Source organism: Acinetobacter sp. 742879 (assembly GCF_000588535.1).
Classification (GTDB): Bacteria; Pseudomonadota; Gammaproteobacteria; order Pseudomonadales; family Moraxellaceae; genus Acinetobacter; species Acinetobacter pittii.
Genome location: NZ_JFYC01000006.1, coordinates 1 through 57,671, shown reverse-complemented (window position 1 = coordinate 57,671; position 57,671 = coordinate 1). Strand labels below are relative to the sequence as shown.

The window sequence follows — 57,671 nt, the reverse complement described above, 5'->3', positions numbered from 1 at the left end:
AGCTAAACCGCTTGAAGCAGCAATTCCTGTATTTGAGCTAAGTGGTTTTGAATGGCTTGGGATTTCACTAGATTGCTCAATTTTAATGTCTGAAGATTGTATAGGTTCAACTTCTTCACCTAAGCCTTGTTGCACTGCCAAAATAACTTTATCTAAAGCTTCAACTGCATCCGTTTCTGGCTCGGCAATAAAACGTAAAGTTTGGCCACGTTTACAACCTAAAGCCAAGAGGCGTGTCAAACTTTTAGCAGAAACAAAATTTCCGTCATCTACTGCGACTTGAATATCACCTTGAAAACTTTTAGTTAAGTTCACTAAATGAGTTGCTGGTCGAGCATGTAATCCATGGGCATTGGCTAATACAACCGAACGGTGAGGCCAATCTGGAATAACATCTGCACCAATGATTTTAGCAATTTCATTTGGTGCTTGTGTTTGGTCTAATTGCGCAACTTGCTCTGGATTAAATAGAATATCAATCAGTCGATTAAATCTCTGACTATCTAATTGCTCATTGGCAGCTATACACACTAGTGTGTTTAATTTTTTTCCGTTTAGCTCTAGAGCATGGCGAGGTTTTACAATGCTGATCGCTGGTTGTTGAACAAACTTACTACTTGAAATAGACCAGATCTGATCTTGTAGTTGAATAACTTGATCAGTGTCAAGTGAACTTAGAAAACCGCACTTTACGAAATTGTGCTTTTTTAGAATCTGAGATGCAGACCAAAACAAATCTTCAATATCTTGAGATTCAATTTCAGTTTGAATTAAATTTTCATGCAAAGTTAAAGATAATGGTTGAGCTTGTAAGATTTCAATAATTTGTTCAGGTTGTTTAGCATTTTTTACCTGTTCACTTACATCATGCATTAAAGCTCGAGTTAATATTTGTAGAACTTGTAAATGTTCATCAGATTTTGCTGCAATAACAACAGCTAAATAAATTCTGTTTTCACCATCCCATATAATTCCTTCTGGAAAGTGAGCTAAACGGATACCTGTTTTTAGAATAAATTCGCGAGATTGGGGTGTACCGTGGGGAATAGCAATGCCTTGACCTAAATAGGTGGCACTTTGTTGTTCCCGATTGATGAGTCCTGTAATGTAGTCAGGTGTAACTAACCCATCTTTTACCAATATATCTACTAGACACTGTAATGCATGCTTTTTATCAACAGCATGTTGATTCATATGAATATGTCGAGGCTCTAGTGCTAGCATACTTATCCTTGAACAATTTCTTTGGTTTAGCTAAACAGAAAAAAAGAAGCTGTTTGTATTAAAAATAGGTTAGTTTAACCGTTTTTAAACAACAGCTTCGTATAAATAACGATAGCAGAACTTTAAAGCTATATCGACGTATTTACGTAAAAAATGCTTGTTTTTAATACAAAGGAATGGGTGATTAATATATTTTAATTTCTTATGATAATTATCAGGTTAATAAAGTAACTTTATAAAAGAAGTGGGTATTAATATTAAAAAAAACCTCTATACCGGATTACGGGTATAGAGGCAAAAGTAAAAGATCAATAGATTAGTGTTGGATTTCCTGTTCTAGGAGTGACCATAAGTTTTGATGTGATTTTTTAAACATTAGCATGTGCCCAATTGATTTATGCCCAAGTTTCATGGGATTTAGCTCTAGCATTTTTGTAGGTGCATTAGGATAAAGTTTTAATAAATCTTCAACGTTACGCTCGGTTGCAATTTCATCGTCACTTGCCCAAATTGAAGTAATAGGGCAGATAATTTCACTATGAAAATCATGATGGACTGTTTTACCTATAGCATTTTTCACATAGCCTGAATGGCTGCAAAATTCTCGCCACTGTTGGGCGACTTTTTTAGGTAAGTTTTCTCCCATTCCAATAAATTGAGTAGCACCATAACCTTTAAAAGCACTAGAAATTGGAAAGATGACATTGAACATTACCGGTGCTAAAAACTTGGTTTTACCTTTAAGACCTTTTACATGGCCAGTGGAACCTGCGACCGCAATAACTTTTGCTACTTTATGAAAATTAGGAACAATTCCTAATAACTGACCACCAGCACTGTGGCCCAGAAGGGTAACTTGTTCTGCTTTAGTTTTTTCTAATAACGTATCAATTGCGCAAGGAATATCGAGAACTCCCCAATCATTAATACTTGCTGTATTTTGCTTCAAAGATCCGTGTAAAGAGCCTCCAATTCCACGGAAATCAAAGCTTAATACGTCATATCCTTGTTCGCTTAACCATGTAGCAAAAGAATGATAGAAGTTTTTAGTAATACCTGTTGCTGGACAGATCAATACGGGATTTGCTGATTTTGGGGATTGAGCTGGATAAAAATGTGCAGCAAGTTGATAACCATCTTTACAGGTCATCCAAAATGATTCAAAAGTGTTATCCATAATATTTCGTAGTGATTGGTTTATTGATATCTTTAATTTACACGAGTTCCGAAATGAAACTTGGTTAAAATGTGACTATAAAGTCAATATTTATGTTATATAGCTCATTAAATTTGAATAAAACAAATAATTGGAAAAAAGATGGATTTACCAAAAGCTGTACAGCTCGCAATTGTGTTTAGTGGCATATTTTTATGGATAGGAATGTTAACTGGGGTATGGAAATATTGGCAAATACGCCGTTCAGAATTAAGTCGTGCTCATTATTATGTGGATATCGCTCATCGAAGTAGTTTGTTATATGCAGCTGCTAGCTTAATTCTAGCTGTATTAAGTTGTTTTACTGTTTTAAATGAAAATATTACTTTATGGTGTGTGTTCGCAAATATTCTATTTTTTAGTTTTTCAATTCTGGTTTATATCATACATGGCTATTTACAGGACACAACAAATCAATTCAAACGTCCTCACAAGCTAGGTCGTTTTAGCTTACCTTCATGGATGATGACTTTAATGATGGTGGGATTAATTTTGACTGAATTAGTAGCTACAGCCATTTTAGTTATCGGAACAATTTTTTTATTTTTGGATGTATAAAAATGGATGATTGCTCATCCATTTTTTAAGTATTCGAGTTTTGTTGACTAAGACGTCTTTTAGCTAGTTTTCGCATCTTATGGTCGACAAAGGCCCACACACAAAATATGAAAGAAACAACCATCGCATACATAAAGTATTCGGGTTTCAGATTTCCTTTAATCATACCTTGAAACAGTAAAGTCAGCATAAGAGCAAGCGGTGTTACTCCATAAACAACTGAATCTTTGCTGTTCAGAGTGTTAATGAAGACTTGTTTGTTGAAATGTAATGATAACATCTCCATCCCTCCTTGTGGTTGCGCTAAAACCGAATGTTTTAGTCAAGAATAAGTTTAATGTTGTACTTCTATTTTTAATTCAATTCAATAGTGAATAGAAAATTTTTTGAACAGTTTTATAAAAAACTCTATGTTTATAAAAGGTTAAGGTATTAAAAAAGTAAATATTAAATATTTTTGTATAAAATACTTAATGTTTTAGAAAAGAGAAAATATTTTAATGAAAAGTGTAATAATTTCTCTTTTCTATCATTTCAGGTTAGCTGTTTTGTTTTTTTAAAAATGTATCAATCGCATGTTGAGCAATTTCTGCATCTTCAAAAGATTGAACACCAGAAACGCCAATCGCCCCTAAAATTTGCCCGTCATAAATAATCGGTTTTCCACCTTCTAACATTCCTTGAGCACTAGGCATACTTAAAAAACCTAAGCGTCCACTTTGTAGAAGTTCTTCATAGAATTTTGAAGGTCTACCTGATATTGAAGAGCATTTTGCTTTTTCTAAGCATAAATGTGAGGATAAAGGTGAAGCACCATCTAAACGTTTCATCAACAATAGAGAACTTGTTTCATCAACAATAGCGATACTGACTTTAAAGTTGTGTTCAATTGCATATTTTTGAGCTTCTTCCATTAAAAACTCTGCATCTGCTTGTGTTAGGTAATATTTACTTTTCATTGTTGCTCTTCTTTCCTAGTAAGCTAAAAATTATTTTAGTGTAATTTTACAGTAAAAACTGATTATATCTATAGTTGATTTGTCATTGAAAGTAGTGTGGAAATAAAATGCCAGTTGGGTAAACTCAGCATTTTATTCAATATATAAAATCATGTTTGGGTAAAACTCGATTTCAAAAGAGACACTAGATTAAATGTTTTTAAATTTAACTTTGTCGATAATTACGGTAATTGCTAGAACAACTAAAGATGGGATCAACCAAGCTAAGTTTTGTTCATTTAAAGGTAAATGTTGAAGAAATGGAGGTAAATAATCACCAAAACCAGCAACTTTAATACCGTCAATAATACCGAAAATTAAAGCAATACTTGTTACTGAACCGACAATAAAAGAGGGTTTGTGCCAAAATTTCCAAAAGAAGCTCAGCATAATCACAACAATGGCTGGTGGATAAATTGCACTTAAAACAGGTACTGATACGGCAATAAGTTTGGTTAATCCAAGATTAGAAATAATGAAAGAGAAACCAACTAAAATGAATACTAAAAGTTTGTAAGGTAATTTAGTTAACTGAGCAAAATACTCACCGCAAGCACAAGTTAAGCCAATCGCTGTCACCATACATGCTAAGAAAATGAGGCCAGTTAAGAATAATGAACCCATATTGCCAAAAGCATGTTGAACATATGCATGTAAAATTACTGCACCATTTGCTGCATTTGGTGCTACTTCATGACTACCTACACCTAATTTGAATAAGCTTAAATAGACTAAAGTAAGACCTGCACCAGAAATAAGACTGGCAATAATCGCATACTTAGTGACTAATTTTTTATCGGTAACACCACGCGAATAAATCGCTTGAATAATTACGATACCGAATACTAATGCGCCTAAAGTATCCATAGTGAGATAACCGTTTACGAAACCTTCCGAAACTGGAGATTCAACGTAATGGTTGATTGGAGCAGGGACGTAACCCGCTGGAATCATAACTGCTGCAATGCCTAAAATTGCTAAAGCAATAATTTTTAGCGGAGCAAGCACATGACCCACTGTATCTAATAACTTGTTTGGATAAAGTGAAACTACAGTTACAAATGAAAAATAAATTGCGCTGTAAATTAAAAGGCTACTACTTGATGTTCCAAAATAAGATGAAAAACCAATTTCATAAGAAACAGTAGCTGTACGTGGAGTAGCAAATAAAGGGCCTACTGATAAATAACAAACAACGGTTAAAATCAGACTTGCTACTCGACCAAGAGGAGAGCTAATAATTTCAATGGAACCCTGCATACGAGAGAGTGCCATGATGGTAATTACAGGTAGACCAACTGCAGTAATCAAAAAGCCTATAGCGGCTAGCCATACATGATCACCGGCTTGTTGAGCGACAATGGGAGGAAAGATAATATTGCCAGCTCCAATAAAAAGAGCAAAGGTCATAAAACCTAGGGCAATAATATCTCCAGTACGAAGATGTTGCATAAATTAAAATTAATAAAAAAGAAGGAATTTTAGAGCAAAAGAGATCATGATCAAGCGGTATTTTATGTGAAAAAGATTTTTTTCAGAGCATAAAAAACTTTAATAGATATTAAAAATATCAACTGGTTAAGGTATGTATTTGAAAAACCATTGAAAGAAATTAGGAAATCATTTTTTATCTCTGACTTTTTAAAGAAATTATGCAAAAATAAAAGTATGAATTTCTATTATGAATGTTGAATATTTGGGCATTTAATGCTTCCAGCCTATCCTATATCCGTTCTAGAATATTCTAAATTAACTTACATTTTTGTAGGCGTGGTAAAAGCAGTGCCTACGAGGATAAAACTGAATGAGAGCTTCTACTGTTACAATAAAAACTGAACAAGATCTGGAAAAGTTAAGAATTTCTGGACGCTTGGCTGCACAAGTTTTAGAAATGATAGGGGCATATATTAAACCGGGTGTATCTACTGAATATTTAGATAACCTGTGTAATGACTATATTGTAAATACTTTAAAAGTTATTCCTGCGAATGTGGGATATCATGGTTTTACTAAAACAATATGTACATCAGTAAATGAAGTAGTTTGCCATGGAATTCCGTCACCGAATAAGATTTTAAAAGATGGCGATATTATTAATATTGATGTCGCGATTATTAAAGATGGCTATTTTGGTGATACGAGCCGCATGTATTTTGTAGGTGATGTAAACCCGCAAGCAAAAAAACTTGTTGATACAACTTATGAAGCGATGGTTGCTGGGATTCATGCTGTTAAGCCAGGAGCTACACTAGGCGATATTGGTTATGCTATTCAGTCAGTTGCTCATCGAGAAGGGTATAGCATTGTTCGAGAGTATTGTGGTCATGGGATTGGTAAGGTTTATCATGAACAACCCAATGTTTTACATTATGGACAGCGTGGCCAAGGCTTAGTATTAAAAAAAGGTATGGTCTTTACGATTGAACCGATGATTAATGCGGGTAGACCACAGGTTAAAGAATTAAATGACGGATGGACAGTTATTACTCAAGATCTTTCGTTATCTGCGCAATGGGAACATATGGTTGCTGTAACTGACACTGGCTTTGAACTCTTAACACCTTGGCCTGAAGGTGTAGGAAACTATCCTGCAATTTAAAAATAAAAAAGTTCGATAATTATCGAACTTTTTTATTTTAATTCATTTTAATGCTCAGAAAGATGTTCTACCAAATAATCAATAAATACTCGTACAGCAGGTAATAACCCTCGGCGTGATGGATATACGGCATGTAATATACCGTGAGGAGCTTTCCATTCCGGTAAAATTTGTACAAGCTGTCCAGATTTTAGAAAATCTTCTGCTGCGCTCTCAGGTAGTAAAGCGATCCCACAGTTTTGACTCGCTAATTGCGCCAACATATGGATATTTGTACCCATTACGATAGGGCTGACTTTGATTTTCTTTTGCTGATTGTCTGGACCATGCAAAAGGAATTGTTGATCAAGATGCTCTTCTGACAAACTTAAAATGCGATGCTCACTAAGTTGTTCTGGATTTTTTATATCTCCAAATTCATTTAGATATGCTTGACTTGCAAATAGACTCTGTTCAATAAGTGCAAACTGTCTAAGAACTAAACTTGGATCATCATCTAGTTTTGAGCGAACACGTAAAGCAATATCAATTCCTTCATTAATGACATCTACTCGACGATTGCTGACCATAAGTTGCAAACGAATTTCTGGATATTTTTTTAAGAAAGCAGGCAAAATTTTAGGCAGTTGATTTTGAGCAATATCAACAGGAACACTAACCTTTACCACACCTCTAGGTTGAATGCTTAAATGATCAACCAAATCATGAGCAGCCTGTGCAGCATTCATCATGACTTGAGCATGTCTATAAATATCCATCCCAATATCTGTAACCGCAAAATGACGAGAGCTGCGTTGAATCAGGCGAACGCCTAAGTTTTCTTCTAGGCTATATACGCGACGACTTAGTTTTGATTTTGGTATATCCGTTACACGCTCAGCGGCACTAAAACCACCATGCTCAACGACGAGAGCAAAACAATAAAAATCATCAAGATCAGTGAGCATTAAAATATCCTATTTCTGCAACAACCATGATTTTACATTATTATTTTTGCAACGATAATTTTTAAACTAAATTTTTTGTAATTAAAACATATACTAAGATATTTCTTCAGCTGAGAATTTGAAATTATATTGTCATTACAATGTAATTTTATTGTGTGTTTTTTGATGAGTGGTTCTAGCCTTTTCTAGAACTTTCAATTAATTTCTTTTACACTACAATTTTCTATTCTTTTCAAATCTAATGCACTATCAATTAATTGAACTTAACGATGCTTCTGCGAATATTGAATGTCCATTTTGCAAACAAGCAATAATTGACTGGGCGCAAGAACAATATATTCAGCCATGTGAACATACTTTATTTATTGCTATGGATTTGTTGGGGTTTGAATTTATTGCTGATCGATTTGAAGAGTGTATGGATCAAAATGTGGATGAGTTGCACGAAGATCCGAATATGAATATTTTTGAAGCTCTCACGACAACAACATATGAAAATCTAATTATTTTAAAATCTGATTTAGGTGTGGAAAATTTATTTCGCTATGTCGGGGTAAGTGATCGTTAAAATTGAGAGTATAAAAAAGCCAATCTATTGATTGGCTTTTTTATTATTTACGCTTCTGGCGCTGCACTGTATTGTTCAACTAATGGTTTTAATTCGCCATTTTGGAACATTTCAAGCATGATATCGCTACCGCCAATAAGTTCGCCATTTACCCAAAGTTGCGGGAAAGTAGGCCAGTTCGCAATTTTTGGTAATGTTGCACGAATATCAGGGTTTTCCAAAATATTTACATATGCAAATGGACGACCAATTTGACTGAGCGCTTCTACAGCACGTGCAGAGAAACCACATTGTGGAAACTGCGGAGTGCCTTTCATGTAAAGTAAAACGGGATGCTTCGCAATTTGATCGCGGATTAACGCTTCAGTATCACGTGCTTGTTCAGTCATAAAGAGATCCTCAACTAATCTAGCAGCATTATAGGGGGTGTTTACATCGCTTTGCAAACCACCTGATTACTTAAAGTTGCATTGAATATTCAATATTTTATTGTATAAACCGAAGCGATAGCAAAAAGCGGACGAAATTTTAGATAAATGAGTGATGAGACTTTTCATCAGAGCCAGTTTTTGCTTATATAAACCCTTCTTAAAACCTCATACAGACAGAGTTCGTTATGAATGATATTACCCTAGCTCCAATACAACCTGATCAACCATCACATTTAATGGCTACTTATGGTCGCCAAGCGATCAGTTTTGTACGAGGCCGAGGGGCATATCTATATACCGAAGATGGTACAGAGTATTTAGATGCTTTAACCGGTATTGCTGTATGTGGTTTAGGTCATGCGCATCCAGTCATCGCAGAAGCAATTGCTGAACAAGCTGCAACACTTGTGCATACAAGTAACTTATTTGAGATTCCTTGGCAAACGGCTGCTGCTCAGAAGCTTGCTGAAGTTTCAGGGATGGAAGAGATCTTCTTTTCAAACAGTGGTGCTGAGTCAAATGAAGGCGCCATTAAAATTGCTCGTAAATTTGGTACTCAACAAGGTATAAGTTCACCAAAGATAATTGTGGCAGAGCAATCATTTCATGGTCGTACTTTAGCAACACTTTCAGCTACTGGTAATAAGAAAGTACAAGATGGTTTTGCTCCTTTAACCAATGATTTTATTCGTGTGCCATTTGGTGATGTAGAAGCAATTCAAGAAGCTGCTTTGCAGCACCCAGATATTGTTGCGATTTTGATTGAACCTATTCAAGGTGAGGGTGGTATTAATACAGCACCCCAAGGCTTTAGCTATCTTGAAGAAGTCCGCACCATATGTAATCAACATAACTGGCTAATGATGCTAGATGAAATTCAAACAGGTAACGGCCGTACCGGTAAGTATTTTGCTTATCAGCATACAAACATTGTGCCTGATGTTTTGACGACTGCGAAAGGACTTGGTAATGGCTTTCCAGTAGGCGCGGTAATGACCCAAGGTAAAGCTGTTGGCTTATTAGGACCTGGTAGTCACGGTTCTACTTACGGTGGCACAGTGCTAGGTTCTCGTGTGGTTTATACAGTAATTGATACAATCCAAAAAGAGAATGCTGTAGAAAACGCGGCAGTTGTTGGTGGTTATATTGTTGATCAATTACGTGCGCAATTGGCACATAAAGATGTGCAAGTACGTGGCTTTGGTATGATGATTGGTATTCAATTGCCTAGAGACTGCGCTGAGCTCGTTGCAATAGCTCGAGATCAACATAAACTTATTATTAATGTTACAGCTGGTTCAGTAGTGCGTTTATTGCCACCAATTAACATGACTCAAGCACAGGCTGATGACTTGCTAGAGCGTTTAGTTGCTTTAATTAATAACTATCTTTAAGTTTTTACATCAATAAAAAATGGGCATATAAATGCCCATTTTTTTATATGAAATAATTAACCAGAGATGTACTGTTTTAATTGTTCAATGAGATTTTTCTGATCTTCCATCGCAGCTTTTACTAAGTCGCCAATAGAGATAAAACCAACTAGTTTTTCATTGTCTAATACAGGTAAGTGGCGTAAGTGACGATCTGTCATAAGCTGTAAGCACTCTTCAACTGTATTGTTTAGGCTTACTGTAAGTACTTTAGATGTCATAATTTCAGCAACTGTAGTGCTATATGATGAACGTTCCATAAGCGTTACTTTTCGTGTGTAGTCACGTTCAGATAAAATTCCGACAACTTTTTCGCCCTCAGATACGACGAGCGCACCAATTCCTTTATCCGCCATAATCTTAATTGCTTCAAGGACAGTGGCTTCTGGAGAAATTGTAAAAATATCTTGCTCTGCTTTGTTCTTGATTACTTGTGCAACGATTGTCATTTCTTCTGTCCTGTGTTTTATCATTTTGTTTTAAATTAGCTTGATTTTATAAAAATGCAAAGACTGGATAGTCATTCAAATACAAGTTTTACATTCAAGCGTTCAAAAAGCATTCTAATAGAGATTAAGAACCTAAAGAAAAGTTTACGCTCCTTGCCAATTCGGATGTTTGAAAAAGAAATGTTGCATTTGCTGAGTAGATAACTTTAATTTTCTATGAGATGAATTAAACAAAGCAGGAGTAACGTTGAGTCGTGTTAAAGTTGGTAGTAAAGACTCATGGAAATCTTTAGGTGTAATTCTTCTTGGTTTGTAATGTGGCCAATGCTCTTTTGCGTAGCGATGTGCCTGCAAACCATTAAGCCAAAAAGGAAAAATAAAGTCTTCCTGATCTGATTTAATTGCCCATCCTTGATGAAATAATCCCCAAAGAACCCCGCAATACATCATGGTTCTTAAAATATAAATCTTAATCATCAAGTCTCTTGAAACCGGTTGTAGATTACTTAAACTTTTCATTGTGAATTTAAAGGTTCTAACTTGTCTTGCTTATTATAAAAAAATCAGATGACATTTCAGTTTAAACAGGTATCAAATCGTAAACAAATATTCCAGCTATGAAATCACGTTCCTTTATTTCAAGTGTCTAAAGTTTTTAAATGAATTGATAAATTTGGGTTTTTATGGGCATAAAAAACGCCACCTAAGTGACGTTTCTTTATGCTTGCATTGTGGCTAACTTTTGCCAATATTGTGCTTTAAGTGAGTCACGTTCAACACGGAAACCTTGATAATACAATTCAGCTAAAAACAGAGCAGCTTTACCGTGCCCAGCGCGAGCAACTTCTTCTAACTGTGCAACTGCATCCTGAAAATTCATTTGAGAGTGAATTGTGTTTACTGCAGTTGCGTACACATGTTCTAAATCATGATGAGAGATACGTTGAATCATAGAAAACTCCTTATTGTAATTATGATTACTTTTTCTAAAGGCCACTGCCTTTAAATTAATTTAACTTAGAATTATTAAACTAATATTACAAATTAATGGATTTGTCAACTATTGGTGCATACCAGTTAATTCACTATTAGGATACATGATTAAACATTATTCACAAATAATTTTGAGTAAAATCAATATGAGAATAAAAGACAAGGAGAATAAAATATGACAAATACTATCGATGGCTTTGTTTTTGATACTCCACCTAGAGAGGAACAAATCATAGAACTAGCCCATTATCATCGTAAGCTATTAGACGAAGCGATCTTTCATCAAGAGATCCATTTAGGGGATTATTGTCTTGCTCAGCGCAAAAGGGTATTTGACTTTGCACGGCATTTAGAACCTGCACAAAAAAACTGGTTTTATCAAGTTTATGACGGTGAACTGAGAAAAATTGCCGACGAAGACGAACTGCATCCAGCCGATGCTGAAGAAGGTTTAAGTATTTTTGCGATGTTTTTAGTCTTGGTGATTATTGCAGCAATTTTATACTTTTCCGTCATTCGTTCACTAATAAGCTAAGTATTATTATCCAGTAAGGTACGATTCTTGGCCTTACTGGATGTTTGATCTTGTGCTTATGAGTATTGAACCCTACACTACACTAATTCGAGGTAGGTCATGCTCATATTCAAACAAAATTTTCTTAAATTAAAGTCTGAGTTAAAAGTTGATCAATGTTTTAACCTATTTGTGGTTATTGTCATTGGCTGTATTTTTGTGCTGTCATATTTAGCATTACTTCGGCCTATTAGTCCGGAACAATATCAACGAATTATACAACTCTCTCATCAGGCCACTTATCCTAAAACTCAGGATATGGCTGAGCTGTTAATAGCTCAATCAGAAATTCATAGAGCAGAGTATTTAAAGTTAATGCATGCATATCAATTTGAAGGTGCTCATATTAGACAATATCCAGCACTTGCTCAGGAAGATACTCAGTAAATGGGTTAATCAGGCTAAATCTTGGTTTCCAAAGCTTTTTGAGCACTATTGTGGCAGGCAAAATTTTGAATTTATGCTAAACTTTATCTTTTTAAACGCGCTGCTTTTCAAGGAATCCGCATGGAGCAACAATCGAATATGCAAAATAAATTCTTGATAGATGCTGAGATCGGTGATGACGATGTCACATTACCTAATTTACCTGCTATCGATGTTCCCATCGTTGAATCTCTTGCTAAATCACAAGAAAATATTGAAGTAGCCAAAGACGAAGTGGCTTCTACAGAAACACCGGTTGAACAACCAAAAACTGGTTTTTTTGGCCGGATGAAAGAAGGCTTAACCAAAACTCGTCGTAATTTCGCTGATGGTATGGTCAATATCTTGATTGGCGGAAAGGAAATTGACGATGAGTTACTTGAAGAAGTCGAAGAGCAATTATTGGTTGCAGACATTGGTGTTGAAGCAACAAAAACCATCATTACCAATTTAACAGAGCGTACAGCTCGTGGTGATTTGATCTATTCCCACTCTTTATATAAAGCGTTACAAGAAGAGTTGGTTGCTTTGTTGGCTCCACGTGTTAAGCCATTACATATTGACCCTAATAAATCACCTTATGTGATTTTGATGGTTGGGGTAAATGGAGTGGGTAAAACTACAACAATTGGTAAGTTGGCGAAACGTTTACAAGGTGAAGGTAAAAAAGTGATGTTGGCTGCTGGTGATACATTCCGCGCCGCAGCAACTGAGCAATTGCAGATCTGGGGTGAACGTAACGATATCTCTGTAGTAGCGCAAGGTCATGGAGCTGATAGTGCTTCTGTTATTTTTGATGCCTTTGAAAGTGCTCGTGCTAAAGGAATTGACGTATTAATTGCGGATACGGCAGGGCGTTTACATAATAAGAGTAACTTGATGGAAGAGCTCAAAAAAGTTAAACGTGTTATGCAAAAAATTGACGCAACTGCACCTCATGAGATTATGTTGGTAGTAGATGCGGGAACAGGTCAAAACGCGATCAACCAAGTACAAGAGTTTGATCAAGCTGTAGGTTTAACGGGTATTACCATTACCAAGTTGGATGGAACAGCTAAAGGTGGTGTACTCTTTAATATTGCAAGTCGCACCCATGTGCCAATTCGTTTTATTGGTGTAGGTGAAAAAATTGATGATTTAAGACCATTCTCGGCTAAATCTTTTGTTGCTGCGCTGTTTGAAACTGATAAGTAAATTGCTTGGTAACCCTAAAAAGCTTCACTAAATCGTGAAGCTTTTTTTATATGTATATCTTTTATTATTGTTGCGAAAATAAAACGAACTGTCATATTTTTAATGCTGATTATGAAAAATGACTTTAATACACTGTACTCATTCCCAAACAACGACCCTCGGTCAAATCAATAGGTAGGAAATAACAAAATGTCTACTTTCTTAGATAAAATTAAAAACCGTCGTACAATTTATGCAATTGGTAAAAACGTTGCATTAGATCGCACAAAAATTGAAGAAACTATCCGTGAAGCAGTTAAACATAGTCCTTCAGCTTTTAACTCACAATCTTCACGTATAGTGACACTATACGGTGAATCTCATGCTAAATTCTGGAATTTAGTTCGTGAAGCTTTGCGTAAAATTGTTCCTGCAGAAGCTTTTGCTGGTACAAATGCAAAAATTGATAGCTTTGTAGCGGGTGTTGGTACGGTTTTATTTTATGAAGACCAAGCTGTTGTTAAAAGCTTACAAGAGCAATTCGAACTATATGCAGACAATTTCCCTGTATGGTCTGAACACTCAAGTGCAATTGCTCAATTTGCAACTTGGACTGCGCTTTCAGAACTTGGTTTAGGTGCATCTTTACAGCACTATAACCCAATTGTCGATGCAGACGCAGCTGAAGCATTTGATGTTCCTGCAACTTGGAAATTACGTGCTCAATTAGTATTTGGTTCGGTTGAAGCACCAGCAGGTGAAAAAGCATTTATTAATGATGCTGATCGTTTCAAAACTTTCAATTAATTTAATTGAAGTTAAAAAAGAGCACCTATTTTAGGTGCTTTTTTTATATTTTTAGAATGAATAGGAAGAATATATAAAACGAAAATTTATGAAATTCAAATGCATATTTCAAAATAATAAATCAAGAAATTAGTCGATAAATGCTTTGTCATAAAATAGTCACAATCATATTGCATATTGCTCATGATTTAATAGCTTATCAAACACAGAGAAAGAGACAGATGACTTTAAGATTAGGTGTTGCTGCAATTGGTTTATTACTCAGCGGTTCGGTATTTTCAGCAGTTACAATTACAGCACCAGAGGAAATTGTAATCCTTGCGGTGAATGGTCAGGAAGTCAACTCTGGGTTATTTCGTTCATCTAAAAATAATTATAAAGTCGATGCTGGTGAAACAAGCTTAAGTGTGCGCTATCAAGAATACTTTGAACATTTAAGCGGGGAGCATGACATTGTTAAATCTGGAGTAATCACAATTCAAACTCCGGCTCTCAAAGATGGGCAAACTTATAAGCTCAGAATGGTAGATGCACCAAAGCAATTTGAACAAGCAAAGAAATATGCTGAGCAACCAACTGTGGCTTTGTACAGCGCAAATAATGAATTAATCGTACAACAAACTGGTGCAAACAATGAGGCAAAACCATGGTTTGCAACGGGTTTATTAGGAAAAGTCACTGACTTTACGACTAAATCATCTAAATCGCAACCTGAGGCAGTGTATGCCTCTGCTAAACCTACTTCTGTTCAGGTGGTTGTACCAGCTCCAACATCTATGCCTGTAACAGGCGTAGCCCAAACGAATGATCAACGTTTAGTAGAAACTTGGCAAAAAGCTTCTAAAGCTGAGCGTCAAAAATTTATGGCGTGGTTAGCTGAACAATCAAATTAATTTATTGCTATTTAAAATAAAGCCGATTTAATATCGGCTTTATTTTTAGAATTTTTATAAATAGCCTAAGTATATTTTATGAATAATTTAAATTTCCGTTCAGCTCAATTTCCTGATATTCCACAACTTGTAGCTTTAATTAATAAGTCCTATCGAGAACAACAAGATAGAAGTTGGACAACAGAACTTGATTGGGTAGAAGGACAGCGTATTACAGAGTTTCAATTAGAAGAACAACTACAACTTAGGAATTCAACATTATTGATAGCGGAAACTTCTGCTTCTAAGCTTATTGCTTGTATTGGGCTTACATTTGAAAATAATCAGGTTGAGATTGGAACATTTTGTACTGATCCTCAAGTTCAAAATATGAGAGTGGGTCGATCTGTTTTAGAATATGCAGAGCAATATGCATTGAAAGAAGATCCCCATCTGACCAGCGCTTTAATGTATGTGCTAGATGTCCGTTCTGAATTGATCGCTTATTATGAAAGACGTGGATATATGAAAACGGGTAATAAGCAGCCATATCCGGTTGAAGCAAATGTAGGGGTGCCAAGGGTCCCTATTAAATTGGTTGAAATGAAAAAAGACCTCAGATGAGGTCTTTTTGATTTAGGTTAGGAACCAGATGTAATAGCCTAAAAGCATGAGAGGCCAAGCCACCCACGGGCTAAATAGCCATTTCCATAACCAGAAGTTAGGTACGAAACCCACTCCGTAAATAAAGCCACCAGAAATACCAATCATCACCAGCATAAGCTGGCTATGATTGTAGTGCCCGTTTGCATCTAGCATGAGTGAAGGATAAACCAACAAAATTGCAGCAAGAGGCAATGCCAACAGAAAAGAAAGGGCCATTGCAAATGCTTGAGCTTTTCGATGATTTGATGCTGCCATTGCTTTTGCCATCATTTATTCCTCATCTAAATCTTGATGGTGTTCGATATAAAGTGCGCTGAGTACGCCCGCAAAACATGCCATCAAAATGCCTAGGATCCATGCGAAATACCACATAGTTTTCTCCTTAATACAAGCTATGCGAGTTTGACTCGATATGTTTGTTAGTGATGACTCCCCACATTTTGTAATAAGACCAACTGGTATAGATCAAAATAAGAGGAACAAAAATGCAGGCAGCAACCGTCATAACGCCTAAAGTAAGGTGACTTGAGACAGCATCCCACATTGTCAAGCTAGAATTAGGATTGATACTAGATGGGAGTAGGAATGGGAATAGGGCAAAACCAGCAGTTAAAATTGCTCCTACAATCATTAAACTTGTACCAGTAAAACTTAAGCCTGCTTTTACTTTTGAAGATGCAAAAATTGCAATGATTGCACCTAAGATGGCAAGAGCAGGGGCAACTTTAGTCACTGGATAGGTACTGTAATTGTTCATCCAACCAGGATTGCTATTGGTAATCACTTCTTTAGCTAAAGGGTTAAGCGCAGTATTTGGGTCTATAGCAACAGCATAGCTATAACCTGGAACTTGCCCAAAATACAGCCATGCTCCAATTACAAGGAAACAAATTAAAAAGATAATTGCCATAATTTGAGTGGCTTTGGCAGAGCGCTGTTTTAAAGCTTCATCAGTACGGAGCATGAGCCATGCACCGCCATGTGCACACAGCATAGACAGACTTACCACACCGCAAACTAAAGCAAAGGGGTTAAGAAGGGCAAAAAAGCTGCCTGTATATTCAGAGCGTAAAGTGCTATCTAAACTAAAAGGAATACCTAAAAACAAATTACCGAAGGCCACACCAAACACAAGCGCTGGAACAGCACCACCGATGCACAGACCCCAGTCCCAAGAGTTACGCCATTTGGTATTTTCAAGTTTAGAGCGATAATCGAAACCTACAGGTCTTAAGAAAAGTGCAAATAGAACTAACAAAAGTGCCCAGTACATGCCTGAGAAAGCGACTGAGTAAACCATTGGCCATGCAGCAAATAGTGCCCCACCTGCTGTAATAAACCAAACCTGATTACCATCCCAGTGTGGGGCAATGGTATTGATTGCAGCACGGCGTTCGCTATCGGTTTTTCCAACGAAAGGCATGAGAGCCATAGACCCCATATCAAAGCCATCGGTAAGAGCAAAGCCGATCAGAAGTACGCCAACTAACACCCACCAAATGATTTTCAATAATTCATATTCAATCATGATAAGGCCTCCCCTTTAACCGCTGCTTTCGGTTCTTGCTTTTCAAAATGATATTTGCCAGTGTGTAGAGAGCTTGGTCCTAAGCGAGCAAATTTGATCATTAAATACATTTCAATAATCAAAAGAGCGGTGTAGAACGCTGCTAGTGCAATAATCGAACCCCATACGTCACCAGTACTTAAACTAGAAGTAGAGAGATGAGTTGGTAGAATTTCACCAATAGACCACGGTTGACGACCACCTTCAGCTACATACCAGCCAGTTTGTGCAGCAATCCAAGGAAGCGGTAGAGCCAACAATGCATATTTCAGTAGCCAAGGTTTATTTTCAGCATTTCTTTTTGCTACAGCCCAAGTCGCTAAAACGAAGAGTAATAGCATTAAGAAACCAGAGGCAACCATTGCGCGGAAAGAGAAAAATAGCGCTGTAACATTTGGAACAGTATCTTTTACAGCAGCTTTAATATTTTGCTCGCTTGCATCAACTACATTCGGTGCATATTTCTTAAGAAGTAGGCCATAACCTAAATCTTTTTGATTTTTTTCAAAAGAGGCTAATAACTCTGGTGAACGATCACCTGCACGTAATTTTTCAAGTTCGGCATAGGCAAGCATACCGTTGCGAATACGAACTTCATGCTGTTGCATGAGATCTTTAAGACCAGTAACTTCTTTGGTTGTTGAACGAGTTGCAATTAAACCTAATGCATATGGAATTTTAACTGCGTAATCTGTCCGCATCTCTTCATGGTTTGGTACACCAAACAAGGTAAATGGAGCAGGAGCAGGGTGAGTATCCCATTCGGCTTCAATCGCAGCGAGTTTAGTTTTTTGAACATCACCTAGCTCATAACCAGATTCATCACCTAACAAAATCACTGAAAGTGTAGATGCAAGGCCGAAAATTGCAGCAATTGCAAATGAACGACGTGCGAAAGGTAGATCACGTTTTTTAAGCAAGTAGTAGCTTGAGATAGCAAGTACAAAAATTGCACCAGTTACATAACCCGCAGATACAGTGTGGACGAATTTAACCTGAGCTACAGGGTTAAAGATAAGTGCGCCGAAATCAACTAATTCCATACGCATCGTTTCAAAGTTAAATGCAGCACCTACTGGGTTTTGCATCCAACCATTCGCCACTAAAATCCAGAGCGCTGACATGTTAGAACCTAGAGCGACTAACCATGTTACGCCTAGATGCTGAACCTTACTTAAACGATCCCATCCAAAGAAAAATAGACCTATAAATGTCGACTCGAGGAAGAATGCCATAAGGCCTTCAATTGCTAATGGCGCACCGAAAATATCACCTACATAGTGTGAGTAATAAGCCCAGTTTGTTCCAAATTGGAACTCCATGGTTAAGCCAGTTGTTACCCCTAAAGCAAAGTTAATACCAAATAATTTTCCCCAAAATTTAGTCATATCCTTGTAAATTTCTTTACCGGAAATGACATAAGTGGTTTCCATGATGGCAAGGATAAATGCCAAACCTAGAGTTAAAGGGACGAAAAGAAAGTGATACATTGCGGTCATCGCAAATTGAAACCGCGAAAGATCAACCACGCTTTCAGAAATCATCAACGTGTCTCCTTAATGTGGGAAATGTTATCGCCGGCAATATGCTCGGCGACCTGATTGTCAAAATTTTTGGGGATGGTGGGAGCATCAAACCAAATATGTTTGATCGTTAAGAGAAGCACTATTTTTATTATTAGAATAATAGTGATTTCTTTAACTAAACGACCATTAAGATTTTTAAAATTAAGGCTCATAAATTAAACCTCATTTGATATTAATTTTATTATTAATCAAAATATAATAAAAATAAACATTAAATATATTTTAAATGAATATTTAAATAATTAATTTATATAAAACAAACACTTAATATTTTAAAATAAATACCATACTAAAATGGTTTGAATTGATTGTTAAATCCTACTAAAACACTTGTAAATAAAAAAATATTAAGTTGATTAAAATGGTTTGTTTTAATTTAATACCAACCAAAATGGTTGTATATTATATTTATAAATACTATTTCAAACTAAAATAGTTGGAATAATAAATAATTAATTAAAAAGAAAATAATAAAATATAGACGTAATAAAGCCTGCAAAAAGCAGCAAGTAAATAGAATAGTAGTGAGAATTTAATCGGGGGCGAAAAGATCGTTTGATACAGAAATTTTCTTGGCTACATAATGGCTTTTATGCACTCTTACAAGGATAACTTGTGAGTATAATTCGAGTTCGCCGTATTCTGGTTCGACTTGAACGTAATGGAGCTGGCCGAATTCATCACGCACTCGCGCTTGGGCAGAAAATCCAGGTCTAGCATTACCACTGGAAACTGTCGCTAAACGTCCTAAAAGATTATAGTTTGTATGAGTAAGCTTTGGTTTAATTACTTGGTCAAGGCAGTGAATCATGAATACAGTAAAAAAGATTGCGATGACAAGGGCTGGGACGATTAAATAAAATGGTGAAATAAAATAATGCTGGATTGCAAAGAAAGAAAGCTGTAAAAAATAGCCTGCAAAACTAAAATTGATAAGTAAAAAAACGAAAATTAAAGCTTTAGAAAATTTAACGTTAAGTAGTGGCGAGTTAGAAAGCCAAACAGGCGCAATTTTTTTGAGTAATTGACTTGGACGAAGTCCAATATACATACCAATGGTTTCTACCACGCTGAGTAATATCAAAGCCACTACACTTAAGTGAAATGGCATAAGATAATAATTGAAAAAGAAATCAGCCATGGCAGAAACTCTAATGTTGATCGTTTCAGTCTACGATATAGATACCGCCATCTGAATGTACTTTAATCTCAACTTTATTTAAAAAATCACCTAAACATGGTCCTGAGATACACTCACCTGTTTCCACAGTAAATAAAGCACCATGGGTAGAACATTGAATATATTCTTGGTCTTGATCAAGAAATTGATTTTCTAAATATTCAAGCTCTGTTTGCAAGTGAGGGCATAAGTTTTGGTAAGCATAGAATGCGCCATCACGTTGCGTAATGAAAATAGTAGTTCCTTGTAAAGTGTCAAAAGCTCTAGCTTCACGCTCAGGAACTTCTTCCGTCATACAGATCCTTTCCATTTCAAGCACATTCCTTCTGAAAATTTTCAAGAAGTTTAGCATAATCATTAATCGCTAAACGTGGGCCAAATTGAGAAACAACTTCACTAGAAATTAAGACAGCTAACTGTGCAGCAGCATTCAAATCTTGATGATGGTTTAGGGCGTATAGGAATGCGCCTGCAAATGCATCGCCAGCACCATTTGTATCAACGGCTTCTACGTGGCGACCTGCAACATGGAAATGTTGAGTAGAGTTAGAAACTAAAGCACCTTTAGCACTTTGTGTAATGACTACTGTATGATTTTTAAAACGTAATTGAGCAAGAGCATCTTCAACAGTTGTTGTATTTGTATACATTAACGCTTCTTGTTCATTACAAAATAGTAAATCTACGCCATCATCCATGAGCTCTTCTAAGCCTTCGCGAGCGTATTGCACCATGGCAGGATCTGAAAGAGATAAAGCAATCTTAACGCCATTTGCTTTTGCAATTTCTCTGGCTTGTTTTACAGCTTTGCGCGCTGTTTCACTTGTAGAAAGATAACCTTCAATATAAAGCCATTTTGCTGTTTTTAACGGTTCAAAGTCGATTTGATCTTGAGAAAGTTCAGCAGTGATGCCTAAATAAGTATGCATTGTACGTTCAGAGTCAGGACTAATGAGTACCATGCAGGTACCTGTCACGCCTTCACTGATTGATTTTGGAGTGGTTTGGATGCCAGCTTCATTTAAACCTTGCAGATAAATTGAACCCAAATCATCGTTACCAACGCGGCAACCATAAAAAGCACTTCCACCTAATGCACTAAAGGCTACAGTAGTATTCGCAGCAGAACCACCACTTGCTTGACCTTTATAATCTTGATGCTGTTTTAACTCCGCATAAAGAGCAGATTGAGTGTCGCCATCGGACAACTGCATGGTGCCTTTTTGCAAACCTTGTTGACTAAGAAAATCATCAGACACTTTAAATTCTTGGTCGATTAATGCATTACCAATTGCAAAAAGATCTACAGTTGCCATATGTGCTGTCACAAAATAAAAAATCAGGTTGCTAAGTTTACACCATTGCTTGGATTTGCTGTAGTTTGTTGAATAAAATTCAGTTAAATCAAAAATTAGTGGAAAAATATTATTGTGTGAAAATTCTTTAGACTCACAAATAGCTCGTTGAGATAAAATTAATCAGCTTTTTTATTCAATGTCTATCATATACATAGAATTAAAAGCTTTTGTTCTGTTAGGATAAAACATTCATGGCTATATGCTTGATATCAAAGCAGTGCCAATGAAAACTAATACTCAACAAAAACATAGTATTTTACTTGGCTTTTGTTCGCCAATCTCAAGCTGACTCAGGCTATAATGAGACTTATTCACTTATCCGATATGTTAGGAGATCACATGACTGTAGATGTCACTGAAACCATTTCTCAAACTGTTCACCCTGCGTTTCAGTTGCTACGTCAGCACCATGTAGAAGCATTAGATATTTTAGTGTCTGAATATAAGCATAAAGTCACAGGTGCGGTGCATTATCACTTGGCAACTGATTATGATGAAAATGTATTTCTTGTTGCTTTTAGAACACAGCCTATGGACTCTAAAGGCACGGCACATATTTTAGAACATACGGCTTTGTGTGGATCTGAAAAGTTTCCGGTACGTGATCCATTCTTTTTAATGATTCGTCGTTCTTTAAATACTTTTATGAACGCATTTACAGCAGCAGACTGGACAGCATATCCATTCGCTACTCAAAACAAAAAAGATTTCCAAAACTTACTTTCTGTTTATCTTGATGCGGCATTTGCTGCCAATTTGAATCCACTTGATTTTGCTCAAGAAGGTATTCGTATTGAACTTGAAAATGGACAACCTGTTTATAAAGGTGTTGTTTTTAATGAAATGAAAGGTGCAATGAGTGCACCGTCTGACCAACTTTATCATCAGTTGGCCCATCATTTATTCCCTGAAACGACCTATCATTACAACTCAGGTGGTGATCCTAAAGATATTCCTGATCTAACGTATGAGCAGTTAGTCGAATTTTATAAAGTACATTACCACCCAAGTAATGCTGTTTTTATGACCTTTGGTAATCAGACAGCATATGAGTTGCAAGAGCAATTTGAAAAACTAGCTCTACATAAGTTTTCTGCGGGTACAACTTTATATTCTAAGCCTGAAAAACGTTTAGCAGCGCCAATTGAAGTAACAGAGAACTATGGTCTTGATAGCGATGATTTAAAAGATAAGACTTATCATGTTTTATCTTGGTTATTACCAGAAGCAAATGACATTAAATTGCGTTTAGGAATGCGTTTAGTCGAAGGAATTTTATTAGAAAATTCGGCTTCGCCACTGCGTCATTACTTAGAAACTTGTGGTTATGCTCAATCTACAGGTCCATTAATGGGCGTAGACGATAGTAATTTTGAAATGACTTTCTACTGTGGTGTTCAAGGTTCAAATCCTGAACATGCGCAAAGCTTTAGAGAGGGTGTTTTAAATATTCTGCGTGATGTTGCTGCAAAACCAATTGATAGTAATTTAGTCGATGCAATTTTGCATCAAATCGAGTTACATCAACGTGAAATTAATGGTGATGGTACACCGTATGGTTTAAGTCTAATTTTAAATGGCTTAAGTGGTGCGATTCACCATAATGATCCAATCCAAATTTGGGATGTTGACAGCGCAATTGCACAAGTTAAAGAAGAGTTGAAAGACCCAATGTGGTTATCAAATCTGATTCAAACACATTTGCTCGACAACCCTCATCGCGTACAAATGACTTTAGTTCCAGACCCGACCAAGTCTGTAAAAGAGCAGGAAGCGGAAAAAGCTCGTTTAGCGGCTATTGGTGAAAAGCTAACAGATGCTGATAAGGCTGAAATCATTGCTAAGACTAAGGCTTTAGAGGAACGTCAGGACACTCCTGATAATCTTGAGTTATTGCCAAAAGTAGGTTTGGAAGATGTACCTGCTGACTTGCATATTGTGCAAGGTCAGTTACGCGAAATTATTTGTAATCGTATGGATACGCCGTTGAACTTGTACCATGCGGGTACTAACGGCATTTACTATCAACAAGTACTTATCCAGATCCCTGAAGATATTGTGAAGTCACCTTACTTCAATTTGCTTTCTATTTTGATGGGTGAAGTGGGTGCAGGCGAATATGGCTATCTTGAACTACAAAACTTGCAAACCGCTGTAAGTGGTGGTTTAGGAATGGGTGCTTCTTTACGTAGTAAAGTTGATGATAAAGATAAAATTAGTGCTTGGCTGACTTTAACGACTAAATCGTTGACTCAGAAATTTGATGCAATTCATTTATTAAAATTAGCATTTGAACAGCTTCGATTTGATGAGAAAGAACGAATTATCGAGTTACTGCAACAACGTAAAACACGTTGGCAATCTCGTTTATCTGGTTCAGGTCACAGCTATGCGATGCAGATTGCTTCTCGTAACATGAGTGCTCTGGCTCAACGTGACTATCAAAACACGGGTTTAGGTGCATTGAACTGGTTGGGTGAGCTTGTTACTAAAATTACCCAAGATGATGCCGCTTACGATGAGCTGATTGCAGAATTAAAACGTATTCATAGTAAGTTGTTGCAAGCGCCTAAACAGTTCTTACTTGTCTGTGAAGAACATCAATCTGAACGTTTGGTTGAAGAAATCCAGAATGTTTGGGATAAATTAAATGTTGATACAGCTACAGCTGAGTTAACTCAAGTAGAACAAGCTAATGATAATAATCATGAAGCGTGGTTAATTCAGGCCAATGTTCAATTCTGTGCGTCTGCATATCAAGCCGTAGAAGTATCACATCCAGATGCGGCTCCATTAATGGTATTGGCAGCTTATTTACGTAACGGATTCTTGCACAGTGCTATCCGTGAAAAAGGTGGTGCTTATGGCGGCGGTGCTAGTTATGATGGAAATGCTTGTTCATTCCGTTTCTTTAGTTACCGTGACCCACGTTTAGCAGAGACGTTCAAAGACTTTGAAGCAAGCGTGCAATGGTTATTAAATACAGAGCAACAACCTCATCAGCTTGAAGAAGCAATTCTTGGTTTAGTGGCAAGTATGGATAAACCAGGCTCTCCAGCAGGTGAAGCGATTACAGCATGTTATGCATTGTTGCATGCGAGAACACCAGCTTTCCGCCGTACTTTGCGTGAAAGATTGTTACATGTAACATTGGATGATTTAAAACGTGTTGCTCGTCAATATTTAGTAGAGCAAACTCCTGTAAAAGCTGTAGTTGCGCCATTTGCTAAACGTGATGAATTGCAGCAATTAGGTTTTACCATTCAACAAGTTAATTAAAATAAAAATTGGAGATTGAACATGGCGTTCAAACAATTTGAACGCACATCTTTACAGCTAAGCATGGGAATCATGCTTAGCTGTTTATGTGCGTCTGTAACATATGCTGATACCTTAGCTCCAGCAAACCCTGCCACAGTTGATGCATGTGTTGCTCTTGCTTCGAATGCCGATCGTCTGGCTTGTTACGACTCTGTATTTAAACCAGCAGCTCTACCTGTTGTGCAAGCCGCTGTAGTACCTGAGCCTGTTAAAAAAATCGATCAGCCTGTTGTTCAACCAGAAACATTTAAAGAGAAGGTGGTAGATACAGTTAGTAATATTAAAGTGATTGGTAAAGCACCTACACTTGAACCTACTACTTCTTTGCTAGATCAACGTTGGGAATTATCTGAAAAAAGTAAGCTAGGTGTTTGGAATATTCGTGCTTATCAACCAGTCTATTTACTACCTGTATTTTGGACCAGTGACAAGAATGAATTCCCGAGTAGTCCAAATCCAAATAACACTGTAACGGATGCTCAGAATCTGAAATCAACAGAAAGTAAGTTTCAGATTTCTTTGAAAACCAAAGCTTGGGAAAATATTTTTGGAAATAATGGTGATTTGTGGGTAGGGTATACACAATCTTCACGCTGGCAGACGTTCAATGCTGAAGAATCTCGCCCATTCCGTGAAACGAACTATGAGCCAGAAGCAAGTTTAATGTTTAGAACGAACTACGAGTTGCTTGGTTTAGATGGGCGTTTGCTTGGAGTTACCTTAAACCATCAGTCAAATGGTCGTTCAGATCCATTATCTCGTAGCTGGAACCGTGTAATTTTTAATGTTGGATTGGAGCGTGGTAATTTTGCTTTAATGCTTCGTCCATGGATTCGTCTTGAAGAAGATAGTAAAGATGATAATAATCCGGATATGGAAGATTACATTGGTCGTGGTGATTTAACAGCGTTTTATAAGTGGAAGCAGAATAACTTCTCTTTAATGCTGCGTCATTCATTGAAAGGTGGTGATGACTCTCATGGTGCTGTGCAATTTGATTGGGCTTTTCCAATCAGTGGCAAGTTACGCGGACATTTCCAGTTGTTTAATGGTTATGGTGAAAGCTTGATTGATTATAACCATCGAGCAACTTATGCTGGTTTGGGTGTATCGCTCTTGAATTGGTACTAAGACGCTATAAGAAAAGCCGCTTTTAAAGCGGCTTTTTTATTATCCAATTTGAATATTGGCTTGAGGATGTTTGAGTCGACTCTTTTTCGGAGTAGCGATTAAATAGGCGAGTGTTAAAGGTCCAAGCCTTCCAGCAAACATGAGTAGGCTTAAAATGAATAAACTACCGTTATGTAAATCTGGTGTGATTCCACGAGAGAGACCCACTGTACATGCCGCTGAAACAACCTCAAAAAGCAAGTTCATAAAATCTGCTTTAGGTTCTAAGAGCAAAAGAGTAAAGAAGCCTATAAAAATCAGTATGCTCGTAATAGCAGTCACTGCTAATGCTTTATAGGTCGTTTCGTGAGATACAGAGTGGTTAAATATTCTAATTTCATCTGTACGGCGTAAAAATGAAATTACACTAAGTACTAAAATGACAAAGGTTCCAACTTTGATTCCACCCGCTGTACTCAGTGAGCCACCACCAATAAACATCAATAACATCATGAGTAAGGAGCTACTATTGGTCATTGCACCTGTATCAATGGTATTAAAGCCTGAAGATCGTGGAACTGTTGCTTGAAACCAAGCGTTTAAGGCTTGTTCACCTGAGTTTAATGTCCCTAAAGTCGCGGGATTTTGAGCTTCTAAGGCCCATATTAAAATAAACGCAACGAGGTTGATAATTGCAATAGTGGTAAGAATAAGCTTGCTATTGGGTGTTAGTTTTTTCCATTTTTTGTTTTGTTTAATATCCATGAGTACTAAAAAACCAAGACCACCTAAAGTGTAAAGGATGCTAATGGTTATACAAATAATATAGTTACTTTGGAAATTCATTAAACTATTGGAAAATAATGAAAAACCAGCATTGTTGAATGAGGAAATGCTATAAAAAACTGCATAATATAAACCACGTGCAAACCCGTATGTTGGTGTAAAAGCAGTCGTGAGAATAATTGTACCAATCAGCTCAAAAATAAGAGTATAGGTGACAACGCCTTTAGCAACAAAAGTAACTTTAGATAGGCTCGTTTGCCCGAGACTATCTTGAGCCATCATTTGCTGTTTAAGACCAACTTTTGGTGACAAACTTAATGCTGCCAATATCGCAAAAGTCATAAAACCCAAACCGCCGGACTGGATCAGTAATAAAATAATAGTTTGCCCAAAGAGGGTAAAAGATTCATGAATATTTAAAACAGATAGACCAGTAATGGTAACTGCTGAGGTGGCTGTAAAAAGCGCATCCATCCAACTGACATTGCCTGTATTCGCAAATGGCAATTTAAGCAACAAAGTGCCAAAAGTAATAAAGCCTAAAAACCCTAGCGCTAAAAGTGAAGGAGGGCTTAAATTTAACGTTTTATGAGGCTTGGGATATATAGACATATTCTAGAGTTCGTTTTCTTATAAGAAGCAATTAGAAAGTTTCTTTAAGTGCGATAAATGACCTTCTAAAATAAGAATATCATGTGTTTGCAAAGTGAAATTTTCTTCAGTCTCAAACAAAATTTGCTGCTGTCTTTTCACGAGCAATGTTTTAACCTGAGGAGCTTGCTGCATAATGCCATATAAATTGATGCCGTTAAGCTTATCTGGGATCTCAATTTTTATAATGTAATGGTCATCTTCTAAAGACATATAGCGACTTACCATTGGGTAATTCAGAGCTTGAGCAACTCTTACCCCCATATCTTCTTCAGGATGAATAATCTTATTGATATTGAGGTGTGACAAAATCGTGTGATGAGCTTTGGTTTTTGCTTTTACCCAAATTTTATCAATGCCTAGATTTTTTAAGTTCAACACACACAAAATACTGGCTTCAATATCTTCACCAATTGCAACTACAACAGCATCACAATTTTGGATATTCAATTCGTCAAGCACATGTTCGTCAGTAGCATCAGCAATGACGGCATGAGTTAAAACGTCGGCAAGATTTTCGACATTCTTTTTTACTGTATCGATGCCAATAACATCATGATTTAATTTTGTGAGTTCTTGAGCTACCGTTGCTCCAAAACTACCTAAGCCAATGACTGCGAATTGTGCCATGTTGGTCCTTTTTTCCGAGTTAGATCATTATTTTTAAGGATATTTTCTTTAAGATAAAGAGATGCAATGTAAAGATGATAGAAATATAAAAAGATTGTATAAAGAAGCCGACAACTTTGTCGGCTTCTTCATCAAAATTAAAGATTATTTTAAGAAGCGTTTATAGCCGACGTTATCAGTAATTTCTGCATACGGATAATTAATCTGCTCAAGCGTTTCAATCAATCCATCAGGGTTTTGTTTCGCATCGGTTGCTTGTAAGCCAACTAAAACACGTCCTTCTGCTGCACCATGGTTACGATAATGGAAGAGGGTAATGTTGTGAGTTGGGCCTAAACGAGTTAAGAATGTTAAGAGGGCGCCTGGACGTTCAGGGAACTCAACACGGAACAATCTTTCATCATCTAGATTTGCGTGACCACCAATTAAATAACGAATATGTAATTTGGCAACCTCATCGTCAGAAAGGTCATCTACAATATAATCTTGCTGTTTAAGCTGCTCTAAAATTTCATGACGCTCTGCATCTCCACCTTTCAAACTAATACCGACGAATACTTGTGCTTCCTCTGTATTGTTTGCTCGGTAGTTAAACTCAGTGATATTGCGGCCTTGTAAAGCACGGCAGAAGCCTAAGAATGCACCTTTTTCTTCAGATAAGGTAACTGCATAAATCGCTTCGCGTTGCTCACCTAACTCCGTACGCTCAGCAATATAACGTAAGCGGTCAAAATTCATATTGGCGCCGCACACAATCGACACCATATTTTTATTACTGATTTTATGTTCGTGAATATATTTTTTGATACCCGCTAAAGCCATTGCTCCAGAAGGTTCAACAATGCTGCGGTTTTCATCAAATGTGTCTTTAATTGCTGCACAGATTTCATCTGTATTCACAGTGACAATATCAGGATCAACAATTGGTCCTGAATTATCAGATTTGCGCAAACGAATAATATCAAATGGTAAAGCACCAATTTGTGCAACAGCTGTACCATCTGCAAATAGGCCTACATGTGGCAAAATTACACGTTCATTTGCTTCTAAAGCTGCTTTTAAACAAGCAGACTCTTCATATTCAACACCAATAACTTTTACGTGCGGTGCAACTTCACCAAGGTAAGCAGCTACGCCTGAGATAAGGCCACCACCACCTACAGCAACAAACACATATTCTACATCACGCCATTGACGTAATATTTCATTGGCAATTGTGCCTTGACCTGCAATGACAAGCTCGTCGTCATAAGGTGGAATAAATACAAGACCTTCAACTTCTGCACGTTGTTGAGCATATTTATTTGCGATATCAAAGCTATCGCCATGTAACACGACTTGGCCACCTAAGCGTTTAACAGCCTGAACTTTAATGTCAGGTGTTGTGCTTGGCATAACAATAATAGCGGGAATTCCTAGTCTTTGTCCTGACAATGCTACGCCTTGAGCATGGTTGCCAGCAGAGGCGCAAATTACTCCGCGTTCAAGTTGTTCTTTAGGTAATTGACTAATACGGTTATAGGCGCCGCGTAATTTAAAAGAAAAAACGGGTTGTAAATCTTCACGCTTAAAACGAATTGTATTGTTTAATTTTTGACTAATTCGTGGAGCTGCTTCGAGAGGTGTTTCAATTGCAACATCATAAACCGTTGCTTGTAAAATTTGTCGTACCACACGAGACAGCATGTTCATCTTCCCTATAACAGTTTAAAATAGGAAATTATTGTAGCAAACCCTTGTGCATTTGCGCCGTTTATTGGCGCATAAATGTCAAAAAATAGTTGAGTGATGTAATGAGCCTATATGCAACCCAAGATGAAAAGAAACAAGCTGCTGCGAAAGCTGCTTTAAAACACTTACCCAAAGGTGGCATTTTGGGTGTTGGGACTGGAAGTACCGTAAATTTTCTAATTGATTTACTCCCAGAATTACAATTAGAAGCAGCTGTGGCAAGTTCTCAAGCAACTGCTGATCGTCTTAAAAAACTTGGTATTGAAGTGGTTGATATGAACCATGTAGGTAGTCTAGATGCTTATATTGATGGTGCAGATGAGATCGACCGTCATATGCATATGATTAAAGGTGGCGGTGCTGCATTAACACGTGAGAAAATTGTTGCATCAATTGCTAAGAAGTTTGTGTGTATTGTTGATGATTCAAAATGGGTTGATCAACTTGGACGTGATTTTCCATTACCAGTAGAAGTTATTCCAATGGCGCGTTCGGCTGTAGCTCGTAAATTGGTAAGTTTAGGTGGTGATCCGGTTTATCGTGAAGGTGTAGTTACAGATAACGGTAATGTTATTTTGGATGTTTTCAATCTTAATATTTTAAATGCTATTGAGCTGGAAAAAACAATTAACAATATTCCTGGTGTGGTAACTAACGGTATCTTCGCCTTAAATCCGGCAACGATTGCAATTGTTGCAACGAATAATGGTATTGAAGAGCGTACAGCACAGTAATGTCTGCAAAAATGCCAGAGATTAAAATCGTTCGACACGTAAGAGCAAGAAAATTGCGCTTACGTGTTGAGCCTGCTTCAATCCGTCTTACGGTTCCTTTATTTTGTAGTAAGAAGCAAATTCAGCATTTTTTAGCACAATCTGAACAATGGTTAACCGAGACATGGCATAAGCAACAAAACGTCCAATCGGCATCCATTGAAATTCCTTCGGAAATTTATTTCTTTAATAAAGAAGAGCCATTTCAAGTCGTTGTTCAAAAGCAGCATCGTGTTTTTCAATTCGACTGGGAAAACAATTCTTTATTTATTAAAGACACACAGCCATATTTGGCATTGCAAAACGCAGTTATTGCTTATGCGAAACAAGAATTACCAGAGCTTTTGAAAGAATTAAGTGAGCACACTCATTTGGCTTATAGGGAGTGTACAATTCGTCGCCCGAAAACTCGATGGGGAAGTTGTAGTAGTCAGCATAATATTATGCTACATGCAGGACTGGTGCTTATGTCACATGAAATTGCTCGCTATGTGGCTATTCATGAGTTGGCGCATACTAAACATTTTGACCATAGTCCTGCATTTTGGGCAGAAGTTGAAAAATACGATCCATATTTTCAAAAACACCGCAGACAACTTAAATCAAATCCATTGCCTGCATGGTGGTATGTTTCAGCTTAATTAAAGGCACATTCTAGTTGCGGTGTTTGTAAGCTATCGGGTGCTTTCCGGCTATCTAAACCTGCTTTAGCACTAATAATCTTATTTGCTTTAATAGATAATTGGATAAAGTTGTATTGTTGCGTCGAGTTATTTGGTTCGGCTGAACTTGAATTGAGTAAATAACTTGAGCTGGCAGCATCTGTTTGCAATAAATTATCGGTACTATCAGCACTTAAAGCAGCACGATAAATTTGTGAGCCTTTACTCAAGTCGATTTGACCGTTCGCACGAAAATTAAGCTGACATCCAGTTGAGGTGTCTTTATAGTGACCCACTAAATAGTCTGTAGCTGGTAGGTTTGGATCTGATAGATTGATGCTGGTTAAGCCTTGTTTGCATGGGTAGGTTGATCCATTACACGTCGCTGTGGTGGTAAACCCAACAGCTCTACGGTAATCTCCAGCACCGTCAATGCGAATGAATATTGTTGAATTTACAGTAGGAACAATTCCTGTATATTGTTTTTTTTGTAGAAGTTCATAACCCGTCTGATCTAAAGACTGTTGTGAATTAGCCTGAGCCAATTGCAAAGTAAATGCTTTTAGGTTGGTTCCAAAGTAATCGCGCGTTACTTTTTGATTAGCTGCAATATCTAACAGTGTATTTTTTAGTGGATCAATATTATCTGGAGCAGGTGTGAAAATAGGAGTGAAGGATGTTTGATCCCCATGAAGTTTTTTCCCATCCAAAAAGCCATCTTTTAAATCAGTTGCTAAACTTTTAACAAGTTCTTGGTAGGTGTTTGCTCCGCCATGAATCGTTGACCAATATTGTAAGTAACCAAAGCTAAGATAACTATCTACATATGTACTAGGTTTAGTAGTTGAGTATCGCAACAAAGTTAAATTCAGAAGGGAATTAGCTGGACTTAAACTTGGAATGTCACCATCTTTAAACGCATTCATTAACGATTTGTAGACATCTTGAGAAGCTAAATCCACATGTAATTGCTCAATACGGGTTGGGTCAACCGTTTCTTGAGGGAGTTGTCCCGAACGTATGACAGCTCGTTGATAAACTGCTTCACTGCTTGGGCTAATGAATTGGATTCTGCCACTTACACTGTTTGGTGTAATAAATGCATGATAAATACCTGACAAATTTTGGTATTGTGGAGTAATGGGGTCAAACACTTGAGATGAGCTTTGAGTTGTAATTTCTACGCGATATAAACGATTCAATTTTGCAGTAGGAATTTTGACATTAAAGCTATTTAAACTCGCAATTGAAGTATCCACTAGAATAGCGTTGTTGGTATTGTCATATACTTTAAGCTGGATATTACGCATTTCTACAGGGGTTTTTAAAGTAACATCAGTTGTTGCTTCAGGTGTGGGGTCAACGGGCGTTGGTGTAGTGGGTGAATTGCCTCCACTACTACCTCCACCTCCGCAACCAGTAAGGGCTACACTTAAAATGAATGTGCTCAAGCCAAGGTACGTGGGTAATTTTGTTTCTTTTGATTGTTGAAGCATCCTAGCTCTCCAAAAATTAATCTGGTATTTATTTGCTGATATTTATGTGGTTATGACAGTCCAGTAAGTGCTATCTGATTGTCGCTAAAATTAAAAAAATTAAAATTACCAAGCATGAAATGGTTTTGTAAGCTTGGACATCCTGTCATACTACTGCCCAAGTATAGATTCAAAAATTGAGGTAATGCACGTGATTTCTGTCGGAATTGTTGGTGGAACGGGTTATACAGGCGTTGAACTATTACGTATTTTATTACGACATCCTAAAGCGCAGGTTCGAGTTCTTACTTCACGTACAGAAGCGGGCAAACCAGTTGCAGATATGTTCCCTAATTTACGTGGACATACAGATCTTCAATTTTCAGATTTAAACATTGATGCATTAAAAGAATGTGATGTTGTATTTTTTGCAACGCCACATGGTGTTGCCATGCAACATGCCAAAGATTTAATTGCAGCTGGAACTAAAGTTATTGATTTAGCAGCAGACTTTCGCTTACAAGGTCTTGAACAATTTGAAAAATGGTATGGTATGGAGCATGCTTGCCCAGATGTACTAAAAGATTCTGTATATGGTCTAACTGAGTTAAACCGCGAAAAAATTAAACAAGCTCAGGTTATTGGTAACCCTGGTTGCTATCCGACGACTGTTCAATTAGGTTTAGCGCCACTATTAAAATCATCACAAGCACTCATTGAAACCAAAAATATTATTATTGATGCGAAGTCTGGTGTTTCTGGTGCTGGCCGTAAAGCAAGCTTGGGCATGATTTATAGTGAAAACGCTGATAACTTTAAAGCATATGGTGTTGCAGGTCATCGTCATCATCCGGAAATTGTAGAAGCCTTAGAAAATATTGCAGGACAAAAGGGCGGGTTTGATGGACTCTTATTTGTTCCTCATCTAGTACCTATGATTCGCGGTATGCTGAGTACAATTTATGTAGATTTGACAGAAGCTGGTAAGCAGACAGACTTACAAGCTTTGTATGAAAACTTCTATGCTAATGAAAAATTCGTAGATGTTATGCCTGCAAATAGTTCACCTGAAACACGTAGTGTACGCGGTGCGAATGAACTTCGTATTGCATTATATAAACCACAACCAAATAAACTCATTATTTTGGCGGCTCAAGATAACCTTGTAAAAGGTGCATCTGGTCAGGCTGTACAAAATATGAATCTTATGTTTGGCTTTAATGAAGATGAAGGCTTACAAGGGATTGGTTTATTACCATAAAAAACTCTTTTTTGCTTCACACACATTTAAATTTCGATTTAAATGTGTGTCTTGACTCTGATCTTGAACACTGAGATGACGATGCAAAACTCTGGACAGACGACTTCGGCAGAAAGTTCGTTGCAAAAGAAAAATTTTTTAAACACCAATAAGCCTTTGTTTATTGGTGCTGCTATTTTAATGAGTGGTTGTTTTGCGCTCGGCTATACAATTGGGCACCGTCAAGGTTTAACTGTTGTTGGTTACGATGCAGATGCGGAGCAATTGGTTGAAGTGGTGCAAAAGCAAAAAACAGCTTTAGATGCAGTTAACAAAAGCCTTAATGCAGCGGTGCAAGAGCGTGATGTGGCTGTGACCAACGCAAATGATTTATTTGAAGCACTTAATCAAGCGAATGCCGATAAGACTCAGCAAGAAGGTATGAGTAATATCTATCGTGAGATTTTGAGACAACGTGGTGGTTTGAGCTTAACAATTCAAAATCTGGCAATTAAGCCTTTGCCTGAAAATGCTTATGAATATCAGCTAGATTTAGTCCAAGTAAGTCCAAGTAAGCGCCGTGCTTTAGGATCTGTTGAAATAAGATTGATCAAAGATACTGAAGTTTTAGTCGTACCGCTTGAAGCGAAGAACTTTAACTTTACTGACTTTGAACGTTTGACAGGTCGTTGGACGATGCCTAAAGGTTTCACACCTCAATTTATTGAAGTGCGTTTAACAGGCGGCTCTGAAACACCGATTATTAAACGTTTTAGTTGGCAGCGTGGTAAACCTGTCGAAACATCTTCTGCTTTCGTGGCAGAAATTCCTCAAGCTGAAGCAAATTCACAATAGTAACATCCTATGCGAACAAATAAGCGTCAAACAAACTTAAAATATATCAAGGCTTCTTTTCAGCAGTCTGGCTATGTCGATTGGCACTTCCACCCACGCTTAAGTGATTCGCAAAACGAAGATCATGATGGAGAGGTTGTTGTACAAACAGCTCCTCCTGAACTCAAGCGTCCCCCATTATATGCAGTCGTATTAATGAATGACGATTACACTCCAATGGACTTTGTAATTGAAATTTTACAACAATACTTTGCAATGAATCTTGACCAAGCAACTCAAGTAATGCTAACAGTACACTATGAAGGTAAAGGTATTGCCGGAGTCTATCCAAGAGACATCGCGGAAACTAAGGCAAACCTTGTTAATAATTACGCTCGATCGCAAGGTCATCCATTACTTTGCCAGATTGAGCCTAAAGCATAAGGGGGTTACATGCTCAGTCGTCAATTAGAAGTATCATTACGTTTGGCTGTTAGCATGGCTCGTCAAAAGAGACATGAGTTTCTTACAGTTGAACATTTATTATTAGCACTACTCGACAACGATTCAGCCGTAAATGCATTAAAAGCATGCGGGGCTGATATAGTTTCTTTGCGTAAAGAATTAGAAGAATATGTAGAACAGCATACTCCTAAGCTTGGCGAAAATAGCGAGCAAGCGCCTCATCCAACAGAAAGTTTCGACCGCATTTTGCAACGTGCTATTTTTCACGTGCAATCAAGTGGCGGCGATCGTACTGTTGAAGGTGCAGATGTTTTGGTCGCAATGTATTCAGAGCGTGATTCTTTTGCTGTGTATTTACTTAAACGTCATCAAATCAATCGTTTGACATTGACTCAATACTTGTCTCATGGGACACGTAAAGACGAAGTACAAGTTGAAGAAGAAGTTGAAGATATTGAAGGTGAAACTAGCGCAAGCAATGCAGGGCCACTTGAGCTTTATACGCTGAATCTAAATGTTGAAGCGCAAAAAGGCAAAACGGACCCACTGATTGGTCGTGAAAAAGAAATTGAGCGTACAGCACAAATTCTATGCCGCCGTCGCAAAAACAATCCATTGCTTGTAGGTGATCCGGGTGTGGGTAAAACCTCGATTGCTGAAGGTTTGGCATGGTTAATTGTGAATGGTAAGGCGCCTAAACCTTTAAGTCAGGCTGAAATCTATAGTCTAGACATTGGTGCATTAGTTGCTGGAACTAAATATCGCGGTGACTTTGAAAAGCGTTTAAAACAATTGCTTAATGCATTGAAGAAAAATCCAAATGCGATTTTATTCATTGATGAGATTCATATGATCATTGGTGCAGGCTCAAGTATGGGCAGCACAATGGATGCATCAAATCTTATTAAGCCAGCTTTAGCTAATGGTACTTTACGTTGTATTGGTTCAACGACTTTCCAAGAATATCGTCAGGTTTTTGAAAAAGACCATGCGTTATCTCGTCGTTTCCAAAAGATTGATGTCAATGAGCCAAGTATTGCTGAAACGATTGATATTTTACGTGGATTGAAAACTAAGTTTGAAGATTTCCACCACGTACAATATGACGATAAGGCTTTGGTATCAGCTGTAGAGCTTTCTGCTAAATTCATTAATGATCGTTTCTTGCCAGATAAGGCAATTGATGTCATTGATGAAGCAGGTGCTCAACGCCGTTTGAAAGCTGAAACTGATGATAGCTTGATTACCGTAGAGAATATCGAAGATATCGTTTCTAAGATTGCTCGTATTCCACCAAAAACTGTGTCTAAAGATGATAAATCAGTGCTTGAAAATCTTGAGCGTGATTTGAAACGTGTGGTGTTTGGTCAAGACGAAGCAATTACTGCATTAGGTTCAGCGATCAAGTTATCTCGTGCTGGATTGAAGTCACCAGATAAACCAGTGGGTAGTTTTGTTTTTGCTGGTCCAACAGGCGTAGGTAAAACTGAGGTTACTAAGCAGCTCGCTAAATTATTGGGTGTAGAGCTTGTACGTTTCGATATGTCTGAATATATGGAACGTCATGCAGTTTCACGCTTAATTGGTGCACCTCCAGGGTATGTTGGTTATGACCAAGGTGGGCTGCTTACTGATGCGATTCACAAAAATCCACATTGTGTCTTGTTGCTTGATGAAATTGAAAAAGCACATCCAGATGTGTTTAATCTATTGCTACAAATCATGGATCATGGTGCTTTAACGGATAACAATGGACGTAAGTCAGATTTTAGAAATGTGATTATTGTTCTGACTACGAATATTGGAGCAGAAAGTATTTCTCGCGCGAGCATTGGTTTCACGGAACAAGATCATAGTTCTGATAACCAAGAAGCGATGAAACGTGCTTTCTCTCCAGAGTTCCGTAACCGTCTAGATGGTGTTATTCAATTCAAAGCATTGCCAACAACTGTGATTGAGTCTGTAGTCGACAAATTCTTGACAGAATTACAAGCGCAATTGGATGAAAAACAAGTTGTTCTTGATGTTGATCAAAGTGCGAGAGATTGGTTGGCTACAAATGGTTATGACCGTTTGATGGGTGCTCGTCCAATGCAACGTCTCATTCAAGAACACTTGAAGAAACCACTCGCTGAAATGATTCTGTTTGGTGAACTTGCAGATCATGGTGGTAACGTGGCTGTATCGGTGAAAAAAGAAGATGGCAAAGCTGTCGGCTTAAAACTTGAAGTGTTTGAAGATCATCATACGGCAGAACCAGCATAACTTATGTTAATTGATAGTCTTGCTATAACCCGAATACTCAGTGTATTCGGGTTATTTATTATCACGGCAATTGCTGAAATTCTTGGTTGTTATTTTCCTTATCTGATTTTAAAAGAAGGGAAGTCGGCTTGGTTATGGCTACCTACTATTTTAAGCTTGGCGGTCTTTGTATGGCTGTTGACTTTACATCCGGCAGCTTCTGGACGCATTTATGCGGCCTATGGCGGTATCTATATTTTTACTGCGCTTATGTGGCTACGCTTTGTTGATCAGGTGGGATTAACAAGATGGGATATATTAGGTGGTCTAATTGTGCTTTGTGGAGCTGGTTTAATTATTTTGCAACCTCAAGGGTTGATTCGTTAATGCATCATTGAATCAAATCTTAAGCGAGAAAATAAGAAGTTTTTTTCAAAAAAAAGACTTGTCAAACTCATCAACAATGCGTATTTTAGATTTAAGGAACATTTTTTAATATTTGAGATAAAGATGTTAAATCAATCTGTGAACACTAACGCTTACTATTACTTTTGGCAATTTAGATAGTTGCCTGAGCGTATTCGGGCATGAGAAAGTTGCCCATCACAGTTAATACCTGATCGGCAACCCCGATCAGGTTTTTTTATGCTTTATCTTTTTAGAATCGAGGAACTTAAAATGAACAACATGACTTATTCGTACTTTAGCAACTTTTATTGGTTTTACTTTTGCTTACCTTTACCAACGAATAGATCCAAAACGCTCAAATAAATGATCGGACTGAGTAGATTGCAGTCCCAAGGAAAAAACCAATGAATGCCCTAAATACTTTACTGACTCAAACCAATACAAAAGAAACACCAGTTAGTTTACCTATCCAGTTAAAAGCGAAATACCCGCTTGCATACTCTTTCGCACGTCAAATTGCCGAACACCGCCAAATTATTCAAAATATTCTTAACGGCAAAGATCATCGTCTAATGGTAATTACAGGGCCTTGTTCAATTCATGATCCAGTTGCAGTACTTGAATACGCTGAAAAACTGCAAAAATTACAAGAAAAAGTTAAAGATCAGATTTTTATCGTTATGCGTACATACATTGAAAAACCACGTACCACAGTGGGTTGGAAGGGGTTCATGTATGATCCAAATTTAGATGGTTCATCAAATTTACAACTTGGTTTAGAAAAATCTCGTGAACTCTACCTACAGATTATTGAAAAGGGTTTGCCAATTGCGAGTGAAATTTTAAGTCCAATGGCAACTGGCTATTTTGATGATTTATTGGCTTGGGGTGCAATTGGAGCTCGAACAAGCGAATCTCAGATTCACCGTGAAATCTCAAGTCATATGCCATACAGTATTGGTTTCAAGAATGGTACTGATGGCTCAATTCAGATTGCATTAGATGCGATTCAGTCCGCGCAAAATGAACATCAATTTTTAGGAATGAACCAGCAAGGCTTGCCTTCAGTGATTCAAAGTGCTGGGAATCCATTACCGCACTTGATCTTGCGTGGTGCAAATCATGGACCAAATTACGATTTGGCTTCAATTCAGGCGATACGCGAAAAATACAAACAAAATCTACCTGCACTCGTGATTGATTGTAGTCATGGTAACAGTGGTAAAGATCCGTTGCGTCAGCCAGAAGTTTTAAAGCAAATCGTTGCTGAACGTTTAAAAACACAAGTTCGAGGTGTCATGATTGAAAGTCATTTGGTTGATGGTAACCAAAAGATTTCTTGTGAAATGACTTATGGCCAGTCAGTAACTGATGGTTGTTTAGGGTGGGAAAAAACAGAGCAACTTTTGTTAAGTGTCTCGGAGCAACTAAAAGCAAAAGAGTTAGCTCATTCCGCTTAATTATTTATTGATTTAATAAAGGGATCTATAAATAGATCCCTTTATTTTTTTAAGAAGCGTGCTTGAGTTCGGATAAGAATGTAGTAATTTCATGCCCAAACTTTTTGGGTTCGGTTAATAAAGGTGTATGGCCTGAACGTTCAAAATATATGGCTTTAGCATGTTCAACACTATGTGCAATCAGCGTCTGACCAGTTTCTGGATAAAGTGTCGAATTACGACCAATAAAGAAAGTCGTTGGACATGCTAACTGCTGAATTGCTTCTCGATAATCTTCATTGTGATAAAGATAATTTTCGACATACCAAAACAAGTAATCTAAACGTTGAATAGGTAATAAATATTTTTGTAAAAAAGGCTGTTTTAAAGCTGTTTTAAAAACTAGCGGACTAAAAGGATTGCTACTTTGCAATTCAATAAAATCTACCCATAGACGGACTAGTTCTTGTCGATCTGGAAGTGAGAGCTCATAAAGATATTTTGCGTTTTTATGCTTTAACAATAATTGATAAATATCATTTAATAATTGTTTGAACTGGGTGTGAAGAGGGCCGAATAAACCATATTCCCAAGTCGAATCTACTGATATTTTCGGTGTTTGATCAATATGTAAATAGGCTTTTAACTGCTGTGCCAGTTGCGCATGTTTCATGCCATGCATGGCAGTTGTTGCGCCCATTGAATAGCCCATTAAGATAAAGTTATCGAGTTTTAATTGATCTATTAAATGAGCAACATCTTGCCAATGGCTAGAAATGGCATCTTGCTCGGGAATTGCACAATTCTTTGACCCACCGAAACCACGCCAGTCTGGAATAATAAACTCATATTCTTTGCGGTTTGCATAAATAAACGGTAGCCACTGCCAACTTTGCATGCCAAGGCCAGATAAAACCAAAACAGGCTCACCACGACCAACACGGCGTACAAATAAATTTTCCCGATCGGGCATGGTGTAATACGGCATGGCTATTCTCCAGATGGGTTATCTTGGGCAAAGCGTTTTAATTGAGGGATGACTTGTTCCAACCATTTGATCCATTCACTTTCCATCGTAATTCCAAGTTCTAAGATCATTTTGTGGATGTATAACACACGGTCATTTAGATCATCACTGTCTTTAAAATCTTTATCATAAATACTTTGATAAAGTTTGAGCTTCTCTTGGTGTAAACCAAGATGCCTTAACAGTTCAGGTAATATCTGATTATTGCTCAATTGTGCTTCTGCACGCAATCTAACCATTAAATCATCACGAAGCTGCGCAGGTTCACTTTGTTGAGTCATCCATGAAGCTAGTTCTATGCGACCCAGTTGTTCGACCTGATAGGTTTTTTTTCGGCCAATATCCATTTCATTTTCTAAAGTGGAAACCCAGCCTTTTTTAAGCATGTTATTGAGTTCACGATAAATTTGCTGGTGAGTGGCATTCCAGAAAAAGCCCATTGATCGGTCAAAGCGGCGGGCGAGGTCAAACCCTGTACTTGGACGTTCAAGCAAGCTGGTCAATAAAACATGAGGAAGTGACATGGCAATCCAGTTTGTAAGCAAAAGTAAAGTGTGACTCATGAGATTATGCAACATGTTGCATAAAAGTCAAAATTTGATTATAAATTTATGCAACAAGTTGCATTAGCAAGCATATTGCTAGCCATAGGAGAAAATATGTCAGCTTATCCACATTTATTAAAGCCACTTGATTTAGGCTTTACTACTTTAAAAAACCGTGTGCTTATGGGGTCTATGCATATTGGTTTAGAAGAAGCACCGCAAGGATATGAGCGCATGGCTGCGTTTTATGCTGAGCGTGCAAAAGGTGATGTGGGGCTGATTGTAACTGGTGGTGTTTCTCCAAATGATGATGGTGTTGTCTTTAGCCACGGAACCAAACTAGATACAATTGAAGAAGCTGAAAAACATAAAGTAATTACCCAAGCTGTTCATGAAGCTGGGGGTAAAATTGCTATGCAGATTTTACATACGGGTCGTTATTCTTATCAGGCAAATAACGTTGCACCTTCAGCAATTCAAGCACCGATTAACCCGATTAAGCCTAAAGCTTTAAGCTCTGCGGAAGTACAACAAACCATTGATGACTTTGCCAACTGTGCCAAACTTGCTCAATATGCGGGCTATGATGGTGTAGAAATCATGGGCTCCGAAGGTTATTTAATTAATGAGTTTATTGCAGCTCGTACGAATCATCGTGATGATGAATGGGGCGGTAGTTACGAAAATCGTATCCGCTTCCCAATTGAAATTGTAAAGCGTACGCGTGAATTAGTCGGTGAAAACTTTATCATTATTTATCGTCTATCCATGCTTGATTTAGTTGAAGGCGGTTCAAGTTTTGATGAGGTGATTCAGCTTGCAAAAGAAATTGAAAAAGCTGGTGCAACCATAATCAATACTGGTATTGGTTGGCATGAGGCGCGTATTCCAACAATTGCAACCAAAGTTCCGCGTGCTGCATTTACTTGGGTGACTGAAAAACTCAAAGGTGAAGTCTCTATACCTTTAATTACTTCTAACCGAATCAATACGCCTGAAATGGCTGAACATGTATTAGCATCTGGTCATGCTGATATGGTGTCTATGGCACGACCAATGTTAGCTGATGCTGAGTTTGTCTTGAAGGCAAGTCAAGGCCGTAGTGATGAAATTAATACGTGTATTGGGTGCAACCAAGCTTGTTTAGATCATATTTTCTCAATGAAAATTGCAACTTGTTTAGTAAACCCGCGTGCATGTTATGAAACTGAGCTGATCTTTAAAGAAGCTCAGGTTAAAAAGAATATTGCTGTTATTGGTGCGGGTCCGGCAGGTTTAAGTTTTGCGGTATATGCAGCTGATCGCGGGCATCAAGTTAAAGTTTTTGAAGCAAGTCATCAAATTGGTGGTCAGTTTAATATTGCAAAAACAGTTCCTGGAAAAGAAGAGTTCTACGAAACTTTACGCTACTTTAGTCGTCAAATTGAATTGCGACCAAATATTGAACTTGTATTAAACCATCAAGCAACTTACGAAGAATTAAGCCAAGCAAATTTTGATGAAATTGTGGTTGCAACAGGTGTAACGCCTCGTCAATTACAGTTTGAGGGAATTGATCATCCTAAAGTACTGAGCTATTTACAGGTTTTAAAAGAGCGTGTGCCAGTAGGACAACGTGTTGCCATTATTGGAGCGGGTGGTATTGGTTTCGACACAGCTGAATATCTTACTCATGAAGGTGAAAGTGGCAGCTTAAATCCAGAAAAGTTTTATGAAGAATGGGGAATCGATACTCAATATGAACATGTAGGCGGTTTAAAACAGCCAAAAGTTGAGGCCTCTGAACGAGAAATCTATTTACTACAACGTAAAACTGCTGCTGTAGGTGCTGGTTTAGGTAAAACAACAGGCTGGATTCATCGCACAGGACTAAAAAATCGTCAGGTCAAAATGTTTGCAGGTGTGCAATACGACAAGGTAGACGATCAAGGTTTACATATAATTATGGATGGGAAACCAAGTGTACTTGAGGTTGACCATGTGGTGATTTGCGCAGGCCAAGAGTCATTTACTGCAATGTATGATCAGTTAAAAACAGATGGAAAAAAAGTTCATTTAATTGGTGGCGCTAAAGAGGCAGGTGAACTAGATGCAAAACGTGCAATACGCCAAGGCGCTGAATTAGCAGCAACACTATAAATTTTTATGGGCATTTTTTTAAAGAGAAATGCCCATTACTTCTTTGGTTAAATTATAGGATATAAAAAACAATGACACTCGAAACAACAAAACAGTCTTTAGAAAAATGGCATGAAATGGTTCAGGCTGGTAACTTATCCGATCTAAATGACTTGCTGGCGGATGAAGTGGTTTTTCGCTCACCAGTTGCTTACAAACCTTATGAAGGAAAGCAGGTCGTTTTCTTCATTCTTACCAATGTGATTCAGGTGTTCGAAGACTTTACCTATCATCGTGAGTTTTATACAGAAGACGGTGAAAATGTAGTGCTTGAGTTCAGTGCCAATGTTAGTGGTAAATCATTAAAAGGTATTGATATGATTCGTTTTAATGAACAAGGCAAAATTATTGATTTTGAAGTAATGATACGTCCAATGAGTGGCTTAGCTGCATTGGCTGAACAAATGGGTATAAGAATTGCTAAGTTTCAACCTCAATAATTTTAGTAAATAGCTTAGTAAGATAGAGATCAATAAAATGTGGTTAAAGCTTTCAACTCTAGCATTGCTTCCTGTACTGTTTGTACAAGGAACAAAGGTTCGTAAGAATACACCACGATTGCTAGAAGCAAGCGGTGATAGAGAAGGCACCGTTGGCAAGGGAAGACCTCTATCATTACTTATTTTAGGAGACTCTGCCGCAGCAGGTGTTGGGGTAGAAAACCAAAAAGATGCTTTATCTGGTGCAATTATTTCTGAGTTGCAAGATCAATATTCGATACGCTGGAAACTGCATGCAAAAACAGGTGATACAACTAAGCAGGTTTTTCAAGCAGTACAGCATTTAGAGCAACAAAATTACGATGTGGTGGTTACGTCGATTGGTGTTAATGATGTAACAAAATTAACCTCAGCAAGTTCATGGATAAAACAACAAAAACAATTATTTCAATATATACAGGCACGTTTTCAGCCTAAGCTCATTATTGTTTCTGGTGTTCCGCCAATGCAGCATTTTCCAGCGTTACCAAATCCATTGGCTTGGTTGTTTGGAAAATATGCGGAACAAATGAATCAGACATTAGATAAATGGTTACAATCACAAAACCAATTTAGATTCATTCAATATGATATTGGGCATTTTCAAGCGATGAATCTGCCTATGGCAAGTGATGGCTTTCATCCGAGTAAGGAAATTTATGCAATTTGGGGACAACAGGTTGCAGCATTAGTGCGGCAATCATTTAACTCATAATCAGAGGTAGTGATTGGAAATGGGCATATCTACTTTAAATAAAATTAAAGCTTTCGGTTCAGAATTGTTCGATTCGGTATTAGGTGCCGAACAGCCAAAAATCTATTATGACCCAAATGGGAAAATAAAAGATATTCTGGAGAAATTGCCCCAGCTCAAGCAAAAATATCGGCCTACACCGTGGTTGAGCAACAATCACGTTCATCTTTTGTATTTTGATATCATTAGAAAAAAAACCATTAAGCTTGAATATGACCGTATTGATCAGCTCACTATGAAAGATGGTGGCGTAACTGCGATCGCGTGGTATGGCTATGATCTTCCTCCAGATACTCCAACTGTTGTCATTATGCATACCATTACAGGAACACCTGAAAGTATGCGTGAACTTGTGAAAGACATACATCATTATACGGGATGGAGAATAGCACTATGCTTACGCCGTGGGCATGCTGGCTTACCTATGCCTGTGCCACAGATTTCTCTTTTTGGATCAACAAGCGACCTTAAAGAGCAACTTGAGCATATTCAAAAATTATTCCCTAAAACGGATTTATACGCAGTAGGTTCCTCTGCCGGGACAGGGCTACTAGTTCGTTACTTAGGAGAGCAAGGTACTGACACGCCATTTAAAGCTGCTTTTGCAATGTGTCCGGGCTACAACACAGAGATTGGCTTTAAAAATGTTCATCCGTTTTATAGCAAAATGATGACCAAAAAGTTATTCAAGTATTTTATTCATCCTTATCAAAGTACTTGGAACCAGGTTGCTTCTTTAGAAAAAGTTCTTGCAACGACAAGTCTAGAAGAGTTTGAGAAAGAATATTTTGAAATGGCTGGCTTTGAAGATTATCAAAGCTATTGCCAAGCCATTAATCCAATTTATGTATTTGAGAATGTAAAAATACCATTAATGATTCTTAATGCTGAGGATGATCCAGTCTGTTCTATTAAAAATTTGGAACCTTACAAAGAAACGATTCAGCAAATGAGTAATATTGCGGTAATCACCACAAAAAAAGGAAGTCACTGTGGCTTTTACGAAGGATGGAAAAGTACCTCATGGGCGGCCAAATTAATATCAAATTATTTTTTGGTCGAACATAAGCAATAATTGTAACTTCGCAATAAGTTAAATAAAGCCCATTCAACAGATGGGCTTTATAATTTATTAGATCAAGATAAAAGCAATTTAGGATCTTTTAGTCCAATTTTGATTTTTGTGCTAGCCACGAGGTCTTTTTCATCTGTTTGGTTGGGGTGAAAGTCAAATCGATAATAATCAAAAAATTGGGGGATCAATGTTCTATATTGTTTATTCGCAAAACTAAAGAACTTACGCCAAGATTTGAAATTTAAGAGTTGATGATCCCGTTTCATAAGAACAAATTGATAAATTGTTGAAAAACCAGTAATCAAAAATAGACTTAAAGTAAAGACTGTAATGCGAGGAAGGTATGCGCTTAAGCCACTTCCATATAAATGTTGATAGAGATCAAAGGCCACAGCTTTATGTTCAGTTTCTTCAATACTATGCCATAGCCACAAATTGCGAATAGTTGAGTCCGTCATCAATTCATTAACGGATTGCATCATGCTAACCACAAGTACTGCTGTGTAGTGTTCTAGACCTACTGTTACAAGCAAATTCCATTTTTTACTAAAAACTTTTTCAATAGTTTTTAAAACGATACCAGTTACTTTTTCTAAAGATTGAGGATCTAAACCATATTGCTGTGCACTTACATGAAAAGCATGATGTTCTTTTGAGTGCATTGCTTCTTGGCCAATAAACGCACTGATTTCCCGATCTAAAATTTCATTCGACTTTGCTTTGGCGCGTAAAGCTCGAACTGAGCGAACAAAATATGATTCACCTTCAGGGAACAATGTAGATAAACCAGTAAAATAATGTGTAAAAGTAGGCTCGTTATTACACCAGTAGCGAGGTACGTTTTCAAAATTATAGTCCATACGACGGACTGGAAATGAGGCGGGGACACGATTTGATACTGTATTCATTTTAGGCTCCGATCTTCTTTTAATTAAAGTTCCAAAAAGGAACTTGATAGAAAACTACATCGCCTTATATCTATCGTCAATGCTTTTTTAGGCAGAAAAACTAGATTGTCCCTAATTGATAACTAGGAAAACTTTAAAGATAAATAGAAAGAAAAGTAAAACTTATTATTGTGTTGATAACTTAAATAATATTTAAAAAGCCCAAACTGATGGTTCAATTTGGGCATATTCGCATACGAACTTAGTTCTTAAGCGCTGGAGTAGCAGCCGCAATTGCAGCAGCAACGGCGTCATCTTCACTTTGAGCTGGTTCAGCTGGCTTAGATGGTTTTGGCTCTGCTTTTGGCTCGGGCTTAGGTTCAGGTTTTGGCTTTGGTTCTGCTTTAGGTTGCTCAGAAACATTTGTTTGTGAATTTTGCTCAGCTTGGGCAGGGCGAGTTTCACGGCGAATTTCAGTTGTTGTATTTGCTGTTTCTTCGTGATGCACCTCAACTTGCGTTGGTTCCTGAGTTTGAGCTTCTTCAGTTTGAACACTTTCTAGAGACTCAAATTTTGCAGGTTCAGCAGGTGTAGGTTCTGAAACAGCAGTTTCAACCTTTTCTTGCTCTTCTTCTTTAGGTGTTTCTTTTTTGACACATGCGGTTAACAATAGTCCAGCAGCAATTGCAGCACAGATTAAAAGTTTTTTATTTGCCATTGTCCTAAACAACATTTAATTGAGGAGCTGGCATTATAACAGCAAAAGAGAATGAAAAAATCATGTGAGATTGACCTAAATTTTTATTAAAAATGCTGATAGAATAGCCAGTTGTTTAATGATCTTTGAATTGATGCGGTTTGACTTTGCTTTATAGGGGCAGAGTACAGTAAAATTGCCAAACATTGTAGGCCGATTTCGGCTTGATTGTACGAGAAACTTAATGACCCATTTTATTTTTGTCACTGGTGGTGTAGTTTCATCGCTAGGTAAAGGTATTTCTGCTGCTTCAGTTGCTGCACTTTTGGAAGCCCGTGGCTTAAAAGTCACAATGGTTAAAATGGATCCCTACATTAATGTCGATCCAGGGACAATGAGCCCTTTCCAACATGGTGAAGTTTTTGTCACAGAGGATGGTGCCGAAACTGATCTAGACTTGGGTTATTACGAACGTTTCTTACGTCGTGCGAAAATGACCAAACTTAATAACTTTACCAGTGGTCGTGTATATCAGGACGTTTTAAATAAAGAACGTCGTGGTGACTACCTTGGTGGTACAGTTCAAGTTATTCCACATATTACTGACAACATTAAAGAACGTGTACTTCGCGCAGGTGAAGGCTACGATGTTGCTATCGTAGAAATTGGCGGTACGGTAGGTGATATCGAATCACTTCCATTTATGGAGTCAGTTCGTCAGTTAATGGTTGAGCTTGGTCATAAAAGAACCATGCTTATGCATTTAACTTTGTTGCCATATATCAAATCTGCAGCAGAGCTTAAGACAAAACCAACTCAACACTCTGTAAAAGAGTTGCTTTCGATTGGTATTCAGCCAGATATTCTTATCTGCCGTACTGAATATGATGTGGATGTTGATACTAAACGCAAAATTGCATTGTTCACTAACGTAGAAGCGCGTGCTGTAGTGGTATGTAAAGATGCGAAAACGATTTATCAAATTCCACGTACATTCTATGAACAAAACGTTGATGATTTGATCTGTGAGCGTTTTGGATTTAATGATCTTCCAGAAGCAAACCTAGAAGATTGGGATAATGTAGTCGAAGCATTACTAAATCCTGAATACACTTTACGTGTAGCTATGGTTGGTAAATATGTTGAATTACCAGATGCTTATAAGTCTGTGAATGAAGCGTTATTACACGCAGGTATTAAAAATCGTGTAAAAGTACAAATTGATTATGTCAACGCTGAAGAACTTGAAAGCCAAGACGTATCTATTTTAAGTACAGCTGACGCAATTTTAGTTCCAGGCGGTTTTGGTGAACGTGGTACTGAAGGCAAAATGAAAGCTATTCAATACGCACGTGAAAACAAAATCCCATTCTTGGGTATTTGTTTAGGCATGCAATTGGCTGTTATTGAATACGCTCGCCATGTTGCAGGTATGCCAGAAGCTTCTTCTACAGAATTTAACCGCTCTACAAAATATCCACTCATTGGTTTAATTACTGAATGGTTAGATGAGCGCGGTGAATTACAACAACGCAGCCTTGAGTCTGACTTAGGTGGAACTATGCGTTTAGGTGCTCAAAAATCTGAATTGGTTGAAGGCACAAAAACACGTGAAGTCTACGGTAAAGCTGAAATCACTGAGCGTCATCGTCACCGTTATGAAATGAATAACCGTTTCATCGAGTCGATTGAACAAGCTGGTATGAAGATTTCAGGTTACTCTTCAGCACAACATTTAGTTGAAACTGTAGAAATTCCTGAACATCCTTGGTTTATTGCTGTACAATTCCACCCGGAATTTACAAGTTCACCACGTGATGGACATCCATTATTTGCTAGTTTTATTGACGCTGCAAAAACACAGCATCAAAAAAGTAAATAATGCGATTTTAAATAAACTGGGAAAGTTTAAATGTCACAATTAAAACCACAAGAAGTTGTACGTTTAGGCGATATACAAATGGCAAATCATTTGCCATTTGTATTATTTGGCGGAATGAACGTACTTGAATCAAAAGATTTAGCTTTTGAAATTGCAGAAACGTATGTTGATATTTGCAAACGCTTAGATATTCCTTATGTATTTAAAGCGAGTTTCGATAAAGCAAATCGTTCTAGTCTGCATTCATTCCGTGGTCCTGGACTTGAAAAAGGTATCGAATGGTTAGGTGATATTAAAAAATATTTTAATGTTCCTATCATTACTGATGTGCATGAGCCATATCAGGCTGCGCCGGTCGCAGAAGTAGCCGATATTATTCAATTACCCGCTTTCTTAAGTCGTCAGACTGATCTTGTCGAAGCGATGGCAAAAACACAGGCTATTATTAATATTAAGAAAGCCCAGTTTTTAGCACCTCATGAAATGCGTCATATCCTGCATAAATGTTTAGAAGCAGGAAACGACAAACTTATTCTTTGTGAACGTGGTTCAGCATTTGGTTATAACAATCTTGTTGTAGATATGCTTGGCTTTGACACAATGAAAGAAATGAATGTGCCAGTTTTCTTTGACGTGACACATGCGTTACAAACCCCTGGTGGTCGTTCTGATTCAGCAGGCGGTCGTCGTGCTCAAATTACAACTTTAGCGCGCGCTGGAATGGCAACTGGTTTGGCTGGATTGTTCTTGGAAGGACACCCAGACCCAGAACATGCAAAATGCGATGGACCTTGTGCATTACGTATGTCGCAACTTGAACCGTTCTTGGCACAAATAAAAGAATTGGATACTTTAGTTAAAGGATTCAAAAAGTTAGACACCCATTGAGTTGTTTTATAACCCTTACGCTGCTTTAACCGCAGCTCATATTCATTCAAAGAGGAATTGTTCATGAGCCAAATCGTTGACATTCGTGCACGTGAAATTTTGGACTCTCGTGGTAACCCAACCATCGAAGCAGACGTAATTTTAGAATCTGGGGTTGTTGGTCGTGCATGTGCACCATCTGGTGCTTCAACTGGTTCTCGTGAAGCTTTAGAACTACGTGACGGTGATAAATCGCGTTACTTAGGTAAAGGCGTTCGTACAGCAGTTAATAACGTTAATACGTTGATTCGTGATGCTTTGTTGGGTAAATCAGTTTTTGAGCAAAAAGACATTGATAATACAATGATCGCGCTTGACGGTACTGAAAACAAAGAGAAATTAGGTGCTAACGCAACTTTAGCTGTGTCATTGGCTGCTGCGCGCGCTGCTGCTGAAGAAAAGAAACTTCCTCTTTTCCAATACATCGCAGATCTTCGTGGTCAAACAATTTTGACAATGCCTGTACCGATGATGAACATCTTAAATGGTGGTGAGCATGCGGACAACACTGTTGATATTCAAGAGTTCATGATTGAGCCTGTAGGTTTCACTTCATTTGCTGAAGCTTTACGTGCTGGTGCTGAAGTATTCCATTCTTTAAAATCAGTTTTAAAGAAACAAGGTTTGAATACTGCAGTAGGTGATGAAGGTGGTTTTGCTCCTAACTTACGTTCTAACGAAGAAGCAATTCAAATCATTTTACAAGCAATTGAATTGACTGGTTACAAAGCTGGTTCAGACATGATGCTTGCACTTGACTGCGCATCTTCAGAATTCTACAAAAACGGTCAATACGTTTTAGAAGGCGAAGGCAACCGTGCATTTACAAGCCATCAGTTTGCAGATTATTTAGCTGGTCTTGTAAATCAATATCCAATTATCTCGATCGAAGATGGTCTTGATGAGTCTGATTGGGAAGGCTGGAGCTACTTGACTTCAATCCTTGGTGATAAAATCCAATTGGTTGGTGATGACTTGTTCGTAACTAATCCTAAGATTTTACAACGTGGTATTGATGAAAAAGTTGGTAACTCAATCTTAATCAAATACAACCAGATCGGTACTTTGACTGAAACTTTAGATGCAATCTATCTTGCTAAAGCAAATGGTTATTCGACTGTTATTTCTCACCGTTCTGGTGAAACAGAAGATTCTACTATTGCTGACTTAGCAGTAGGTACAGCTGCTGGTCAAATCAAGACTGGTTCACTTTGCCGTTCTGACCGTGTGTCTAAGTACAACCAATTACTTCGTATTGAAGAATTGACTAAAGCTGCTTACCGCGGTAAAGCTGAATTTAAAGGTTTAAACTAATCTTTAAATAAAAAGTTAAAATTAATTTTTTAACATTTGAAGGTGCTATTTTCTGTTTTTAATAGGAAATAGCACCTTTTTTTATTATCCTAATCGGCGTGTTTTTAAAGACTCAGCCCAACTGTGATGTTTGCAGCGGGTACATTCTTGATCGATTTTATTTAAAATTTTAGTTTCACCACACTTCATACATGAATAAAAAGTATTAAGTTTCAGTATATCTGCTTTACGGTAGGCATTAGGGAATAGCGGCAAGCCCCATTTTACATCTTCATCTTCAAAATAAAGCAGACTAAGAATACCATCCGACTCCAACAAAGCTGTTCTTACTTGTCCAAGGTGCTCAACATTTTGTTGACGCATTTCAGAGAAAAACTCATCATGAGAATATGATTGTTTTTGGAAATCTTTGTAGACTACAAGGCCATCCTTAACAATACAAAGCGCTTTTCCTTCTAGTAAATCTTCAATTTTTTTATGCTTTACCATACTCCATGTAGCTAAGCGATAAAGAAAAAGGATAACAACAAACGCGACGAAGGCATGGGCAATAGGTAAGTCCTCGGTAAACATCGGGTCACCGGCGGCTGAACCTAAACATAAAATAATTGCGAGTTCAAAAAGGGAGAGCTGACGTATACCTCGTTTACCGGATAATCTTAAAAAACTAATAATGATGATGAACATTACGGTACATCGAACCAAAATTTCTAAAACAAATTTCCAAGTCGTGTCACCAATGAAAATATTAAAAAAATCCATTTTTTTCTCCTTATTAAAATAGTTAGAAGAGATCCTTATAAATTCTTAACAAAGTAAAAAATAAAAAAATATACTTTTTAGGTAGTTATTGGTTAAAAGCTCGAAATATATGTGACTTTTTATAAATTTATTTCAAATAATTCTTTATGAAGGAGTTTACTGTTGATAACGTGACCAAGCTGATTTATTGCAAAGTAGATATATTAAAAAGGTACTTTTACTTTATATGAGCTTGTATTTACATGAGAGATAAAAAATATAAAAGATATACTTTGTGGGTGGTTTCTTATTATTAAATAAATTCTCCTTAAGAAAGATATGACTATGAATATGATTAATAATCAAAAATTTATTATATTTAATAAGATAGTTTAACGACAATTAGAAGTATAGGGGATGGCATCTAAACGTTTTTGAAAAGCATGAGGATCCATAATATTTTTATACATTTGTTGATAAGTTTTTTTGTGATCTTCAATATTATGATAGTCGATAATTTCTTGGAGTTTGTCTTTGTATTCTATATGGCCAGCATTGAACATCGCTGCATAGTGTCCCCATAAAGCATATTGATATCTTAAAGCAGCTTTTGGGATCAAATTTATCTCGGTTAAATAACTATTAGCAGTTTTTTCATAGCATTCTTTTATTTGATAAGGGTCTCTTTTTCATTTTGCTTAAAAAAATACATTGCATCTCTTGTAGCTTTGAAATATCTGTTTTAGCTAGTATTTTTTCGGTAACACTATATGCTTCCTTAAGACAACCTAAATGTACAAGTATTTTGCGTTTAGTTTTTAAAATATTTAGGTTGTTCTCGCTAGAAGGTATCTTTTTCAATAAGTTTTTAAATCTTAAGCGAGCAGTTGTTTGGTCTTGTTCTGTATTTAATTTATAAATAATTTCATTATATTCATATATATAAGTATTAATTTTTTCATGTTGCTTATGGTTGTCCTTCATATTAATTATTTTTGAAGGACTATCATCAGTATGGTTATTACAAGCGCTCAAACCTAAGCTTACTAAAGAAAATGCTAAAACTTTATGCACTACAACTTGTACCCTTTATTCTCTCTTAAGAGGTTTGAGAAGAATAATAAAATATAAAAGAAAATACTGTTTAGTTTGTTATTTTTTGAGTTAATCATAAAACTATTGCATAACATTTTATTGGCTAATTGAAAGAGCAATAAATTTAAAAGATGTGATGACCAAACAAGGTTTGAAGAGAGTGAAAATATATAAGTGATTAGAACCATTGATAATTTAATTTAAACAAATAGGAATAATTATTAATATATTGTTGATAACAATTATCATTCATGTTAATTTTTGTGCCGACTTTTGCTGCTGTGTAACAAGGACCAAAGTAGCAAAAGACTAAGGAATCTCGCACAGCACATTGGTTATTATGGAATTTTCTTATGTACACTCCGCCCTTTAGAAAAGCGTTTACATCTCATCCCTTAGCACTTGCTATGGCTTTAATTGCTCCTTCAATTGTTTATGCAGATGAGACAAATGGAACAGCCACTTTAGAAACGATAAAAGTGCAAGCAGAAGAAGATTCCGCTGTTACCGAAGGTTCGGGCAGCTATACAGCAAAAAGCACAAATACTTCTACAAAATTAAATTTATCTCTTCGTGAAACGCCACAGTCGGTGAAGGTTTTAACCCGTGAATATTTAGATGATCGGAAAATCGATTCTTTTCAAGATTTAATGAACAATATTACGGGTGTTTCGACGTCACGTACTGATGAGCGTCAGAAAGTTTATGCGCGTGGTTTTGAGGTAGATTATTACTTAATAGATGGAATACCGAGCACGATTAATTTAGGTACAGGGGACCTTGATTTAGATATTTATGATCGCGTCGAGGTGGTGAAAGGTGCTAATGGCCTAACCACAGGTGCGGGAAATCCAGCGATGGCGCTGAACATGATTCGGAAACATGCCAACTCAAAAGAACTCACTGGTAATGTCAGTACATCATTAGGCACATGGAAATCTTGGAGTAGTTCGGCAGATATTTCTACACCGCTTAATGCTGATGGTTCATTGCGTGGACGTATGTTTGTGAAGCATTCTGATGAAAATTCATTTATGGACTTTTATGAGAAAGAACGGAATGTATTTTATGGTGCCCTTGATTATGATCTGAGCGATAAAACAAGTATGTCGCTTGGAGCTACATATCAAGAATTGCATCGTGATGGTATCCGCTGGGGTGGTACACCAGCTTTTTATACTGATGGGACCCGTACCAATTTTTCTAGAAGCTTAACAGTAAGTGCGCCTTGGACATATTGGGATGTGAATACAACGGCAGTGTTTGCAAACTTAAAACAGAATTTGTTTGGTGATGTTAATTTAAATATTGCTTATACCTTCCGCAAAGAAGATACGGACTCAATGTTATTATATACAGCTGGAAGAGTAGACAAGGCAACCAACACCAGTCCATTAGAAAATCCAAACGATAATTCTGAGAATAAAACTGATTATGTTTCTGTATATGGCGCAAAAGCTGCGAGTGAAGAAAACAATATTGATGTTTTTATTAATGCCCCATTTACGCTTTTTAATCGTCCACAAGAAATTATTATTGGCGGATCTTGGAATAAGAATGAAAAGACCAAAGATATTTTTGGCGGATCTAACAAGAACCAAGACATTGAAAAATATTTAGGTGCTCCGCTTAACTATAATCATATAGCTCAAGAGTTGCTTCAACCTGTTGTTTTAAACGGCAAAAATGCGCTGAATGAAACCACACAAACTGCGGCATATATTGCTGGAAAATTTCAAATTCTGGACCCTTTGAAAATTATTGCTGGTGCACGTTTATCTAACTGGGAATACAAGTCTGAAAATGACAAAGGTAACCGTGAATTTAACAATGAATTAGCACCATATATTGGCGCTATTTATGATTTTGCCCAAGATCATTCTGTCTATGCGAGTTATACAGAAATTTTCAAACCTCAAGATCGTAAAGATGTAAATGATCAATATATTGACCCGATTAAAGGTACGAGTTATGAGGCTGGCTTAAAAAGTGAGTGGTTTGGAGGGCGTTTAAATACAGCATTGTCAGTATTTCGAATAGAACAGTCTAATTTTGCTGAATTGATACCTGGGGTATTTATTGTCCGTAATGGTACAAAAACTACAGAGCAAGCTTACCGTGGTGTAGATGGTGTTGAAAGTAAAGGCTTTGAGTTTGAAGCTGATGGGGAAATTAACGATAATTGGGCTGTTAATTTCGGTATTGCTAATTTTGAAGCAAAAGATGCAAAGGGTACGAAGGTTAATACGACAAACTCTCGAACAACTTCAAATTTATTTGTTAAGTACAAACTTAATCAGTGGAGTGCAGGACTTGGCTTAAATTATAAGAGTAAATACTATACGGGTAGTGGAAGCTCTCGCATTGAGCAAGATGCTTATGTTTTAGCAAGTGCGATGCTTGGCTATCAAGTAGATAAAAATATTAAACTTCAATTTAACATCGATAATATTTTTGATGAGAAATATTATGAAGGTATTGGTGAAAACTCAATGAACTGGGGAACACCACGAAATGCAACGCTGAGTGTTCGTTATAATTTTTGATACAGACATACTCATAAGTAACCGATTTATAAAAGCCCTCAAAAGAGGGCTTTTTGGTGCGTAGATTGATTTATAAGCAGTTGTACTTATAAATATTATTTCCCTTTCAAATTCCATTCATTTTTGACAAAATGAAACATGTCACAATGGTCAATTAAAGTAATATGCCCATTAATAATTTTGCTTAAATTTTTGCAGGAATTTCGCATGCTACTTCTTAATTACTATACAATACAATCTCTTAACGAAAGTTTTTAATTAAAAATCTTAATGATATGTTAGAAGTATTTCGATCCACTTCAAGCAAACTGATATTGCTACTGGTTATTGTTTTAGTAGCCATACTGCAATATCAATTTTGGTTAGGTGAGGGTGGCTATCTCCCTCATCAAGCTCTCATGCAACAAATTCAGCAACAAGCTGAAGTAAATGAAGAGCTTAAAGAACGAAACCGTATTTTGGCAGCAGAGGTTTTTGACCTGAAAAATGGTACAGAAGCAATAGAAGAACATGCTCGCCTTGATCTTGGTTTAGTGAAACCACATGAGACATTTGTTCAAATGAGTACCATCAGTACCCATTACAAGCCTATTTATATTGACCCGAACGCTAAAGTTGATTTGGAAACGAATGAGACACCTGCATCCCCAGATATCCCAGACTAAATTGTGGGCAGTAATTCCCGCTGCAGGGTCAGGAAGTCGATTTTCTAAAACTGAATTGAAACAGTATCAATATATTCAGAATACGACTGTTTTAGAACATACTGTTCGGCGCATAAGTCAACTTCCATTAAATGGTTATGTTCTGGCAATTGGTACCCAAGATACCTTTGCTCAGACTCTCGCATTTCAAAATATAGATAAGGCCCATTTTTGTATGGGTGGGGCAGAACGAGTCCATTCAGTATTAAACGCATTAAATCATCTTTTAACTTTTGCTGACGAAAATGATTGGGTGCTTGTGCATGATGCAGCACGGCCTTGTGTAACAATTGAATGTTTAAATGCCCTTGTCGAACAAGTAATTAAATCAAATCATAGTGCTATCTTAGCGATTCCTGTTCGTGATACGTTAAAGCAGGTTAGGGTAGATAATTATATTAATAAGACGGTAAGTCGGGAGTCATTGTGGCAAGCTCAAACTCCTCAAATTGCTAAAATTGGGAAGCTCAAAAAGGCAATTGAATACGCTTTAGAAAATAATATTGCTATTACCGACGAGGCAAGTGCACTCGAATATATGGGTGAAACTGTGCAGGTTGTGATGGGGCGTTCTGATAATATTAAAATTACTTATCCTGATGATTTAGAACTTGCACGTTTAATTTTACAATCACAGTCTTAAGATAAAAATCGAATAAAAAGTTGTAGTTTTAAGTGTAAAATAGCCTAAGTAAATATTTCATTTCTATATATCTATTTATAAGAATTAATGTTTTTTTACATCCCAAGTCTATAAGATTAGTTGAGTAATTTACTTAGATAATGTTCGATCATCGAACAAAATATATTTATAGCGAACAAAACTGTGTCTAGCTTACTAGATCAAAATACGAAAATTATCAAAAATGTTTAAAAGGGAAATCTAAGGGAAACACTCGGGATTGAGTGAAATATTTATCTATTCTTCTCGCCTCAGTGTGCCTAACTCTCTTACCTATCTCTTCTTCAATGAGCACAATGGAGTTGTCTAATGATTGACAAAAGTAAGTCCTCACTAAGCGAGGTTCTATCGCAGATTAAAGATGGTGCAACCATTCTGATTGGTGGTTTCGGTACCGCAGGACAACCCGCTGAACTCATTGATGGTCTTATTGAACTCGGTGTTAAAGATTTAACTATTGTTAGTAATAACGCCGGTAATGGCGATTATGGTCTGGCGAAACTGCTTAAAGCCGGTTCGGTTAAAAAAGTCATCTGTTCTTTCCCGCGTCAGTCAGACTCTTATGTGTTTGATGAACTGTACCGTGCTGGAAAGGTCGAGCTTGAAGTCGTACCACAAGGTAATCTGGCGTGTCGTATTCAGGCAGCAGGTATGGGCCTAGGCGCTGTATTTACCCCAACAGGCTTTGGAACACTTTTAGCCGAAGGCAAAGAAACCCGCGAAATTGATGGTAAAGACTATGTG

The 57,671-nt window shown here is 37.2% G+C and carries 58 protein-coding genes and 1 pseudogene (1 of these 59 running past the window's edge); 31 read left to right on the top strand and 28 right to left on the bottom strand.

What is annotated here, in order from left to right:
• Window positions 1–1,224 carry the beginning of a phosphoenolpyruvate--protein phosphotransferase gene (gene ptsP, locus J690_RS13405; protein WP_032036371.1) on the bottom strand. It extends 1,629 nt beyond the left edge of the window, so the window shows 1,224 of its 2,853 coding nt (coding positions 1–1,224); its start codon is at window positions 1,222–1,224; its stop codon lies off the left edge, out of view.
• A 316-nt stretch (window positions 1,225–1,540) separates the two neighbouring features.
• The gene (locus J690_RS13400) at window positions 1,541–2,401 is read right to left on the bottom strand and encodes an alpha/beta hydrolase family protein (RefSeq protein ID WP_032036369.1); all 861 of its coding nucleotides are present in this window, start codon (window positions 2,399–2,401) and stop codon (window positions 1,541–1,543) included.
• Between the two features lie 141 nt (window positions 2,402–2,542).
• On the opposite strand from J690_RS13400, the gene J690_RS13395 reads away from it, so the two are divergent.
• On the top strand, window positions 2,543–2,998 hold the full coding sequence (locus J690_RS13395; protein WP_032036368.1) for a hypothetical protein: 456 nt from the start codon (window positions 2,543–2,545) through the stop codon (window positions 2,996–2,998).
• 25 nt (window positions 2,999–3,023) lie between these two features.
• Here the strand turns inward: J690_RS13395 and J690_RS0104405 are convergent, their stop codons facing one another.
• From J690_RS0104405 to brnQ, 3 genes are all read right to left on the bottom strand, one after another.
• Window positions 3,024–3,278, bottom strand: a complete 255-nt coding sequence (locus J690_RS0104405) for a hypothetical protein (RefSeq protein WP_005068965.1) — start codon at window positions 3,276–3,278, stop codon at window positions 3,024–3,026.
• A gap of 259 nt (window positions 3,279–3,537) precedes the next feature.
• Window positions 3,538–3,957 (bottom strand): GlcG/HbpS family heme-binding protein, encoded by a 420-nt coding sequence (locus tag J690_RS13390; protein ID WP_014206963.1) that lies wholly within the window; start codon window positions 3,955–3,957, stop codon window positions 3,538–3,540.
• A 189-nt stretch (window positions 3,958–4,146) separates the two neighbouring features.
• Entirely contained in the window at window positions 4,147–5,448 is a 1,302-nt protein-coding gene (gene brnQ, locus J690_RS13385) for a branched-chain amino acid transport system II carrier protein (protein WP_032036367.1), read from the bottom strand.
• A 352-nt stretch (window positions 5,449–5,800) separates the two neighbouring features.
• On the opposite strand from brnQ, the gene map reads away from it, so the two are divergent.
• The gene (map, locus tag J690_RS13380; RefSeq protein ID WP_017400356.1) at window positions 5,801–6,595 is read left to right on the top strand and encodes a type I methionyl aminopeptidase; all 795 of its coding nucleotides are present in this window, start codon (window positions 5,801–5,803) and stop codon (window positions 6,593–6,595) included.
• A 47-nt stretch (window positions 6,596–6,642) separates the two neighbouring features.
• Here map and J690_RS13375 read toward each other — a convergent pair whose 3' ends face one another.
• Window positions 6,643–7,542: a LysR family transcriptional regulator gene (locus J690_RS13375; RefSeq protein WP_002120927.1), complete on the bottom strand. Its 900-nt coding sequence runs from the start codon at window positions 7,540–7,542 to the stop codon at window positions 6,643–6,645.
• Between the two features lie 241 nt (window positions 7,543–7,783).
• Between J690_RS13375 and J690_RS13370 the strand changes: the two genes are divergently transcribed.
• Window positions 7,784–8,110 (top strand): hypothetical protein, encoded by a 327-nt coding sequence (locus J690_RS13370; RefSeq protein ID WP_032036364.1) that lies wholly within the window; start codon window positions 7,784–7,786, stop codon window positions 8,108–8,110.
• Window positions 8,111–8,157: 47 nt separating this feature from the next.
• Here the strand turns inward: J690_RS13370 and grxD are convergent, their stop codons facing one another.
• The gene (grxD, locus tag J690_RS13365; RefSeq protein ID WP_002120913.1) at window positions 8,158–8,499 is read right to left on the bottom strand and encodes a Grx4 family monothiol glutaredoxin; all 342 of its coding nucleotides are present in this window, start codon (window positions 8,497–8,499) and stop codon (window positions 8,158–8,160) included.
• A 227-nt stretch (window positions 8,500–8,726) separates the two neighbouring features.
• On the opposite strand from grxD, the gene J690_RS13360 reads away from it, so the two are divergent.
• Window positions 8,727–9,935 (top strand): aspartate aminotransferase family protein, encoded by a 1,209-nt coding sequence (locus J690_RS13360; RefSeq protein ID WP_032036363.1) that lies wholly within the window; start codon window positions 8,727–8,729, stop codon window positions 9,933–9,935.
• 56 nt (window positions 9,936–9,991) lie between these two features.
• Here the strand turns inward: J690_RS13360 and J690_RS13355 are convergent, their stop codons facing one another.
• The 3 genes from J690_RS13355 to J690_RS13345 all read right to left on the bottom strand — a co-directional run bounded on the left by J690_RS13355 (window position 9,992) and on the right by J690_RS13345 (window position 11,375).
• Window positions 9,992–10,423: a CBS domain-containing protein gene (locus J690_RS13355; protein WP_032036362.1), complete on the bottom strand. Its 432-nt coding sequence runs from the start codon at window positions 10,421–10,423 to the stop codon at window positions 9,992–9,994.
• Between the two features lie 144 nt (window positions 10,424–10,567).
• Complete coding sequence (locus J690_RS13350; RefSeq protein WP_005802084.1) at window positions 10,568–10,942, bottom strand: DUF2750 domain-containing protein; 375 nt, start codon at window positions 10,940–10,942, stop codon at window positions 10,568–10,570.
• A 199-nt stretch (window positions 10,943–11,141) separates the two neighbouring features.
• Window positions 11,142–11,375, bottom strand: a complete 234-nt coding sequence (locus tag J690_RS13345) for an SEL1-like repeat protein (protein ID WP_002121063.1) — start codon at window positions 11,373–11,375, stop codon at window positions 11,142–11,144.
• 216 nt (window positions 11,376–11,591) lie between these two features.
• Between J690_RS13345 and J690_RS13340 the strand changes: the two genes are divergently transcribed.
• From J690_RS13340 to J690_RS13315, 6 genes are all read left to right on the top strand, one after another.
• The gene (locus J690_RS13340; RefSeq protein WP_002120892.1) at window positions 11,592–11,951 is read left to right on the top strand and encodes a hypothetical protein; all 360 of its coding nucleotides are present in this window, start codon (window positions 11,592–11,594) and stop codon (window positions 11,949–11,951) included.
• Window positions 11,952–12,050: 99 nt separating this feature from the next.
• Window positions 12,051–12,377 (top strand): hypothetical protein, encoded by a 327-nt coding sequence (locus J690_RS13335; RefSeq protein ID WP_002120920.1) that lies wholly within the window; start codon window positions 12,051–12,053, stop codon window positions 12,375–12,377.
• A gap of 120 nt (window positions 12,378–12,497) precedes the next feature.
• Window positions 12,498–13,610, top strand: coding sequence for a signal recognition particle-docking protein FtsY (ftsY, locus tag J690_RS13330; protein ID WP_032036361.1), 1,113 nt, complete (start codon window positions 12,498–12,500; stop codon window positions 13,608–13,610).
• A gap of 189 nt (window positions 13,611–13,799) precedes the next feature.
• The gene (locus tag J690_RS13325; RefSeq protein ID WP_032036360.1) at window positions 13,800–14,396 is read left to right on the top strand and encodes a nitroreductase family protein; all 597 of its coding nucleotides are present in this window, start codon (window positions 13,800–13,802) and stop codon (window positions 14,394–14,396) included.
• 221 nt (window positions 14,397–14,617) lie between these two features.
• The gene (locus tag J690_RS13320) at window positions 14,618–15,289 is read left to right on the top strand and encodes a YccT family protein (protein WP_032036359.1); all 672 of its coding nucleotides are present in this window, start codon (window positions 14,618–14,620) and stop codon (window positions 15,287–15,289) included.
• A gap of 78 nt (window positions 15,290–15,367) precedes the next feature.
• Window positions 15,368–15,892, top strand: a complete 525-nt coding sequence (locus J690_RS13315) for a GNAT family N-acetyltransferase (RefSeq protein ID WP_032036357.1) — start codon at window positions 15,368–15,370, stop codon at window positions 15,890–15,892.
• 12 nt (window positions 15,893–15,904) lie between these two features.
• Here the strand turns inward: J690_RS13315 and J690_RS13310 are convergent, their stop codons facing one another.
• The 8 genes from J690_RS13310 to J690_RS13280 form a co-directional block, all read right to left on the bottom strand.
• Window positions 15,905–16,204, bottom strand: a complete 300-nt coding sequence (locus J690_RS13310; RefSeq protein ID WP_081037740.1) for a cyd operon YbgE family protein — start codon at window positions 16,202–16,204, stop codon at window positions 15,905–15,907.
• A complete protein-coding gene (cydX, locus tag J690_RS0104400; RefSeq protein WP_002120988.1) occupies window positions 16,205–16,306 on the bottom strand; it encodes a cytochrome bd-I oxidase subunit CydX in 102 nt (33 codons plus the stop codon).
• 10 nt (window positions 16,307–16,316) lie between these two features.
• Complete coding sequence (gene cydB / locus J690_RS13305; RefSeq protein WP_032036354.1) at window positions 16,317–17,462, bottom strand: cytochrome d ubiquinol oxidase subunit II; 1,146 nt, start codon at window positions 17,460–17,462, stop codon at window positions 16,317–16,319.
• Window positions 17,459–19,045 carry a cytochrome ubiquinol oxidase subunit I gene (locus J690_RS13300; RefSeq protein ID WP_032036352.1) on the bottom strand — a complete coding sequence of 529 codons (1,587 nt, stop codon included), beginning with the start codon at window positions 19,043–19,045 and terminating at the stop codon, window positions 17,459–17,461. The genes cydB and J690_RS13300 overlap by 4 nt, the downstream gene beginning before the upstream one ends.
• Window positions 19,045–19,239: a cytochrome oxidase putative small subunit CydP gene (gene cydP / locus J690_RS13295; protein ID WP_005073962.1), complete on the bottom strand. Its 195-nt coding sequence runs from the start codon at window positions 19,237–19,239 to the stop codon at window positions 19,045–19,047. Before cydP ends, J690_RS13300 begins: the two co-directional genes overlap by 1 nt.
• A 380-nt stretch (window positions 19,240–19,619) precedes the next feature.
• Window positions 19,620–20,228: an OB-fold-containig protein gene (locus J690_RS13290; protein WP_002121106.1), complete on the bottom strand. Its 609-nt coding sequence runs from the start codon at window positions 20,226–20,228 to the stop codon at window positions 19,620–19,622.
• Window positions 20,229–20,253: 25 nt separating this feature from the next.
• Window positions 20,254–20,562, bottom strand: coding sequence for a Rieske (2Fe-2S) protein (locus J690_RS13285; RefSeq protein WP_002121079.1), 309 nt, complete (start codon window positions 20,560–20,562; stop codon window positions 20,254–20,256).
• Window positions 20,563–20,578: 16 nt separating this feature from the next.
• Window positions 20,579–21,583: an adenosine kinase gene (locus J690_RS13280; RefSeq protein WP_017480985.1), complete on the bottom strand. Its 1,005-nt coding sequence runs from the start codon at window positions 21,581–21,583 to the stop codon at window positions 20,579–20,581.
• 381 nt (window positions 21,584–21,964) lie between these two features.
• On the opposite strand from J690_RS13280, the gene J690_RS13275 reads away from it, so the two are divergent.
• Together J690_RS13275 and J690_RS13270 are read left to right on the top strand one after the other, a co-directional pair.
• Window positions 21,965–24,904 (top strand): insulinase family protein, encoded by a 2,940-nt coding sequence (locus tag J690_RS13275; RefSeq protein ID WP_032036350.1) that lies wholly within the window; start codon window positions 21,965–21,967, stop codon window positions 24,902–24,904.
• Window positions 24,905–24,925: 21 nt separating this feature from the next.
• Window positions 24,926–26,077, top strand: coding sequence for a phospholipase A (locus J690_RS13270; protein WP_032036348.1), 1,152 nt, complete (start codon window positions 24,926–24,928; stop codon window positions 26,075–26,077).
• 39 nt (window positions 26,078–26,116) lie between these two features.
• On the opposite strand, the gene J690_RS13265 is transcribed toward J690_RS13270, so the two are convergent.
• The 3 genes from J690_RS13265 to ilvA form a co-directional block, all read right to left on the bottom strand.
• Complete coding sequence (locus J690_RS13265) at window positions 26,117–27,454, bottom strand: TrkH family potassium uptake protein (RefSeq protein ID WP_005073970.1); 1,338 nt, start codon at window positions 27,452–27,454, stop codon at window positions 26,117–26,119.
• 18 nt (window positions 27,455–27,472) lie between these two features.
• Window positions 27,473–28,123: a potassium channel family protein gene (locus J690_RS13260; RefSeq protein ID WP_032036347.1), complete on the bottom strand. Its 651-nt coding sequence runs from the start codon at window positions 28,121–28,123 to the stop codon at window positions 27,473–27,475.
• Between the two features lie 144 nt (window positions 28,124–28,267).
• Window positions 28,268–29,815: a threonine ammonia-lyase, biosynthetic gene (ilvA, locus tag J690_RS13255; RefSeq protein ID WP_014206951.1), complete on the bottom strand. Its 1,548-nt coding sequence runs from the start codon at window positions 29,813–29,815 to the stop codon at window positions 28,268–28,270.
• Window positions 29,816–29,916: 101 nt separating this feature from the next.
• Between ilvA and rpiA the strand changes: the two genes are divergently transcribed.
• The gene (gene rpiA, locus J690_RS13250; protein WP_032036345.1) at window positions 29,917–30,588 is read left to right on the top strand and encodes a ribose-5-phosphate isomerase RpiA; all 672 of its coding nucleotides are present in this window, start codon (window positions 29,917–29,919) and stop codon (window positions 30,586–30,588) included.
• Complete coding sequence (locus J690_RS13245) at window positions 30,588–31,268, top strand: YgjP family zinc-dependent metalloprotease (protein ID WP_032036343.1); 681 nt, start codon at window positions 30,588–30,590, stop codon at window positions 31,266–31,268. Before rpiA ends, J690_RS13245 begins: the two co-directional genes overlap by 1 nt.
• Here J690_RS13245 and J690_RS13240 read toward each other — a convergent pair.
• Window positions 31,265–32,785: a hypothetical protein gene (locus tag J690_RS13240; protein ID WP_032036342.1), complete on the bottom strand. Its 1,521-nt coding sequence runs from the start codon at window positions 32,783–32,785 to the stop codon at window positions 31,265–31,267. The two genes, J690_RS13245 and J690_RS13240, sit on opposite strands and share 4 nt — an antisense overlap.
• Window positions 32,786–32,969: 184 nt before the next feature.
• Between J690_RS13240 and argC the strand changes: the two genes are divergently transcribed.
• From argC to J690_RS13210, 6 genes are all read left to right on the top strand, one after another.
• The gene (argC, locus tag J690_RS13235; protein ID WP_081405169.1) at window positions 32,970–34,025 is read left to right on the top strand and encodes an N-acetyl-gamma-glutamyl-phosphate reductase; all 1,056 of its coding nucleotides are present in this window, start codon (window positions 32,970–32,972) and stop codon (window positions 34,023–34,025) included.
• A 75-nt stretch (window positions 34,026–34,100) separates the two neighbouring features.
• Entirely contained in the window at window positions 34,101–34,859 is a 759-nt protein-coding gene (locus tag J690_RS13230; protein WP_081405168.1) for a DUF6776 family protein, read from the top strand.
• Window positions 34,860–34,868: 9 nt separating this feature from the next.
• Window positions 34,869–35,282 (top strand): ATP-dependent Clp protease adapter ClpS, encoded by a 414-nt coding sequence (clpS, locus tag J690_RS13225; protein WP_032036335.1) that lies wholly within the window; start codon window positions 34,869–34,871, stop codon window positions 35,280–35,282.
• 9 nt (window positions 35,283–35,291) lie between these two features.
• The gene (clpA, locus tag J690_RS13220; RefSeq protein ID WP_032036333.1) at window positions 35,292–37,568 is read left to right on the top strand and encodes an ATP-dependent Clp protease ATP-binding subunit ClpA; all 2,277 of its coding nucleotides are present in this window, start codon (window positions 35,292–35,294) and stop codon (window positions 37,566–37,568) included.
• Between the two features lie 3 nt (window positions 37,569–37,571).
• The gene (locus tag J690_RS13215) at window positions 37,572–37,934 is read left to right on the top strand and encodes a YnfA family protein (protein WP_032036330.1); all 363 of its coding nucleotides are present in this window, start codon (window positions 37,572–37,574) and stop codon (window positions 37,932–37,934) included.
• 425 nt (window positions 37,935–38,359) lie between these two features.
• Window positions 38,360–39,415, top strand: a complete 1,056-nt coding sequence (locus J690_RS13210) for a 3-deoxy-7-phosphoheptulonate synthase (protein ID WP_032036328.1) — start codon at window positions 38,360–38,362, stop codon at window positions 39,413–39,415.
• A 49-nt stretch (window positions 39,416–39,464) separates the two neighbouring features.
• On the opposite strand, the gene J690_RS13205 is transcribed toward J690_RS13210, so the two are convergent.
• Together J690_RS13205 and J690_RS13200 are read right to left on the bottom strand one after the other, a co-directional pair.
• Window positions 39,465–40,382, bottom strand: coding sequence for an alpha/beta fold hydrolase (locus J690_RS13205; protein WP_002120883.1), 918 nt, complete (start codon window positions 40,380–40,382; stop codon window positions 39,465–39,467).
• 2 nt (window positions 40,383–40,384) lie between these two features.
• The gene (locus J690_RS13200; RefSeq protein WP_032036326.1) at window positions 40,385–40,945 is read right to left on the bottom strand and encodes a PadR family transcriptional regulator; all 561 of its coding nucleotides are present in this window, start codon (window positions 40,943–40,945) and stop codon (window positions 40,385–40,387) included.
• Between the two features lie 135 nt (window positions 40,946–41,080).
• Between J690_RS13200 and J690_RS13195 the strand changes: the two genes are divergently transcribed.
• The 4 genes from J690_RS13195 (at window position 41,081) to J690_RS13180 (ending at window position 45,452) form a co-directional block, all read left to right on the top strand.
• Complete coding sequence (locus tag J690_RS13195) at window positions 41,081–43,105, top strand: NADPH-dependent 2,4-dienoyl-CoA reductase (protein WP_032036323.1); 2,025 nt, start codon at window positions 41,081–41,083, stop codon at window positions 43,103–43,105.
• 71 nt (window positions 43,106–43,176) lie between these two features.
• Window positions 43,177–43,584, top strand: coding sequence for a nuclear transport factor 2 family protein (locus J690_RS13190; protein ID WP_005069036.1), 408 nt, complete (start codon window positions 43,177–43,179; stop codon window positions 43,582–43,584).
• Window positions 43,585–43,621: 37 nt separating this feature from the next.
• On the top strand, window positions 43,622–44,338 hold the full coding sequence (locus J690_RS13185; protein ID WP_032036321.1) for an SGNH/GDSL hydrolase family protein: 717 nt from the start codon (window positions 43,622–43,624) through the stop codon (window positions 44,336–44,338).
• A gap of 19 nt (window positions 44,339–44,357) precedes the next feature.
• The gene (locus J690_RS13180) at window positions 44,358–45,452 is read left to right on the top strand and encodes a YheT family hydrolase (RefSeq protein WP_032036318.1); all 1,095 of its coding nucleotides are present in this window, start codon (window positions 44,358–44,360) and stop codon (window positions 45,450–45,452) included.
• A 62-nt stretch (window positions 45,453–45,514) separates the two neighbouring features.
• Here the strand turns inward: J690_RS13180 and J690_RS13175 are convergent, their stop codons facing one another.
• Together J690_RS13175 and J690_RS13170 are read right to left on the bottom strand one after the other, a co-directional pair.
• Window positions 45,515–46,360 (bottom strand): metal-dependent hydrolase, encoded by an 846-nt coding sequence (locus tag J690_RS13175; protein WP_025468387.1) that lies wholly within the window; start codon window positions 46,358–46,360, stop codon window positions 45,515–45,517.
• A gap of 241 nt (window positions 46,361–46,601) precedes the next feature.
• Window positions 46,602–47,057, bottom strand: coding sequence for a hypothetical protein (locus tag J690_RS13170; RefSeq protein ID WP_002121076.1), 456 nt, complete (start codon window positions 47,055–47,057; stop codon window positions 46,602–46,604).
• A gap of 223 nt (window positions 47,058–47,280) precedes the next feature.
• Between J690_RS13170 and J690_RS13165 the strand changes: the two genes are divergently transcribed.
• The 3 genes from J690_RS13165 (at window position 47,281) to eno (ending at window position 51,159) form a co-directional block, all read left to right on the top strand.
• Entirely contained in the window at window positions 47,281–48,918 is a 1,638-nt protein-coding gene (locus J690_RS13165; RefSeq protein WP_002121060.1) for a CTP synthase, read from the top strand.
• Window positions 48,919–48,948: 30 nt separating this feature from the next.
• Complete coding sequence (kdsA, locus tag J690_RS13160) at window positions 48,949–49,806, top strand: 3-deoxy-8-phosphooctulonate synthase (RefSeq protein ID WP_032036316.1); 858 nt, start codon at window positions 48,949–48,951, stop codon at window positions 49,804–49,806.
• A 63-nt stretch (window positions 49,807–49,869) separates the two neighbouring features.
• Window positions 49,870–51,159: a phosphopyruvate hydratase gene (eno, locus tag J690_RS13155; RefSeq protein ID WP_002121066.1), complete on the top strand. Its 1,290-nt coding sequence runs from the start codon at window positions 49,870–49,872 to the stop codon at window positions 51,157–51,159.
• An 84-nt stretch (window positions 51,160–51,243) separates the two neighbouring features.
• Here the strand turns inward: eno and J690_RS13150 are convergent, their stop codons facing one another.
• Both J690_RS13150 and J690_RS0104395 read right to left on the bottom strand, forming a co-directional pair.
• Window positions 51,244–51,921 carry a DUF421 domain-containing protein gene (locus tag J690_RS13150; protein WP_032036315.1) on the bottom strand — a complete coding sequence of 226 codons (678 nt, stop codon included), beginning with the start codon at window positions 51,919–51,921 and terminating at the stop codon, window positions 51,244–51,246.
• A gap of 371 nt (window positions 51,922–52,292) precedes the next feature.
• Window positions 52,293–52,974 (bottom strand): annotated as a pseudogene (locus J690_RS0104395) (hypothetical protein).
• 374 nt (window positions 52,975–53,348) lie between these two features.
• Here J690_RS0104395 and J690_RS13145 point away from each other — a divergent pair.
• From J690_RS13145 to J690_RS13135, 4 genes are all read left to right on the top strand, one after another.
• Window positions 53,349–55,541 carry a TonB-dependent siderophore receptor gene (locus J690_RS13145; protein WP_032036313.1) on the top strand — a complete coding sequence of 731 codons (2,193 nt, stop codon included), beginning with the start codon at window positions 53,349–53,351 and terminating at the stop codon, window positions 55,539–55,541.
• A gap of 275 nt (window positions 55,542–55,816) precedes the next feature.
• Window positions 55,817–56,206, top strand: coding sequence for a cell division protein FtsB (gene ftsB / locus J690_RS13140; protein WP_005069056.1), 390 nt, complete (start codon window positions 55,817–55,819; stop codon window positions 56,204–56,206).
• On the top strand, window positions 56,172–56,888 hold the full coding sequence (ispD, locus tag J690_RS0104390) for a 2-C-methyl-D-erythritol 4-phosphate cytidylyltransferase (RefSeq protein WP_032036311.1): 717 nt from the start codon (window positions 56,172–56,174) through the stop codon (window positions 56,886–56,888). Before ftsB ends, ispD begins: the two co-directional genes overlap by 35 nt.
• Before the next feature lie 348 nt (window positions 56,889–57,236).
• The coding region (locus J690_RS13135) for a 3-oxoacid CoA-transferase subunit A (protein ID WP_032035245.1) at window positions 57,237–57,671 on the top strand (435 nt) is incomplete at its 3' end.

Bases quoted from the DNA above. Each gene is read 5' to 3' on its own strand.
- J690_RS13400 (WP_032036369.1), bottom strand. From the start codon at position 2,401: ATGGATAACACTTTTGAATCATTTTGGATGACCTGTAAAGATGGTTAT.
- J690_RS13395 (WP_032036368.1), top strand. From the start codon at position 2,543: ATGGATTTACCAAAAGCTGTACAGCTCGCAATTGTGTTTAGTGGCATA.
- J690_RS0104405 (WP_005068965.1), bottom strand. From the start codon at position 3,278: ATGTTATCATTACATTTCAACAAACAAGTCTTCATTAACACTCTGAAC.
- J690_RS13390 (WP_014206963.1), bottom strand. From the start codon at position 3,957: ATGAAAAGTAAATATTACCTAACACAAGCAGATGCAGAGTTTTTAATG.
- brnQ (WP_032036367.1), bottom strand. From the start codon at position 5,448: ATGCAACATCTTCGTACTGGAGATATTATTGCCCTAGGTTTTATGACC.
- map (WP_017400356.1), top strand. From the start codon at position 5,801: ATGAGAGCTTCTACTGTTACAATAAAAACTGAACAAGATCTGGAAAAG.
- J690_RS13375 (WP_002120927.1), bottom strand. From the start codon at position 7,542: ATGCTCACTGATCTTGATGATTTTTATTGTTTTGCTCTCGTCGTTGAG.
- J690_RS13370 (WP_032036364.1), top strand. From the start codon at position 7,784: ATGCACTATCAATTAATTGAACTTAACGATGCTTCTGCGAATATTGAA.
- grxD (WP_002120913.1), bottom strand. From the start codon at position 8,499: ATGACTGAACAAGCACGTGATACTGAAGCGTTAATCCGCGATCAAATT.
- J690_RS13360 (WP_032036363.1), top strand. From the start codon at position 8,727: ATGAATGATATTACCCTAGCTCCAATACAACCTGATCAACCATCACAT.
- J690_RS13355 (WP_032036362.1), bottom strand. From the start codon at position 10,423: ATGACAATCGTTGCACAAGTAATCAAGAACAAAGCAGAGCAAGATATT.
- J690_RS13350 (WP_005802084.1), bottom strand. From the start codon at position 10,942: ATGAAAAGTTTAAGTAATCTACAACCGGTTTCAAGAGACTTGATGATT.
- J690_RS13345 (WP_002121063.1), bottom strand. From the start codon at position 11,375: ATGATTCAACGTATCTCTCATCATGATTTAGAACATGTGTACGCAACT.
- J690_RS13340 (WP_002120892.1), top strand. From the start codon at position 11,592: ATGACAAATACTATCGATGGCTTTGTTTTTGATACTCCACCTAGAGAG.
- J690_RS13335 (WP_002120920.1), top strand. From the start codon at position 12,051: ATGCTCATATTCAAACAAAATTTTCTTAAATTAAAGTCTGAGTTAAAA.
- ftsY (WP_032036361.1), top strand. From the start codon at position 12,498: ATGGAGCAACAATCGAATATGCAAAATAAATTCTTGATAGATGCTGAG.
- J690_RS13325 (WP_032036360.1), top strand. From the start codon at position 13,800: ATGTCTACTTTCTTAGATAAAATTAAAAACCGTCGTACAATTTATGCA.
- J690_RS13320 (WP_032036359.1), top strand. From the start codon at position 14,618: ATGACTTTAAGATTAGGTGTTGCTGCAATTGGTTTATTACTCAGCGGT.
- J690_RS13315 (WP_032036357.1), top strand. From the start codon at position 15,368: ATGAATAATTTAAATTTCCGTTCAGCTCAATTTCCTGATATTCCACAA.
- J690_RS13310 (WP_081037740.1), bottom strand. From the start codon at position 16,204: ATGATGGCAAAAGCAATGGCAGCATCAAATCATCGAAAAGCTCAAGCA.
- cydX (WP_002120988.1), bottom strand. From the start codon at position 16,306: ATGTGGTATTTCGCATGGATCCTAGGCATTTTGATGGCATGTTTTGCG.
- cydB (WP_032036354.1), bottom strand. From the start codon at position 17,462: ATGATTGAATATGAATTATTGAAAATCATTTGGTGGGTGTTAGTTGGC.
- J690_RS13300 (WP_032036352.1), bottom strand. From the start codon at position 19,045: ATGATTTCTGAAAGCGTGGTTGATCTTTCGCGGTTTCAATTTGCGATG.
- cydP (WP_005073962.1), bottom strand. From the start codon at position 19,239: ATGAGCCTTAATTTTAAAAATCTTAATGGTCGTTTAGTTAAAGAAATC.
- J690_RS13290 (WP_002121106.1), bottom strand. From the start codon at position 20,228: ATGGCTGATTTCTTTTTCAATTATTATCTTATGCCATTTCACTTAAGT.
- J690_RS13285 (WP_002121079.1), bottom strand. From the start codon at position 20,562: ATGACGGAAGAAGTTCCTGAGCGTGAAGCTAGAGCTTTTGACACTTTA.
- J690_RS13280 (WP_017480985.1), bottom strand. From the start codon at position 21,583: ATGGCAACTGTAGATCTTTTTGCAATTGGTAATGCATTAATCGACCAA.
- J690_RS13275 (WP_032036350.1), top strand. From the start codon at position 21,965: ATGACTGTAGATGTCACTGAAACCATTTCTCAAACTGTTCACCCTGCG.
- J690_RS13270 (WP_032036348.1), top strand. From the start codon at position 24,926: ATGGCGTTCAAACAATTTGAACGCACATCTTTACAGCTAAGCATGGGA.
- J690_RS13265 (WP_005073970.1), bottom strand. From the start codon at position 27,454: ATGTCTATATATCCCAAGCCTCATAAAACGTTAAATTTAAGCCCTCCT.
- J690_RS13260 (WP_032036347.1), bottom strand. From the start codon at position 28,123: ATGGCACAATTCGCAGTCATTGGCTTAGGTAGTTTTGGAGCAACGGTA.
- ilvA (WP_014206951.1), bottom strand. From the start codon at position 29,815: ATGAACATGCTGTCTCGTGTGGTACGACAAATTTTACAAGCAACGGTT.
- rpiA (WP_032036345.1), top strand. From the start codon at position 29,917: ATGAGCCTATATGCAACCCAAGATGAAAAGAAACAAGCTGCTGCGAAA.
- J690_RS13245 (WP_032036343.1), top strand. From the start codon at position 30,588: ATGTCTGCAAAAATGCCAGAGATTAAAATCGTTCGACACGTAAGAGCA.
- J690_RS13240 (WP_032036342.1), bottom strand. From the start codon at position 32,785: ATGCTTCAACAATCAAAAGAAACAAAATTACCCACGTACCTTGGCTTG.
- argC (WP_081405169.1), top strand. From the start codon at position 32,970: ATGCACGTGATTTCTGTCGGAATTGTTGGTGGAACGGGTTATACAGGC.
- J690_RS13230 (WP_081405168.1), top strand. From the start codon at position 34,101: ATGACGATGCAAAACTCTGGACAGACGACTTCGGCAGAAAGTTCGTTG.
- clpS (WP_032036335.1), top strand. From the start codon at position 34,869: ATGCGAACAAATAAGCGTCAAACAAACTTAAAATATATCAAGGCTTCT.
- clpA (WP_032036333.1), top strand. From the start codon at position 35,292: ATGCTCAGTCGTCAATTAGAAGTATCATTACGTTTGGCTGTTAGCATG.
- J690_RS13215 (WP_032036330.1), top strand. From the start codon at position 37,572: ATGTTAATTGATAGTCTTGCTATAACCCGAATACTCAGTGTATTCGGG.
- J690_RS13210 (WP_032036328.1), top strand. From the start codon at position 38,360: ATGAATGCCCTAAATACTTTACTGACTCAAACCAATACAAAAGAAACA.
- J690_RS13205 (WP_002120883.1), bottom strand. From the start codon at position 40,382: ATGCCGTATTACACCATGCCCGATCGGGAAAATTTATTTGTACGCCGT.
- J690_RS13200 (WP_032036326.1), bottom strand. From the start codon at position 40,945: ATGTCACTTCCTCATGTTTTATTGACCAGCTTGCTTGAACGTCCAAGT.
- J690_RS13195 (WP_032036323.1), top strand. From the start codon at position 41,081: ATGTCAGCTTATCCACATTTATTAAAGCCACTTGATTTAGGCTTTACT.
- J690_RS13190 (WP_005069036.1), top strand. From the start codon at position 43,177: ATGACACTCGAAACAACAAAACAGTCTTTAGAAAAATGGCATGAAATG.
- J690_RS13185 (WP_032036321.1), top strand. From the start codon at position 43,622: ATGTGGTTAAAGCTTTCAACTCTAGCATTGCTTCCTGTACTGTTTGTA.
- J690_RS13180 (WP_032036318.1), top strand. From the start codon at position 44,358: ATGGGCATATCTACTTTAAATAAAATTAAAGCTTTCGGTTCAGAATTG.
- J690_RS13175 (WP_025468387.1), bottom strand. From the start codon at position 46,360: ATGAATACAGTATCAAATCGTGTCCCCGCCTCATTTCCAGTCCGTCGT.
- J690_RS13170 (WP_002121076.1), bottom strand. From the start codon at position 47,057: ATGGCAAATAAAAAACTTTTAATCTGTGCTGCAATTGCTGCTGGACTA.
- J690_RS13165 (WP_002121060.1), top strand. From the start codon at position 47,281: ATGACCCATTTTATTTTTGTCACTGGTGGTGTAGTTTCATCGCTAGGT.
- kdsA (WP_032036316.1), top strand. From the start codon at position 48,949: ATGTCACAATTAAAACCACAAGAAGTTGTACGTTTAGGCGATATACAA.
- eno (WP_002121066.1), top strand. From the start codon at position 49,870: ATGAGCCAAATCGTTGACATTCGTGCACGTGAAATTTTGGACTCTCGT.
- J690_RS13150 (WP_032036315.1), bottom strand. From the start codon at position 51,921: ATGGATTTTTTTAATATTTTCATTGGTGACACGACTTGGAAATTTGTT.
- J690_RS13145 (WP_032036313.1), top strand. From the start codon at position 53,349: ATGTACACTCCGCCCTTTAGAAAAGCGTTTACATCTCATCCCTTAGCA.
- ftsB (WP_005069056.1), top strand. From the start codon at position 55,817: ATGTTAGAAGTATTTCGATCCACTTCAAGCAAACTGATATTGCTACTG.
- ispD (WP_032036311.1), top strand. From the start codon at position 56,172: ATGAGACACCTGCATCCCCAGATATCCCAGACTAAATTGTGGGCAGTA.